The 56,180-nt window shown below is 60.1% G+C and carries 56 protein-coding genes and 1 other RNA gene (2 of these 57 only partly in view); 35 read left to right on the top strand and 22 right to left on the bottom strand.

What is annotated here, in order from left to right; all coding sequences use genetic code 11:
• The 4 genes from M5B97_RS06090 to M5B97_RS06075 form a co-directional block, all read right to left on the bottom strand.
• Window positions 1–529 carry the 5' portion of a 5-formyltetrahydrofolate cyclo-ligase gene (locus M5B97_RS06090; RefSeq protein ID WP_134659326.1) on the bottom strand. 101 nt of this gene lie to the left of the window's left edge, so the window shows 529 of its 630 coding nt (coding positions 1–529); it begins with the start codon at window positions 527–529; its stop codon lies beyond the left edge, outside the window.
• A gap of 59 nt (window positions 530–588) precedes the next feature.
• Window positions 589–767: non-coding RNA, 6S RNA (ssrS, locus tag M5B97_RS06085), on the bottom strand.
• Between the two features lie 30 nt (window positions 768–797).
• Entirely contained in the window at window positions 798–1,115 is a 318-nt protein-coding gene (locus M5B97_RS06080) for a cell division protein ZapA (protein WP_003176812.1), read from the bottom strand.
• Entirely contained in the window at window positions 1,112–1,321 is a 210-nt protein-coding gene (locus M5B97_RS06075) for a TIGR02449 family protein (protein ID WP_003177365.1), read from the bottom strand. The genes M5B97_RS06080 and M5B97_RS06075 overlap by 4 nt, the downstream gene beginning before the upstream one ends.
• A gap of 138 nt (window positions 1,322–1,459) precedes the next feature.
• Between M5B97_RS06075 and M5B97_RS06070 the strand changes: the two genes are divergently transcribed.
• The 8 genes from M5B97_RS06070 to gcvH all read left to right on the top strand — a co-directional run bounded on the left by M5B97_RS06070 (window position 1,460) and on the right by gcvH (window position 10,363).
• Window positions 1,460–2,017 (top strand): YecA family protein, encoded by a 558-nt coding sequence (locus M5B97_RS06070; protein ID WP_123716462.1) that lies wholly within the window; start codon window positions 1,460–1,462, stop codon window positions 2,015–2,017.
• Between the two features lie 20 nt (window positions 2,018–2,037).
• Window positions 2,038–3,360, top strand: coding sequence for a Xaa-Pro aminopeptidase (gene pepP / locus M5B97_RS06065; protein ID WP_123716461.1), 1,323 nt, complete (start codon window positions 2,038–2,040; stop codon window positions 3,358–3,360).
• Window positions 3,357–4,544 carry a 2-octaprenyl-6-methoxyphenyl hydroxylase gene (gene ubiH / locus M5B97_RS06060; protein ID WP_248730995.1) on the top strand — a complete coding sequence of 396 codons (1,188 nt, stop codon included), beginning with the start codon at window positions 3,357–3,359 and terminating at the stop codon, window positions 4,542–4,544. The genes pepP and ubiH overlap by 4 nt, the downstream gene beginning before the upstream one ends.
• Window positions 4,545–4,599: 55 nt before the next feature.
• The gene (locus M5B97_RS06055; protein ID WP_167659687.1) at window positions 4,600–5,817 is read left to right on the top strand and encodes a 2-octaprenyl-3-methyl-6-methoxy-1,4-benzoquinol hydroxylase; all 1,218 of its coding nucleotides are present in this window, start codon (window positions 4,600–4,602) and stop codon (window positions 5,815–5,817) included.
• A gap of 95 nt (window positions 5,818–5,912) precedes the next feature.
• Entirely contained in the window at window positions 5,913–6,917 is a 1,005-nt protein-coding gene (locus M5B97_RS06050; RefSeq protein ID WP_123716458.1) for an extracellular solute-binding protein, read from the top strand.
• A 153-nt stretch (window positions 6,918–7,070) separates the two neighbouring features.
• Window positions 7,071–8,687 carry an iron ABC transporter permease gene (locus M5B97_RS06045; protein WP_248730994.1) on the top strand — a complete coding sequence of 539 codons (1,617 nt, stop codon included), beginning with the start codon at window positions 7,071–7,073 and terminating at the stop codon, window positions 8,685–8,687.
• A gap of 156 nt (window positions 8,688–8,843) precedes the next feature.
• A complete protein-coding gene (gcvT, locus tag M5B97_RS06040) occupies window positions 8,844–9,926 on the top strand; it encodes a glycine cleavage system aminomethyltransferase GcvT (RefSeq protein ID WP_123716456.1) in 1,083 nt (360 codons plus the stop codon).
• A 53-nt stretch (window positions 9,927–9,979) separates the two neighbouring features.
• Complete coding sequence (gene gcvH / locus M5B97_RS06035; protein WP_123716455.1) at window positions 9,980–10,363, top strand: glycine cleavage system protein GcvH; 384 nt, start codon at window positions 9,980–9,982, stop codon at window positions 10,361–10,363.
• Between the two features lie 43 nt (window positions 10,364–10,406).
• Here gcvH and M5B97_RS06030 read toward each other — a convergent pair whose 3' ends face one another.
• The 6 genes from M5B97_RS06030 to M5B97_RS06005 all read right to left on the bottom strand — a co-directional run bounded on the left by M5B97_RS06030 (window position 10,407) and on the right by M5B97_RS06005 (window position 15,655).
• Entirely contained in the window at window positions 10,407–11,546 is a 1,140-nt protein-coding gene (locus tag M5B97_RS06030; RefSeq protein WP_123716454.1) for a DegT/DnrJ/EryC1/StrS aminotransferase family protein, read from the bottom strand.
• Between the two features lie 163 nt (window positions 11,547–11,709).
• Complete coding sequence (locus M5B97_RS06025; protein WP_123716453.1) at window positions 11,710–12,024, bottom strand: DUF2388 domain-containing protein; 315 nt, start codon at window positions 12,022–12,024, stop codon at window positions 11,710–11,712.
• A 69-nt stretch (window positions 12,025–12,093) separates the two neighbouring features.
• Entirely contained in the window at window positions 12,094–12,540 is a 447-nt protein-coding gene (locus M5B97_RS06020; RefSeq protein WP_123716452.1) for an NfeD family protein, read from the bottom strand.
• A gap of 8 nt (window positions 12,541–12,548) precedes the next feature.
• Entirely contained in the window at window positions 12,549–13,469 is a 921-nt protein-coding gene (locus M5B97_RS06015) for an SPFH domain-containing protein (RefSeq protein WP_134659312.1), read from the bottom strand.
• 77 nt (window positions 13,470–13,546) lie between these two features.
• Complete coding sequence (locus M5B97_RS06010) at window positions 13,547–15,235, bottom strand: GspE/PulE family protein (protein WP_248730993.1); 1,689 nt, start codon at window positions 15,233–15,235, stop codon at window positions 13,547–13,549.
• A gap of 81 nt (window positions 15,236–15,316) precedes the next feature.
• Window positions 15,317–15,655, bottom strand: a complete 339-nt coding sequence (locus M5B97_RS06005) for a hypothetical protein (protein ID WP_123716450.1) — start codon at window positions 15,653–15,655, stop codon at window positions 15,317–15,319.
• Between the two features lie 127 nt (window positions 15,656–15,782).
• On the opposite strand from M5B97_RS06005, the gene M5B97_RS06000 reads away from it, so the two are divergent.
• On the top strand, window positions 15,783–16,253 hold the full coding sequence (locus M5B97_RS06000) for an Lrp/AsnC family transcriptional regulator (protein WP_060753552.1): 471 nt from the start codon (window positions 15,783–15,785) through the stop codon (window positions 16,251–16,253).
• Between the two features lie 48 nt (window positions 16,254–16,301).
• On the opposite strand, the gene M5B97_RS05995 is transcribed toward M5B97_RS06000, so the two are convergent.
• On the bottom strand, window positions 16,302–17,669 hold the full coding sequence (locus M5B97_RS05995; RefSeq protein WP_134659306.1) for a CYTH domain-containing protein: 1,368 nt from the start codon (window positions 17,667–17,669) through the stop codon (window positions 16,302–16,304).
• A 158-nt stretch (window positions 17,670–17,827) separates the two neighbouring features.
• Between M5B97_RS05995 and argE the strand changes: the two genes are divergently transcribed.
• The 10 genes from argE to M5B97_RS05945 all read left to right on the top strand — a co-directional run bounded on the left by argE (window position 17,828) and on the right by M5B97_RS05945 (window position 28,325).
• Entirely contained in the window at window positions 17,828–18,976 is a 1,149-nt protein-coding gene (gene argE / locus M5B97_RS05990) for an acetylornithine deacetylase (RefSeq protein WP_134659304.1), read from the top strand.
• 135 nt (window positions 18,977–19,111) lie between these two features.
• Window positions 19,112–20,413, top strand: coding sequence for an amino-acid N-acetyltransferase (gene argA, locus M5B97_RS05985; RefSeq protein ID WP_123716448.1), 1,302 nt, complete (start codon window positions 19,112–19,114; stop codon window positions 20,411–20,413).
• A 777-nt stretch (window positions 20,414–21,190) separates the two neighbouring features.
• The gene (locus tag M5B97_RS05980; RefSeq protein ID WP_134659302.1) at window positions 21,191–22,540 is read left to right on the top strand and encodes an OprD family porin; all 1,350 of its coding nucleotides are present in this window, start codon (window positions 21,191–21,193) and stop codon (window positions 22,538–22,540) included.
• Between the two features lie 273 nt (window positions 22,541–22,813).
• A complete protein-coding gene (locus M5B97_RS05975) occupies window positions 22,814–23,452 on the top strand; it encodes a peroxiredoxin (protein WP_015886425.1) in 639 nt (212 codons plus the stop codon).
• 207 nt (window positions 23,453–23,659) lie between these two features.
• Window positions 23,660–24,253, top strand: coding sequence for an NADPH-dependent FMN reductase (gene ssuE, locus M5B97_RS05970; protein ID WP_123716445.1), 594 nt, complete (start codon window positions 23,660–23,662; stop codon window positions 24,251–24,253).
• Window positions 24,254–24,346: 93 nt separating this feature from the next.
• Window positions 24,347–25,315, top strand: a complete 969-nt coding sequence (locus tag M5B97_RS05965) for a sulfonate ABC transporter substrate-binding protein (protein ID WP_134659300.1) — start codon at window positions 24,347–24,349, stop codon at window positions 25,313–25,315.
• Between the two features lie 25 nt (window positions 25,316–25,340).
• Window positions 25,341–26,489: an FMNH2-dependent alkanesulfonate monooxygenase gene (ssuD, locus tag M5B97_RS05960; protein WP_134659298.1), complete on the top strand. Its 1,149-nt coding sequence runs from the start codon at window positions 25,341–25,343 to the stop codon at window positions 26,487–26,489.
• A 9-nt stretch (window positions 26,490–26,498) separates the two neighbouring features.
• Window positions 26,499–27,287: an aliphatic sulfonate ABC transporter permease SsuC gene (gene ssuC, locus M5B97_RS05955; RefSeq protein ID WP_123716442.1), complete on the top strand. Its 789-nt coding sequence runs from the start codon at window positions 26,499–26,501 to the stop codon at window positions 27,285–27,287.
• Window positions 27,284–28,090: an aliphatic sulfonates ABC transporter ATP-binding protein gene (gene ssuB, locus M5B97_RS05950; protein ID WP_248730992.1), complete on the top strand. Its 807-nt coding sequence runs from the start codon at window positions 27,284–27,286 to the stop codon at window positions 28,088–28,090. The genes ssuC and ssuB overlap by 4 nt, the downstream gene beginning before the upstream one ends.
• 19 nt (window positions 28,091–28,109) lie before the next feature.
• The gene (locus M5B97_RS05945; protein WP_003176783.1) at window positions 28,110–28,325 is read left to right on the top strand and encodes a TOBE domain-containing protein; all 216 of its coding nucleotides are present in this window, start codon (window positions 28,110–28,112) and stop codon (window positions 28,323–28,325) included.
• Between the two features lie 119 nt (window positions 28,326–28,444).
• On the opposite strand, the gene M5B97_RS05940 is transcribed toward M5B97_RS05945, so the two are convergent.
• Window positions 28,445–29,074, bottom strand: a complete 630-nt coding sequence (locus M5B97_RS05940) for a TetR/AcrR family transcriptional regulator (RefSeq protein WP_123716440.1) — start codon at window positions 29,072–29,074, stop codon at window positions 28,445–28,447.
• A 231-nt stretch (window positions 29,075–29,305) separates the two neighbouring features.
• The gene (locus M5B97_RS05935) at window positions 29,306–30,682 is read right to left on the bottom strand and encodes a glutamine synthetase family protein (RefSeq protein WP_010207341.1); all 1,377 of its coding nucleotides are present in this window, start codon (window positions 30,680–30,682) and stop codon (window positions 29,306–29,308) included.
• A gap of 597 nt (window positions 30,683–31,279) precedes the next feature.
• Here M5B97_RS05935 and M5B97_RS05930 point away from each other — a divergent pair.
• The 7 genes from M5B97_RS05930 (at window position 31,280) to M5B97_RS05900 (ending at window position 39,596) form a co-directional block, all read left to right on the top strand.
• Window positions 31,280–32,638: a glutamine synthetase family protein gene (locus M5B97_RS05930; RefSeq protein WP_134659294.1), complete on the top strand. Its 1,359-nt coding sequence runs from the start codon at window positions 31,280–31,282 to the stop codon at window positions 32,636–32,638.
• A 58-nt stretch (window positions 32,639–32,696) separates the two neighbouring features.
• Window positions 32,697–34,061 (top strand): aspartate aminotransferase family protein, encoded by a 1,365-nt coding sequence (locus tag M5B97_RS05925; RefSeq protein WP_123716438.1) that lies wholly within the window; start codon window positions 32,697–32,699, stop codon window positions 34,059–34,061.
• A 183-nt stretch (window positions 34,062–34,244) separates the two neighbouring features.
• Window positions 34,245–35,339: a polyamine ABC transporter substrate-binding protein gene (locus M5B97_RS05920; protein WP_134659526.1), complete on the top strand. Its 1,095-nt coding sequence runs from the start codon at window positions 34,245–34,247 to the stop codon at window positions 35,337–35,339.
• Between the two features lie 154 nt (window positions 35,340–35,493).
• Window positions 35,494–36,588, top strand: coding sequence for a polyamine ABC transporter substrate-binding protein (locus M5B97_RS05915; RefSeq protein ID WP_134659292.1), 1,095 nt, complete (start codon window positions 35,494–35,496; stop codon window positions 36,586–36,588).
• 67 nt (window positions 36,589–36,655) lie between these two features.
• Window positions 36,656–37,798, top strand: coding sequence for a polyamine ABC transporter ATP-binding protein (gene potA, locus M5B97_RS05910; protein ID WP_123716437.1), 1,143 nt, complete (start codon window positions 36,656–36,658; stop codon window positions 37,796–37,798).
• Window positions 37,795–38,715: an ABC transporter permease subunit gene (locus M5B97_RS05905; RefSeq protein ID WP_123716436.1), complete on the top strand. Its 921-nt coding sequence runs from the start codon at window positions 37,795–37,797 to the stop codon at window positions 38,713–38,715. Before potA ends, M5B97_RS05905 begins: the two co-directional genes overlap by 4 nt.
• A complete protein-coding gene (locus M5B97_RS05900) occupies window positions 38,712–39,596 on the top strand; it encodes an ABC transporter permease subunit (RefSeq protein WP_123716758.1) in 885 nt (294 codons plus the stop codon). The genes M5B97_RS05905 and M5B97_RS05900 overlap by 4 nt, the downstream gene beginning before the upstream one ends.
• A gap of 89 nt (window positions 39,597–39,685) precedes the next feature.
• Here the strand turns inward: M5B97_RS05900 and M5B97_RS05895 are convergent, their stop codons facing one another.
• Window positions 39,686–40,327 (bottom strand): HD domain-containing protein, encoded by a 642-nt coding sequence (locus M5B97_RS05895; protein WP_248730990.1) that lies wholly within the window; start codon window positions 40,325–40,327, stop codon window positions 39,686–39,688.
• A gap of 272 nt (window positions 40,328–40,599) precedes the next feature.
• Between M5B97_RS05895 and M5B97_RS05890 the strand changes: the two genes are divergently transcribed.
• Window positions 40,600–41,565 (top strand): GlxA family transcriptional regulator, encoded by a 966-nt coding sequence (locus tag M5B97_RS05890; RefSeq protein WP_248730989.1) that lies wholly within the window; start codon window positions 40,600–40,602, stop codon window positions 41,563–41,565.
• Window positions 41,566–41,579: 14 nt separating this feature from the next.
• Here the strand turns inward: M5B97_RS05890 and M5B97_RS05885 are convergent, their stop codons facing one another.
• The gene (locus M5B97_RS05885; protein ID WP_248730988.1) at window positions 41,580–43,934 is read right to left on the bottom strand and encodes a penicillin acylase family protein; all 2,355 of its coding nucleotides are present in this window, start codon (window positions 43,932–43,934) and stop codon (window positions 41,580–41,582) included.
• Between the two features lie 157 nt (window positions 43,935–44,091).
• Between M5B97_RS05885 and M5B97_RS05880 the strand changes: the two genes are divergently transcribed.
• Complete coding sequence (locus M5B97_RS05880) at window positions 44,092–45,198, top strand: GNAT family N-acetyltransferase (protein WP_248730987.1); 1,107 nt, start codon at window positions 44,092–44,094, stop codon at window positions 45,196–45,198.
• Entirely contained in the window at window positions 45,195–46,073 is an 879-nt protein-coding gene (locus M5B97_RS05875) for a hypothetical protein (RefSeq protein WP_248730986.1), read from the top strand. The genes M5B97_RS05880 and M5B97_RS05875 overlap by 4 nt, the downstream gene beginning before the upstream one ends.
• Here M5B97_RS05875 and M5B97_RS05870 read toward each other — a convergent pair.
• The 4 genes from M5B97_RS05870 to M5B97_RS05855 form a co-directional block, all read right to left on the bottom strand.
• Window positions 46,051–47,271, bottom strand: coding sequence for a DegT/DnrJ/EryC1/StrS family aminotransferase (locus tag M5B97_RS05870; RefSeq protein WP_248730985.1), 1,221 nt, complete (start codon window positions 47,269–47,271; stop codon window positions 46,051–46,053). The genes M5B97_RS05875 and M5B97_RS05870 overlap by 23 nt on opposite strands.
• Entirely contained in the window at window positions 47,271–47,681 is a 411-nt protein-coding gene (locus M5B97_RS05865) for an EamA family transporter (RefSeq protein WP_123716430.1), read from the bottom strand. Before M5B97_RS05865 ends, M5B97_RS05870 begins: the two co-directional genes overlap by 1 nt.
• A complete protein-coding gene (locus M5B97_RS05860; protein ID WP_248730984.1) occupies window positions 47,681–48,037 on the bottom strand; it encodes an EamA family transporter in 357 nt (118 codons plus the stop codon). The genes M5B97_RS05865 and M5B97_RS05860 overlap by 1 nt, the downstream gene beginning before the upstream one ends.
• Window positions 48,038–48,127: 90 nt before the next feature.
• Entirely contained in the window at window positions 48,128–48,706 is a 579-nt protein-coding gene (locus M5B97_RS05855; RefSeq protein ID WP_248730983.1) for a DUF6436 domain-containing protein, read from the bottom strand.
• 99 nt (window positions 48,707–48,805) lie between these two features.
• On the opposite strand from M5B97_RS05855, the gene M5B97_RS05850 reads away from it, so the two are divergent.
• Complete coding sequence (locus M5B97_RS05850; RefSeq protein WP_248730982.1) at window positions 48,806–49,747, top strand: alpha/beta hydrolase; 942 nt, start codon at window positions 48,806–48,808, stop codon at window positions 49,745–49,747.
• A gap of 39 nt (window positions 49,748–49,786) precedes the next feature.
• Here M5B97_RS05850 and M5B97_RS05845 read toward each other — a convergent pair whose 3' ends face one another.
• Complete coding sequence (locus M5B97_RS05845) at window positions 49,787–50,539, bottom strand: DUF2059 domain-containing protein (protein WP_123716426.1); 753 nt, start codon at window positions 50,537–50,539, stop codon at window positions 49,787–49,789.
• 131 nt (window positions 50,540–50,670) lie between these two features.
• On the opposite strand from M5B97_RS05845, the gene M5B97_RS05840 reads away from it, so the two are divergent.
• Complete coding sequence (locus M5B97_RS05840; protein WP_248730981.1) at window positions 50,671–51,303, top strand: 2OG-Fe(II) oxygenase; 633 nt, start codon at window positions 50,671–50,673, stop codon at window positions 51,301–51,303.
• Window position 51,304: 1 nt separating this feature from the next.
• Complete coding sequence (locus tag M5B97_RS05835; RefSeq protein WP_248731087.1) at window positions 51,305–51,787, top strand: DUF523 domain-containing protein; 483 nt, start codon at window positions 51,305–51,307, stop codon at window positions 51,785–51,787.
• On the opposite strand, the gene M5B97_RS05830 is transcribed toward M5B97_RS05835, so the two are convergent.
• A complete protein-coding gene (locus tag M5B97_RS05830) occupies window positions 51,738–52,262 on the bottom strand; it encodes a transporter substrate-binding domain-containing protein (protein ID WP_123717120.1) in 525 nt (174 codons plus the stop codon). The genes M5B97_RS05835 and M5B97_RS05830 overlap by 50 nt on opposite strands.
• A gap of 134 nt (window positions 52,263–52,396) precedes the next feature.
• Here M5B97_RS05830 and M5B97_RS05825 point away from each other — a divergent pair, with 134 nt between their 5' ends.
• Window positions 52,397–52,837 (top strand): DUF4399 domain-containing protein, encoded by a 441-nt coding sequence (locus tag M5B97_RS05825; protein WP_123717121.1) that lies wholly within the window; start codon window positions 52,397–52,399, stop codon window positions 52,835–52,837.
• Window positions 52,838–52,962: 125 nt separating this feature from the next.
• Here M5B97_RS05825 and serA read toward each other — a convergent pair whose 3' ends face one another.
• Window positions 52,963–54,192, bottom strand: a complete 1,230-nt coding sequence (gene serA / locus M5B97_RS05820) for a phosphoglycerate dehydrogenase (RefSeq protein WP_123717122.1) — start codon at window positions 54,190–54,192, stop codon at window positions 52,963–52,965.
• A gap of 205 nt (window positions 54,193–54,397) precedes the next feature.
• On the opposite strand from serA, the gene M5B97_RS05815 reads away from it, so the two are divergent.
• Complete coding sequence (locus M5B97_RS05815; protein WP_248730980.1) at window positions 54,398–55,792, top strand: FAD-binding oxidoreductase; 1,395 nt, start codon at window positions 54,398–54,400, stop codon at window positions 55,790–55,792.
• Window positions 55,793–55,813: 21 nt separating this feature from the next.
• Window positions 55,814–56,180 carry the 5' portion of a fumarylacetoacetate hydrolase family protein gene (locus M5B97_RS05810; protein ID WP_123717124.1) on the top strand. Its footprint extends 299 nt past the window's final position, so the window shows 367 of its 666 coding nt (coding positions 1–367); it begins with the start codon at window positions 55,814–55,816; its stop codon lies beyond the right edge, outside the window.

Here is a 56,180-nt window from a genome sequence, read left to right as displayed (position 1 = left end):
CGACTTTCTGACATTCGTGGGCCAACCCCAACAGCGTCGGCTTGCGCCAACTCCGGCGGCGTGACAGGTAAGCCAGGCTGCGATCATAAAACCCGCCGCCCATGCCCAGGCGCCCGCCGGCATCATCGAACCCCACCAGGGGTAACAGCACCAGATCCAACGCCCAGACCTGACGCTGGCGGTTGGCATTCACCTGTGGCTCAAGAATGCGAAAGCGGTTGGGTGACAACTTATCTCCGGGCCGCACGCGCTGGAACACCATCTTGGTACGCGGCCAGGCGCTCAGCACCGGCAGATAAGTGGCCTTGCCCCGACGTTGAGCGGCGCGCAGCAGCAGGCGTGGATCGATTTCACCGTCAGTCGGCAGGTACAGGGAGATATGTCTGGCCCGGCGAAACAGCGGGTGCTGTGCCAGTTGCCGATACACGCCAAGGGCGGCTTTGCGCTGCTCGCTCGGCGATAGCTCGCGGCGGGCCTTGCGCAACATGCGTCGAAGTTGCGGACGGGAGAGCGGCGCAGGTTCGGTCATGGTTTTTTCGGCTCATAAAACAATGCCAGTCCTGAGACTGGCATTGAGTTTGGGAATTCAGGCTCCCCGACAGAGCCGCTGTCGACTTAGCCCTTGAACCCGAAAGTTCAAGGTGGAAGAAGCAGTAGGCTTTAAGGCTTTCCGTCTAGCGGACATGCACACCAGCCCAACGTGCAACTTCCAGGGTAGTGCGAATCGGCTCAGGGACATCGCCGACTGGCAAACACGCCAGGGAGTGGGGCGAGTATACCTTAAACCGAGGCGTCAATCAGCCCTTGGGTGCGTCCGAATCGCTGGAAAGCACCAGATCCACACGTTCCAGCAGGTCACGCACCTGTTCGCGCGTCGACCCGCTGGCCTGCACGTCAGGCCGTTCCTGCTTATGCAGCAAGTCGTGGGTGATATTCAGCGCGGCCATCACCGCGATGCGGTCGGCACCGATCACTTTGCCGCTGCTGCGGATTTCACGCATCTTGCCGTCCAGGTAGCGGGCGGCGCTTACCAGGTTGTTGCGCTCTTCCTGGGGGCAGATGATCGAATATTCTTTGTCGAGGATCTGCACGGTTACGCTATTGCTTGAACTCATGAGTCTTGCTCCAGGGCCTTCAGGCGCGAAATCATCGATTCGACCTTACGCCGGGCGATTTCGTTTTTTTCAATGAGGTGAGCGCGTTCCTCGCGCCAGGTCTTTTCCTGAGCTAATAGGAGTCCGTTTTGACTCTTAAGTTGCTCGACCCGATCAATGAGTAGTTCGAGTCTGGCCATCAGCGCTTGCAGGTCGGTGTCTTCCATTGGGTTCCACTGGATTTGTCTGATGAATGGCAACTTCAGGATAAACGATCTGACGCCCTCGATAGTCTTGGTACGTCTGCCGGTGCTAGGATACAGCGCTTCATTCTAGACATTGCGCCGTCTGGCGCCTAGCTCACCATGCCTATTCAGAACTCCCCGTATGACGCTTTCTCCAAACTGCTGAGCACCAGCGGCCATCCTTGCTCGCCTGCCGAACTGCACGGCGTGCTGGTAGGTCGCAGCTGCACCGGTGTCGGCTTTGACGCGGACAATTGGCTGGCCGATGTGGCCGAACTGCTCGAGAAAGAGCCAGAAGATAACGTGCGCAACGCGCTGATCGGCCTGCAGGAAATGGTCAAGGGCGAGCTGACGGGTGACGATGTCACTGTGGTCCTGCTGCTGCCGACCGACGACGCGCCACTTACCGAGCGCGCCGCAGCGCTGGGCCAATGGTGCCAGGGCTTCCTCCATGGCTTTGGCGTCAACGCCGCCGGCCTGGAATTGAGCGCCGACGCCAAGGAAGTGCTGCAGGACCTGGCGGCCATCTCCCAGGTGCAAGACGCCCTGGAAGAATCCGAAGACGGTGAAAGCGACTACATGGAGGTGATGGAATACCTGCGCGTCGCGCCGCTGCTACTGTTCACCGAGACCCGCAAGTCCGCTGAGCCAGCTGCCCCCAAGCCTTCGCTGCATTAAGAAAGGACGCCCATCTGCCCATGATCCATATCCCCAGAGCGGAATACACCCGACGCCGCAAGGCGCTCATGGCGCAGATGGAACCCAACAGCATCGCGATCCTGCCGGCTGCGGCCGTGGCGATCCGCAACCGTGATGTCGAGCACGTATACCGCCAGGACAGCGACTTCCAGTACCTGAGCGGCTTTCCCGAGCCGGAAGCGGTGATCGTGCTGATGCCCGGCCGCCTGCACGGCGAGTACGTGCTGTTTTGTCGCGAGCGCAATGCCGAGCGCGAATTGTGGGACGGCCTGCGTGCCGGCACCGAAGGCGCAATCCGTGACTTCGGCGCCGACGATGCCTTCCCTATCACCGATATCGACGACATCCTGCCCGGCCTCATCGAAGGCCGCGACCGGGTGTATTCGGCTATGGGCAGCAACGCCGAGTTCGACCGGCATGTGATGGAGTGGATCAACGTGATCCGCTCCAAAGCGCACCTGGGTGCCCAGCCGCCGAACGAATTTGTTGCCCTGGATCATCTGCTCCACGACATGCGCCTGTATAAATCGGCGGCAGAAGTGAAGGTGATGCGTGAAGCGGCGCGTATCTCCTGTGCGGCCCACGTGAAGGCGATGCAGGCCAGCCGCGCCGGTTTGCATGAGTTCAGCCTGGAAGCCGAGCTGGATTACGAGTTCCGCAAGGGTGGCGCCAAGATGCCGGCCTATGGCTCCATCGTCGCCGCCGGGCGTAACAGCTGCATCCTGCATTATCAGCAGAACGACGCGGTGTTGAAGGACGGTGACCTGGTGCTGATCGACGCCGGTTGCGAGATCGACTGCTATGCCAGTGATATCACCCGCACCTGGCCGGTCAACGGCAGGTTTTCGCCCGAGCAAAAGGCGATCTACGAAATTGTGCTGGCCTCCCAGGAAGCCGCCTTTGCCGAGATCGCGCCGAACAAGCATTGGAACCAGGCCCATGAGGCGACGGTGCGCGTCATCACCACCGGGCTGGTGAAGCTGGGGTTGTTGCAGGGTGACGTCGACGAACTGATCGCCAGCGAAGCCTACCGCGCTTTTTACATGCATCGCGCCGGCCATTGGCTGGGCATGGATGTGCACGATGTGGGCGAGTACAAGGTGGGCGGTGAATGGCGTGTGTTGGAAGTCGGCATGGCGTTGACCGTTGAACCGGGGATTTATATTTCGCCGGACAACCAGAATGTGGCAAAGAAGTGGCGTGGCATTGGCGTACGCATCGAGGACGACGTGGTAGTGACCAAGCAAGGCTGTGAGATCCTGACCGGCGGCGTGCCCAAGACGGTCGCCGACATTGAAGCATTGATGGCGGCTGCCCGATGAGCCGGGTCAACCTGGCCATTATCGGCGGCGGCCTGGTGGGGGCCAGCCTGGCGCTGGCCTTGCAGGCCGGGGCCAAGGCGCTGGGCTGGAAGATCGTGCTGATCGAGCCGTTCGCGCCCGGTGACACTTACCAGCCGAGCTATGACGCGCGTTCATCGGCGTTGTCGTTTGGTGCCCGGCAGATTTATCAGCGCCTGGGCGTGTGGCAGGAAATTTCCCGCCGCGCCGAGCCGATCAAGCAGATTCATGTGTCGGACCGGGGGCGTTTCTCCACTGCGCGGTTGTCCGCCATGGAGGAGGGCGTACCTGCCCTGGGTTACGTGGTGGAAAACGCCTGGCTCGGCCAATGCCTGTGGCAAGGTCTGGACAAAGACGTGATCAGCTGGCGCTGCCCTGCGGAAGTCACCCGCATGGAGCCGTTGCCCGACGGCTATCGCCTGACGCTCAACGATGAAACCGTACTGGAGTGCGACCTGGCCGTACTGGCTGACGGCGGCCGCTCCGGCTTGCGCGAGCAACTGGGCATCGGCGTCAAAACCCGTCCGTATAACCAGAGCGCCCTGATCGCCAACATCACCCCGAGCGAAGCCCACAACGGCGAGGCCTTCGAACGCTTCACCGATGAAGGCCCGATGGCCCTGCTGCCGCTGCCGGACAACCGTTGTGCACTGGTCTGGACGCGCCTTGGCATGGACGCCCAGCGCCTGGCCACCCTCGACGAGCGCAGTTTCCTGAGCGAACTGCAGGGCGTGTTCGGCTACCGCCTGGGCACACTCAAGCAAGTCGGCGCCCGTCATCTGTACCCGCTGACGCTGGTGGAGGCCGAAGAGCAGGTACGCTCGCACCTGGTCATCCTCGGTAACGCTGCCCACAGCCTGCACCCGATTGCCGGGCAAGGGTTCAACCTGTCCCTGCGCGATGCCAGTGCCCTGGCCGAGGCGCTGTTGGCCGGGCCGGCTGTACCAGGCGACCTGGCGACCTTGCAGCGCTATCGCGAGCGCCAGCGCCTGGACCAGAACCTGACCGTGGGTTTCTCCGACCAGGTCACGCGCCTGTTTGGCAGTACACAGTCGGTAGTGGCCTTGGGCCGCAACCTGGGCCTGCTGGGACTGGATCTGCTGCCACCGGCCAAACGCTGGTTCGCCCGTCAGGCCATGGGCCTGGGCACGCGTCCCGATGTTTGAACCACTCCTTATTCGCGGCCTGTGCCGCACACGAGACAAGGCTTAAAGCATGGACATGCGCGCAGATGTGCTGATTGTCGGGGCCGGAATGGTCGGAAGCGCCCTGGCGCTGGCGTTGCAGGGCAGTGGCCTGCAGGTGCTGCTGCTCGATGGCAGCCCGCTGAGTGTCAAGCCATTCGAGTGCGAGGCCGCCTTCGAGCCTCGCGTGAGCGCCTTGTCGGCCGCCAGCCAGCGCATCCTTGAGCGGCTTGGTGTATGGGAGGGCATCGTCGAGCGGCGTGCCAGCCCGTACGGCGAGATGCAGGTGTGGGATGGCAGCGGCACGGGGCAGATCCACTTTTCGGCGGCCAGTGTGCACGCCGAAGTGCTCGGGCATATCGTCGAGAACCGCGTGGTTCAGGATGCCTTGCTCGACCGCTTGCATGATTGCGACCTGGGCCTGTTGGCCAATGCACGCCTGGAGCAGATGCGTCGCTCCGGTGATGACTGGCTGCTGACCCTGGCCGATGGCCGCACGTTGCGTGCGCCGCTGGTGATCGCCGCCGATGGCGCCAACTCCGCCGTGCGTCGCCTGACCGGCACGGCGACCCGTGAATGGGATTACTTGCATAACGCCATTGTCACCAGCGTGCGCAGCAGCCAATCGCACCAGCGCACGGCGTGGCAGCGATTTACCGATACCGGGCCACTGGCGTTCCTGCCTTTGGTGCGTGATGGGCAGGAGGATTGGTGTTCGATCGTCTGGTCGACCACGCCGGCTGAGTCCGAGCGCTTGATGGCGCTGGATGATGAACGCTTCTGCCGTGAACTGGAGCGCGCCTTTGAAGGGCGACTCGGCACGGTGCTCAGCGCCGATCCACGTGTCTGCGTGCCGTTGCGCCAGCGTCATGCCAAGCGCTATGTGGCCGAGGGCCTGGCATTGATCGGCGACGCGGCCCATGTGATCCACCCGTTGGCGGGGCAGGGTGTGAACCTGGGCTTCCTCGATGCGGCGGTGCTGGCCGAAGTGTTGCTGTCGGCCACCGAACGCGGTGAGCGCCTGGCGGATGTAAAGGTACTGAGTCGTTACGAGCGTCGGCGCATGCCGCATAACCTGGCGTTGATGGCGGCAATGGAGGGCTTTGAGCGCTTGTTCCAGGCTGATCAGCTGCCGTTGCGCTGGCTGCGTAATGCTGGCTTGAAAATGGTCGATCAGATGCCCGAGGCCAAGGCGGTGTTTGTGCGCCAGGCCCTGGGCTTGAGTGGCGATCTGCCGGAGCTGGCCAGGCCCTGAGGCCGCTGTGCAACATCTGGTAACGCCTCCGCTGAGCGCTACCAAATGTGAGTCCTTATCATTTGCTTTCTTTTTGCAAATGAGAGACCGCACCCATGTTGGCACCCAAGCGCCTCCTGACTGCCCTGGCACTCACCCTCATCGGCAGCACTACCGTGCAGGCCGCCGACGAAGTCGTGGTCTACTCCTCGCGCATCGACGAACTGATCAAGCCGGTGTTCGACGCCTACACCCGCAAGACCGGCGTTCAGGTGAAGTTCATCACCGACAAGGAAGCTCCGTTGATGCAGCGCATCAAGGCCGAAGGTGAAAACGCCACCGCCGACCTGTTGCTCACCGTTGACGCCGGCAACCTCTGGCAAGCCGAACAAATGGGCATCCTGCAGCCGTTCACCTCCGAGGTGATCAGCAAGAACATCCCTCTGCAATACCGCTCCTCTGCCCATGCCTGGACAGGCTTGAGCCTGCGCGCCCGGACCATCGCCTATTCCACCGAACGTGTAAAAAACGGCGACCTGACCACCTACGAAGCCCTCGCCGACAAACAATGGGAAGGTCGTCTGTGCCTGCGCACGGCGAAGAAGGTCTACAACCAGTCGCTGACCGCCACATTGATCGAAACCCATGGCGCGGCCAAGACCGAAGAAATCGTCAAGGGCTGGGTCAATAACCTGTCCACCGACGTGTTCTCCGATGACATCGCAGTGCTCGAAGCCATCAACGCCGGGCAGTGCGACGTGGGTATCGTCAACACCTACTATTACGGCCGCCTGCACCAGCAGAACCCGAACCTGGCGGTGAAACTGTTCTGGCCGAACCAGGGTGACCGTGGCGTGCATGTGAACCTGTCGGGTATCGGCCTGACTAAGCACGCGCCCCACCCGGAAGCGGCCAAGGCGCTGGTGGAGTGGATGACCACGCCTGAGGCGCAGAAGATCTTTGCTGACGTGAACCAGGAGTTCCCGGCCAACCCGGCGGTGCCACCTTCGGCCGAGGTGGCGACCTGGGGCAAGTTCGTGGCGGACACCCTGCCGGTGGAAGTGGCGGGCAAGCGTCAGGCCGAGGCCATTCGGCTGATGGATCGCGCCGGCTGGAACTAAGCCGCGCTGCAGTTCCAACTGCGCGAAGGGGCTTGTCCCCGATGGCGATGGATCAGCCCCTGACAGGTGGGCTGGGACTTCGCCATCGGGAGCAAGCCCCTTTCCACATTGGATTGAAATGATTTCAAGCTATTCATTGATTGAGAACTGACTTTGGCCCATCCCGCCCAACGCCGCTGGTACCTGCCGGTCTTCACCGTAGCCGCCCTGGTGTTGCTGCCGCTGAGCGTTCTGCTGTTGTCCTGGCAAAGCATCGACCTGCAGATTTGGTCTCACCTCTGGCAGACCCAGATGCCACGCCTGCTGGGCAACACCTTGACCCTGGTGTTGGGCGTGGGTGCCGGCGTGACGCTGCTGGGTGTCAGCCTGGCGTGGTTGACCAGCTTGTGTGAGTTTCCCGGGCGGCGCTGGCTCGACTGGGCGCTGATGCTGCCCTTTGCGATTCCGGCCTACGTGCTGGCCTTTGTGTTTGTTGGCCTGCTGGACTTCGCAGGCCCGGTGCAAACCCTGCTGCGCGAGTGGTTTGGTGCGGGGTTGCGCCTGCCACGCGTACGCTCCACCAGCGGCGTGATTATCGTGTTGGTGCTGGTGTTCTACCCGTATGTGTACCTGCTGGCGCGCACCGCGTTTCTCGCCCAGGGCAAAGGCCTGATGGAAGCGGCGCGTGTGCTGGGGCAGTCGCCGTGGCAAGCGTTCTGGCGTGTGGCGTTGCCCATGGCCAGGCCTGCGATTGGTGCGGGTGTCGCCTTGGCGCTGATGGAGACCCTGGCGGATTTCGGCGCGGTGTCGGTGTTCAATTTCGACACCTTCACCACAGCGATCTACAAGACCTGGTACGGTTTCTTCAGCCTGTCCGGCGCGGCGCAGCTTGCCAGCTTGTTGCTGCTGGTCGTCATGGTGGTGCTGTATGGCGAACGGCGCGCCCGGGGTGCGAGTCGACCGAGCAACGAGCGGCCGCGGGGCAAGGCGCTGTATCACCTGCACGGATTCAAGGCCGTGGCGGCCAGCGGCTGGTGCGTGCTGGTGTTCGCTTGCGCGTTTGTGATCCCGATGCTGCAACTGATTGCCTGGTTCTGGCAGCGAGGCCGCTTCGACTTGGATGAACGCTACGCCGGGCTGATTGTTCACACCCTTTACCTGGGGGGCACTGCAGCGCTGATTACGGTCAGCGTGGCGTTGATATTGGCCTTCGCCAACCGGCTGGCACCGACACGAACGATTCGCTCCGGCATCAGCCTGGCCAATGTCGGCTATGCCTTGCCGGGCTCGGTGCTGGCAGTGTCGATCATGCTGGCGTTCAGTTATCTGGACCGCGAGCTGGTGGTGCCGCTGTCGGGCTGGTTGGGGGGGGCGGGCAAGCCATTGTTGCTGGGCAGCTTGTTGGCATTGGTGCTGGCGTATCTGGTGCGCTTTCTGGCGGTGGCCTACGGTCCTTTGGACAGCAGCCTGGCGCGAATCCGCCCATCGTTGCCGGAAGCGGCGCGCAGCCTCGGTGTCAGTGGCCCGCGACTGTTTTGCAAAGTGTATCTGCCGTTATTGCTTCCTGGAGCGTTGAGCGCGGCGCTGCTGGTGTTCGTGGATGTCCTCAAGGAAATGCCCGCTACCCTGCTGATGCGCCCGTTCGGCTGGGACACCTTGGCGGTGCGTATCTTTGAAATGACCAGTGAAGGCGAGTGGGCACGGGCCTCTTTGCCGGCGCTGACACTGGTATTGGTTGGCCTGTTGCCGGTCATTGGGTTGATTCGCAGGTCTGCACGACAAATCGGTTAGGTGTCAGTGCTACGGCTTGCAGCTACAATGCGCGGCATTCGGTGCGCTTCGTCTTTCGGAGCGGGTCGCTGGACGTGGCTGCAGGCCTTGTAATTCGAGGCTTCAGGCGCGAACAGCTGCTCCGCGCACCTTCGCCAAGCCCGGAAGGAGAAACCCATGGGACAGCGTACGCCTCTGTATGACCTGCATCTCGCCCTCGGCGCGAAAATGGTCGATTTTGGCGGTTGGGATATGCCCCTGCATTACGGTTCGCAAGTTGAAGAACACCATCAGGTGCGACGCGACTGCGGGGTGTTCGATGTATCCCATATGACCGTGATCGATGTCACAGGCCTACAGGCCAAGGAATGGCTGCAGTATCTGCTGGCCAATGATGTGGATCGTTTGCATGGCTGCGGCCGTGCGTTGTACAGCGCGATGCTCAACGAGCAGGGCGGCGTGGTCGACGATATGATCGTCTACCGCACCGAAACCGGTTATCGGCTGGTGTTCAACGCCGCCACCCGTGACCAGGACATGGCCTGGATACGGGCGCAGCTGGGCAGCTTTTCAGTGCAACTGCAGGAGCGGTCCGAGTTGGCCATGCTGGCTATCCAAGGCCCGCATGCCCGGCAGAAAATCGCCGAACTGGTTACCCAGTCGCGCAGCACCTTGATCCACCAGCTCAAGCCCTTTGAGGGGCAGGCCGACGGCGACTGGTTTATTGCCCGCACGGGTTATACCGGCGAAGACGGCCTGGAAATTGTCCTGCCCGCCGATCAGGCGCCGGGCTTTTTCAACGACCTGGTGGGCGCCGGCATCTCACCCATCGGCCTTGGGGCCCGCGATACGCTGCGCCTGGAAGCCGGTATGAACCTGTATGGCCAGGATATTCACCTGGGCGTTTCACCGCTCGTGGCCAATATGGGCTGGAGCATTGCCTGGGAGCCTGCCGAACGCAACTTCATCGGCCGCGCTGCACTGGAGGCGGAAAAAGCCGCGGGTGTGCAGTTCAAATTGGTCGGGCTGGTGCTGGAGGAACGCGGGGTTTTGCGCGCTCATCAAGTGGTTCGTATCGCCAATGTTGGCGAAGGAGAGATCACCAGTGGTAGTTTCTCTCCTACGCTGAGCAAATCCATTGCCTTGGCACGTGTACCGACGGCCACCGCCGATCGGGCCGAAGTGGAAATCCGCGGCAAGTGGTACCCGGTTCGAGTGGTCAAGCCGACCTTCGTGCGCCATGGCAAAACCTTGATCTAACCTATTTCCGGCAGGCCGAAGGCCGCTGACATTTCTTCTTGAGGACACAGACTATGAGCGATATCCCTGCCGAACTGCGTTTTGCCGAAAGTCACGAATGGGCCCGTCTGGAAGCGGACGGCACGGTGACCGTCGGGATCTCCGACCATGCTCAGGAAGCTCTGGGTGATGTGGTGTTCGTTGAGCTGACTGAAGTTGGCAACGTGTTTGCCGCAGAGGCTCAGGCGGGTGTGGTTGAATCGGTGAAAGCGGCTTCGGATATCTACTCGCCGATTGCTGGCGAGGTGATCGCGGTGAACGAAGAACTGAGCACTGAACCAGAACGCTTGAACACCGATCCGTACGGTGCCTGGATCTTCAAGCTCAAGCCAAGCAACCCGGCTGATCTGGAAAAACTGCTGGATGCTGCTGGCTACAAAGCCGCCATCGGCGAGTGATGCTGACGCTGGAGCCGGGCAATCCGGCTCCAGCAACTTGCCTTCAGCGCTGCAATACCGCTTTTACAGCGGCTACCGACCGCTCTACGTCCGCCTCTGTCATCGCCGTGAACATCGGCAACGACACGATCAAACGCCCAACACGCTCGGCTACCGGGAACATGCCTTCCTTGAACCCCTGTGCCCGATACAGGCTCAGCAGGTGGATCGGCGGGTAGTGGTAGCCAATGCCGACGCCGTGGGCCTGCATTTGCTCCATGAATGTCGCGCGCGCCGGCAGGCCATCCTGACGTTCAGGCAGTACCAGTTGGAACAGGTGCCAGTTACTGTTTTCGAAATCGGCTGGCGGCAGTTGCGCGCCGTATTTTTCTTCGAAGTCACTGCCGAAGCATTTGAAGTAGTGCCGTGCCAGGTTCTGGCGATGTGCGGTGATCTTCTCGATATGAGCGAATTGCCCCAGGCCGATGGCGGCGGCGATATCGGTCATATTGAACTTGCCACCCAACACATCCACATCCAGGCCGTCGAAACCCGTGCGGGTCACGCCCTGCAGGCGATATTTCTCCGCCAGACGCGCTTCCTCGGCGTTGTTCAATACCAGGCAACCGCCTTCAGAAGAGGTGATGTTTTTGTTGGCCTGGAAGCTGAACGACACGAAGTCACCGGTAGCGCCGATGCGCTCGCCGTCCCAACTGGAGCCCAGCGCCTGAGCGGCGTCTTCGATGATGCGCAGGTTGTACTTGTTCGCCAGCGCATAAAGCATTGGCATGTCCAGGGGCAAGCCCGCCAGGTACACCGGAATGATCGCCTTGGTGCGCGGTGTAATGGCTGCTTCTACCTGGGCCAGGTCGATATTGCGAGTGACCGGGTCGATATCGGCAAACACCGGCGTGGCGCCTACTTCCAGGATCACGTTGGCTGTAGCGACCCAGGAGATCGGGGTGGTGATGACTTCATCGCCGGCACCGATACCGGCGATGCGCAAGGCGATCTCCATGGTGCAGGTCCCCGAGTTGAACGTGCGCACCGGGCGGCCACCGAAGTATTCCGATAACTGAGCCTCGAATGCCTGCACCTTCGGCCCGCTGGTGATCCAGCCGGAGCGCAGTACATCGCCGACTGCCGCGATGGTGGCTTCATCAATGGTAGGTTTGGAAAACGGCAGGAAGGGCTGTTGGCTCATGACGAAGAAGGCATCCGTTTCAGGTAGGCGATGAGTAATAGACGTATCAGTACCGCATGGTTGCACGGTTTGACTGAATATAGCCTGTCACGCGTGAATGAATCGTCATGATACGGACAAAAAAATGCCGCTTCAAAAAGCGGCATTTTTTCAGGCAGTGCTATTACTCGGCAATGGCATTCTTCGCCAGGATCGCATTGGCCAGTTCCATGTCGGTAGCCTTCAGGCCAGGGTTGTCGGCACGGACTTTCTGCATGGCGGCTTCCAGGTAGGGGCCGCGGATACCACCGTCGCTGGCGACGAAGCTGCCGGCGTCGTCTTGAGCAGCAACGACCATCTTGTGGTCTTTGAAGGTCAGGTACGTCGAGCCGGTGGTAGCGCCCGATGAGATGACGTTGCGCCAGAAGCTGTCGGCCATGGCTGAGCCGACAGGAAGAGAAAGCACGGCGAGGGTTGCGACAGCATATTTAAGACGCATGATGGGTGACTCCGGGTGGGTTATCTGAACCTTTTGATTGTAGTTAACCCAACCGAGTTCCATCACTGACTAAACAGTTTCGACTTGCAAAACTGCCCCATTCTGCGCGATTACGCGTACTTGAGAGCCTACGGGCTTATCCGGCCCGGTCACCATCCACACGCCATCACCGACTTTTATCTTTCCACGGCCATCGACGATTGCCTGATGCACCACAAAGGTGCGCCCAATCAGTTCCGACCCGCGCATGTTCAGCCCTGGCTGGTCGCTGAGCTTGGCGCTGCTGCGCTGGCGTTTCCACCAGTACACGGCCGTCAGGATCGACAACACGGCGAACAGCAGCAACTGCCATTCCAGGCCGAGCGGCGGGATCAGGAACTTGATCACGCCCACGGCCGCCGCGGCGATGCCCATCCATAGCAGGTAACCACCTGCGCCAAAGACCTCAAGAATCAACAGCACCGTGCCCAGTGCCAGCCAATCCCAGAACGACAGATGCTGCAGGAAATCCCACATGGCGTGCCTCAGCCTTTCTTGTTGTCGAAGGTGGCCTTGACGATTTCGCCGATACCACCGACGGCGCCGATCACCTGGCTGGCCTCCAGCGGCATCAGGATCACCTTGCTGTTGTTGGCCGAAGCCAGCTTGCCCAGCGCATCGATGTATTTTTGCGCGACGAAATAATTCACCGCCTGCACGTTGCCTGATGCGATAGCCTCTGAAACCACCTGGGTAGCGCGGGCTTCAGCTTCGGCCTGGCGCTCACGGGCTTCGGACTCAAGGAACGCCGCCTGGCGGCTACCCTCGGCCTCCAGGATCTGCGCCTGCTTCTTGCCTTCGGCTGTCAGGATCGCCGATGCCCGCAGGCCCTCGGCCTCCAGGATTTGTGCACGCTTGATCCGCTCGGCCTTCATCTGGCCCGACATGGCGGCCATCAGGTCGGCGGGTGGGCTGATGTCCTTGATCTCGATGCGGGTGATCTTGATGCCCCATGGCGCCGTGGCTTCATCGACGGTACGCAGCAGTTTTTCGTTGATACCGTCACGCTGGCTCAGCATGGCATCCAGCTCCATGGAGCCCAGCACGGTACGGATATTGGTTTGCAGCAGGTTGCGGATGGCATGTTCGAGGTTGTTGACCTCGTAGGCGGCCTGGGCGGTATTGACCACCTGAAAGAAACACACGGCGTCGATCTGCACGGTGGCGTTGTCGGCGGTAATCACTTCCTGGGGCGGAATATCCAGCACGCTTTCCATCACGTTGATCTTGCGACCGATGCGGTCCATGACCGGGATGATGATATTCAGGCCGGGTTTGAGGGTGTTGGTGTAACGGCCGAAACGCTCGACTGTCCACTGGTAGCCCTGGGGCACCACTTTAAAACCCATGAACAGGATGGCGACGGCCAATCCCACGAACAAAAGCAGTACGGTTCCGATCTGCATGGCGATTCCCTATCTGAAGGTATCAGTAAAACGACGTTCGGCCGATTGTAGCGGTCTGGTCACGGATAAGGACGGTTTCACGGCTCAACAATCAAAGGATTTGTTTCTGAATCGCCAGGTGTTACCCGTAATACTTCTGCCAGCGTGGTCAGGCTGGCGTTCACTTTCTCCAGGCCAGCCATGCGCAGGCTGCACATGCCTTGCTCAATAGCCGCCCGACGCAGCGCCTGCACGTCGGCACCGGGAGTTACCAATGCCTTGAGCGGTTCGTTCATCAACATGATTTCGTAGAGCCCGGCTCGGCCTCGATAACCGCTATCGCGACACTCCACGCATCCGACGGCCTCGCAGGCATTCTCCAGTACATTCACCGTTCGCTTGCAGTGAGGGCACAAAAGGCGCACCAAACGCTGCGCCATCACTCCTATCAGCGTAGCTTTGATCAAATAATGAGCAATGCCCAATTCCTGCAAACGGCTGATGGCGCTGGGTGCATCGTTGGTATGCAGGGTCGACAGCACCAAGTGCCCGGTGAGTGCGGCCTGGATTGCCATCTCTGCGGTTTCCTGGTCGCGAATTTCGCCGATCATGATGATGTCCGGATCCTGGCGCAGCAGCGCGCGTATGCCGCTGGCGAAGGTCAGGCCTATGTTGTGCTGCACTTGCATCTGGTTGAAGGCGGGCTCGACCATCTCGATCGGGTCCTCCACTGTGCACAGGTTGACCTCGCGGGTCGCCAGTTGCTTGAGCGTGGCGTAAAGCGTGCTGGTCTTGCCTGAGCCGGTAGGGCCGGTAACCAGAATGATGCCGTTGGCCTGGCGGGTCATTGCCTGCCAGCGCTGCTGGTCAGCGGGCGACAAACCCAACTGGTCAAAATCCTTGAGCAATACCTGCGGGTCGAAAATCCGCATCACCAGCTTTTCGCCAAATGCCGTCGGCAAGGTTGAAAGCCGCAGTTCCACTTCGGCGCCCGTGGGGCTTTTGGTTTTGACCCGGCCGTCCTGGGGTTTGCGTTTCTCTGCCACATTCATCCGGCCCAGGCTTTTCAGGCGGCTGACCACCGCCATGGTGACCTGGGGCGGGAACTGATAGACGTCGTGCAACAGCCCATCGATGCGCAAGCGTACACGGCTTTGTTCGCGGCACGGTTCTATATGGATGTCGCTGGCCCTTTGGCCAAAGGCGTACTGCAGCAGCCAGTCGACGATGTTGACGATGTGCGCGTCATTGGCGTCCGGCTCCTTGTCGCTGGCGCCGAGGTTGAGCAGTTCAAAGTTGCCCGGGGACGCCACCTTCTGATCTGCGCCACTGACCGACCTGGCCAGTCGGTAAAATTCGTCGATGCAGCGCTGAATATCCCGGGGGTTGGCGACCACGCGTTTGATTGAGCGCTTGAGCACTTGCGCCAAGCCGGCTTCCCAGCCGGTGACATAGGGTTGTGCGCTGGCGATGGTGACGCTCTGGGCGTCTACCGCCACCGCGAGAATGGCGTGGCGCTGCGCGAAGGCGTGGGACATCAATGGCACGACCGCCGCCACGTCGATCCTCAGCGGGTCGATACGCAAATAAGGTTGCCCGGCGTGCCGGGCCAGCCACTGGGTCAAGGCTTCCAGGCATGGCCCCTGGGCGGCGACATATTCCAGGGGATGCTGGGTGTTGCTGGCCGGTAGCCTCGCCAAGCGCTGTGCAATGTCGGTTGTAATCAGCCCTCCATCGATCAATGCCGGCAGCATCGGTTGAAGTTCCAGTCGTTGGTCAACAGGCATGGGGTTTCCTGGGGAAGTAGAGAACAACCCCCAGGCTAGCCAGCCCCTGAACATCTTCCTCCCAGCGTGTATTTCATGGCTTTACCGAGCGCTCGCCACCCATGCTTGAAGCCCCGCAGAATCAGCCGGCCAGAGGTCCAGCGAGTGCACGTTGATCAGGTTTCGAATCTTTTCACCGATCACCTGGGCGCGGTGCCAACTCAAACCGTCCATCACGATATCAATGCTCAACAGGTCGTCCTTGCGGTCTACATTGACTTGCCGTGGCGTCAGGCTTTGCAAAGCGAAATAGTTGAGCGCGCGGCACAACACATCGGGCTCAGCCTCGGCAACGATGCGGTAATGCGCCTGGCAATGGGCGTTGTTGACGGCCCACGCGTCAATGCGGGCAGCAGGCTGGGTGGCTTCGACGGCGTGCATGAGAAATCTCCAAATCAGGCTGGAGAAATTTTTACATTCGGCAGCGGAGATTTCTTGCCTGATATTCGCGTAAATTGCGAAGGATCGAATCAAGTGATTCAAGACTGACGTATTTATAGGTAATTCTATGCACAGTGAGTTGGACGCCTACGACCGCCGTATCCTGGCCTTGCTGCAGGAGGATGCTTCGCTGTCCAGTGCACAGATCGCCGAACAGGTTGGCCTGTCCCAGTCGCCCTGTTGGCGGCGTATTCAGCGGCTCAAGGAGGAGGGGGTGATTCGTGGTCAGGTCACCTTGCTGGATCGCAAGAAAATCGGCCTCAACACGCAGATTTTTGCCGAGGTCAAACTCAATGCCCACGGCCGCTCCAACTTCACAGAATTCACCGAAGCGATTCGCGGGTTTTCGGAAGTGTTGGAGTGTTACGTGCTGATGGGGGCGGTGGATTTTCTGTTGCGCATCGTGACGTCGGATATTGAAGCGTACGAGCGGTTTTTCTTCGAGAAGCTGTCCATGGTGCCGGGCATCCAGGAGGTCAACTCAATCGTGGCGTTGTCGGAGATCAAATCCACCACCAGCCTGCCAGTGTTGCGCTGACAGGCTTGGCCTCATCGGGGGCAGATCGCACCGCCCCCGATGGCGATATCACAGACGCAGCAGGGTTTTCCACGCGCGATTCTGGAACACCGCAATCGCCTGGTGCATACGCGCATCCAGCGACTCGTCAGTGATCGGTTGGTTGGCCAGTTGCACCAGCTTGTTCAGTTCACCGTACAGGCGGTCCAGTTCCGGAATATCCACCACCTGGCGCGCATGGTGCAGCCAGGCCTGGATGCGTTCAAGGCGTGGCAGTTGCTCGGCCAGGTCTTCTGGTTGCTGCTGGTAGCGCGGCAGTTGCAGGGCGACAGCATCTTCGGCCAGCAGGCGTGGCAGCCAGTTGGTGATCTGCGCGGCGCCCTGGCGGTTGCCCCGCACGTTGCGGTCGGCAGTCCAGGTGCGGGCCAGCAGCCAGCGGGAAGCGTTCAGTGAGAACAGGCCCCAGCGCACGTCTTCCAATTCTTCGATGAACTGTTCCGGCGCAGCTTTGCGTATGTCTTCATCATCGTCACCGGCCTGCACCAGTGGGCGCCAGTCTTCCAGCAATGCATCCAGCGCGCTGCGCAGCTCGCTGGTGGATTGACGCGGTGCGGCCTGACCGAGGCTGCCGATCAAGGCGCGCAATTCGCCGAGGTTGTCGACCCAGTCCTGCAACAGCCGCCAGTGACCATTGAAGCGGTACTGCTCGGCCAGGCGCTGGCTGCTGCCCAACAGATGCCACATGATGGCGGCGAAGGCGTCGTCCAACGGCATTTCGGCGTGAATCTGCGGCGCCGGCAGGCTCAGGGAGTAGCTGCCGGCGTCATACAGGCGATAGCCGCGTTCGGCCTTGCTGATATCACACGGCATCAACGCCAGGGTGGCGGCCAGCTCGGCGGCCAGTTCCAGCAGGGCGGCCGGTTCGCCTTCACGCAATTCCAGTTCCAGTTCGCAGATTTCTTCTTTCTGCTTGCCGACCACGACATGGCCCAAGTCCAGGGCGGCTTCGATGACCACCTTGGCTTTGCCGCGACCCCAGGCGATCTCGGCGCGTTCGCGCACAAAATCGGTGGTGAAGATCGGCTTGAGGGTTTTTTTGTCCAGTTCGGCCAGTTGCTCGGGCCAGCACTCGCCGTCGAGTTTCTTCACGTCGAGCTTGGCTTTGGGCAACTCCCAGTTGTATTCGTTACGTTCCGACAAGCCGGCGACACTCTGGCCACGGGTCTTGAGGGTCTGAATGATGTCGTCACCGTCCTTGCGCAGGCGCAGGGCGACTTTGGCCTGGGCCAGGTCACGCTCTGGGGTGTCGAAGTACTGGTTCATCAACTCACGGCGTTCCCAGCCACTTTTGTTGCGTTTTTTCAGGAGCGGGTGCTCACGCAGTGCGGCGAGGGTCTCGCGGCTGACGCGCAGCTTGATTTCGGTTTCTTTTTGCATGGCCGGAACATCCAGGATCGGGAGCGCAGCCGGGGAAAAGAGTGGCTGCCAAGGTCGTGCAGTGTACAGGACTGAGCCCGGCAACGCGCCGCAACGGTTTATTGTGTCGTGCAGATGGCTCTATAGTGGGCCTCATCCGGGAAGTTGAGAGACCGCGTATGCCGTTACCCACCTTGAAAGAGCAATTCGCTGCGCTGATTGCCGCGCCGTCGGTCAGTTGCACCCAAGCGTCTCTCGACCAGACCAACCGCCCGGTGATCGATCTGCTCGCCGACTGGCTGGGCGACCTGGGTTTTGCCATCGACATCCAGCAGGTCAGCCCCGGCAAATTCAACCTGTTGGCCAGCTTCGGCAGCGGCCCGGGCGGCCTGGTGCTGGCGGGGCATAGCGACACGGTTCCTTATGACGCAGCATTGTGGAAGACCGACCCGCTGAAACTGACGGAAGTCGACGGCCGCTGGATAGGGCTGGGCAGTTGCGACATGAAAGGTTTTTTTGCGCTGGTAATCGAAGCCGTATTGCCGCTGCTGGATCAACCGTTCAGGCAACCGTTGCTGATCCTTGCGACCTGTGACGAAGAAAGCTCGATGTCCGGCGCCCGTGCGCTGGCCGAAGCTGGCCGCCCGTTGGGACGCGCGGCGGTGATTGGCGAGCCTACCGGCCTCAAGCCGATCCGCCTGCACAAAGGCGTGATGATGGAACGCATCGATATCCTTGGCCAAAGTGGCCATTCATCGGACCCGAGCCTGGGCCACAGCGCTCTCGAAGCCATGCACGACGCCATCGGCGAGTTGCGCGGCCTGCGCCTGGCCTGGCAGCGCGAGTACCGCAACCCGCAGTTCAGTGTGCCCCAGCCGACTATGAACTTCGGTTGTATCCATGGTGGCGACAACCCCAATCGCATCTGCGGCCAGTGTTCCCTGGAGTTCGACCTGCGCCCCCTGCCGGGGATGGACCCTCGGGTGTTGCGCGATGCGATCCGGCAAAAGCTGCAACCCGTGGCCGAGCGTCATCAGGTCAAGATCGACTACGCGCCGTTGTTCCCCGAAGTACCGCCGTTCGAGCAACCGGAAGACGCCGAACTGGTTCGAGTGGCGGAGCGATTGACCGGTCATCGCGCCGAAGCAGTAGCGTTCGGCACTGAAGCGCCTTATCTTCAGCGCCTCGGTTGTGAAACCCTGGTGCTTGGCCCTGGCGACATCGCCTGCGCGCACCAGCCGGGCGAGTACCTGGAAATGTCACGCTTGACGCCTACAGTGCGTCTATTGCGGGATCTGATCGAGCATTACTGCCTTAAACCCGCATAAATTAAGCCTTGTCCATTCGTACATAGAAGGAGAGCGAGCGTGTCGCCAAGCCTGTTCCGACGATAACCACCAGCCCGCTGTGCGCTTTCACGATTCATCCTTGTTTGGCTGCTACTTATTACAGGCCCAGGTTTTATGCCCGAATACGTCAATTGGCTTCGTCACGCTTCGCCCTACATCAACGCTCACCGGGACTGCACCTTTGTGGTCATGTTGCCGGGCGATGGTGTGGAGCATCCGAATTTCGGCAATATCGTCCACGACCTGGTGCTGCTCCACAGCCTGGGTGTGCGGCTGGTGCTGGTACACGGCTCGCGCCCTCAGATCGAGGCGCGCCTTGAGGCCCGCGGCCTGACTCCGGCTTACCACGAAGGCTTGCGCATCACCGATGCCGCTACGCTGGAATGTGTGATCGACGCCGTCGGCCACCTGCGTATTGCGATCGAAGCGCGCCTGTCCATGGACATGGCGTCTTCGCCGATGCAGGGCTCGCGCCTGCGTGTCGCCAGTGGCAACCTGGTGACTGCCCGCCCGATCGGCGTGCTCGAAGGTGTGGATTACCACCACACCGGCGAAGTGCGTCGGGTCGACCGCAAGGGTATCAACCGCCTGTTGGACGAGCGCTCCATTGTGCTGCTGTCGCCCCTGGGTTACTCGCCCACCGGTGAGATCTTCAACCTGGCCTGCGAAGACGTCGCCACGCGCGCCGCTATCGACCTGGGTGCCGACAAACTGCTGCTGTTCGGGGCCGACATGGGCCTGATCGATGAAAACGGCCGGCTGGTGCGCGAACTGCGCCCCCAGCAAGTGCCGGCACACTTGCAACGCCTGGGTGCGAGCAACTATCAGGCCGAATTGCTCGACGCGGCCGCCGAGGCTTGCCGCGGAGGAGTAGGGCGCAGCCATATCGTCAGTTACGCCGAAGACGGCGCCTTGCTCACCGAGCTGTTCACCCGGGACGGCGGCGGTACGCTGGTGGCCCAGGAGCAATTCGAGCAGGTGCGCGAAGCGGCGATTGAAGACGTGGGCGGCTTGCTCGACCTGATCAGCCCGTTGGAAGAGCAGGGCATTCTGGTGCGCCGTTCGCGTGAAGTCCTGGAGCGTGAGATCGAGCAGTTCAGCGTGGTCGAGCGTGAAGGCATGATCATCGCCTGCGCGGCGCTGTACCAGATTGCGGATTCGGATGCCGGTGAGCTGGCGTGTCTGGCGGTGAACCCAGAGTACCGCCACGGTGCGCGTGGTGATGTGTTGCTCGAACGTATCCAGACCCGTGCTCGGGCGCAGGGGTTGAAGACGCTGTTTGTCCTCACCACCCGCACCGCTCACTGGTTCCGCGAGCGCGGCTTTGTGCCGAGCAGCGTGGATCGCCTGCCGTCGGCGCGGGCGTCGCTCTACAACTACCAGCGTAATTCGAAAATTTTCGAGAAAGCGCTCTAACTAAAAGGGGGGCTTACTCCCTATAGCGGTGGGTCAGTCACTTATGAGGGGCTGGCTGGATGACTGCTGTCGCAAGCAAGCCCCCCTCACATTCGCCTGCGTTTTATCTTGATGCATGTGTCGCTGACGAGCGCCGAACAACCCGGCAACAGCGCCTCGCGCCTTCCCCATCTTCAAAAACTCCGCCCTGTCCCCAGACGCTTTTGCCATGACGCATCGCCCCACGCTTAAGAAGCATTGATCTGGGCCGATACGCTAAACGTCACGATCGATACATTGAGTGAAGTCGTCGCTACGCGAAACCTGGCACCCTCACCTGACGACTTGCGGGCCGCTTTGACAGCAAAAGAAATTATTAGTGACACAAAAACTGTAACAAATTGACGGGAGGATGTGCCTTTGGCCATGATGGCGTCGCCTTTTTGATCGTGGGTGACGTATGCAACGGTACGGCTACGTCAATCGATCTAAAAAAAGGCTGTTAAAGACCATTTGGGTATTAGCTTATGGCGCGGTTGGTCTACGCTGGTCGACTCGCTTACCTGAAAAGGTTATTCCTGAATGGTATGAAAAAGAATGAAATAATTCTTTTTGGGTGTATGAAAAACTCATTACCCTGCAGGGACCAAATTAACTGCGATTAGACGAAGGTAGTAGACATATCAGGTTACGATTGACTTGGTAGTCACTATCTGGCGCTAATCGCGCATCTGTGGATCAAGGGCGTTAGACCCGAGACCTAAGAAATACAAAAATTAGAAATGAGAGGAGCGGTACATGAAGAAGTCAACATTGGCGTTGGCCGTGGCTGTGGCTGCAATTGCACAACAGGCACACTCCGCCGGTTTCATCGAAGACAGCAAGGCCACTCTGGGTCTGCGTAACTTCTACATCAATACTGACAACCGTGATGGCCAGCCTGCAGCAACGGGCAGCGGCGCCAACACTCGTAGCAAAAACGCCGAATGGGGCCAAGGCTTCGATCTGCGTTTCATCTCGGGTTATACCCAAGGTACCGTTCAGTTTGGTGTTGATGCTATCGGCCTGTATGGCTTGCGCCTGGATTCCAGCCGTGCAGACCACGGTAACTACACCGGTACAGCTTCCGGCGGTACCGTCTTCCCAAGCGATGGCAACAAGGCTGTCCGCGACTACGCCAGCCTGGGCCTGACCGGTAAGGTCAAGATTTCCCAGACCGAGCTGAAAATCGGTACCCTGCAGCCAAACAACCCGGTCATCAAGACCAACGACGGTCGTTTGCTGCCACAAACCTTCCAGGGCGGCCAGATCACGTCGAACGAGATCAAAGACCTGACCCTGACCGCTGGTCAAATCGAGCACGCCAAGGGCCGTAACTCCAGCAACAACGAAGGTCTGTCCCTGGCTGGTGCCAACGGTAGCTCGAACTATGACGCAGGTAACTTCGTCAACAAGTTCTACTATGCCGGTGCTGACTACAAAATCACCAAAGACCTGACCGCTTCTTACTACTACGGCGAGCTGAAAGACTTCTACTCGCAGAACTTCCTGGGTTTGGTACACAACTGGGCAATCGGCCCGGGCGTGCTGAAAAGCGACCTGCGCTACTACCGTAGCCGTGACAACGGTGCCAATGGTGACACCGCCGGTTACTACACCTCTGGTTACTACGGCGGCACCACCACCAAGGGCAAGGTCGACAACGATCTCTACAGCTACTTGGCACTGTACTCGGTTGCTGGTCACACCTTTGGTGGCGGTTACCAGTACACCAAGGGCGACAGTGACTTCCCTTGGCTGAACCAAGGTGACGGCTCGTCGAACAGCACCATCACCGACATGCAAATCCAGAAGTTCGCCCGCGCTGGCGAGCGTACCTGGCAAGCTCGCTACGCTTATGACTTCGCCAAAGTCGGCGTACCTGGCCTGACCGCCGGTGTGGTTTACCTGCGTGGTACCAACATCTCCAACCCTACTGGTGATAAAACCGAATGGGAACGTGATCTGACTCTGGCTTACGTTGTTCCAGAAGGTCCGCTGAAAAACCTCGGTGTGGCTTGGAAAAACGCTATGTGGCGTACCGATATCGCTACCCGCGACCAAGACGAAAACCGTCTGATCGTCAGCTACTCGATCCCACTGTTGTAAGCGCTTGAAGCCTTGCCCGGCGCAATGCCGGGCAAGGTGTGTTGCTTTCAGGTCGGGCTCAACCCCCGCAAGCCCTTCCCGAATCCCCTCTTTGTACAGCGTCTCAAGGCCTTCTCGAACCTTGGAACCGATGTTGATCCTCGCTTCTTGCCAAGTCCAATGAACAGATTTTTAATATTCTTTTATCGTCTAGATAAATCGATATTTATTCTTTTTAAATAATCCGCAACCCATGCACAGTGGGCTCCATAAGCACTCATCAGGAGCTACACCATGAGCCTAAGACTGGGCGATATCGCCCCCGACTTCGAACAGGATTCCAGCGCCGGCAAGATTCGTTTCCATGAGTGGCTGGGCGATAGCTGGGGGGTGCTGTTTTCACACCCGGCGGACTTCACGCCGGTGTGCACCACCGAGCTGGGTTTCACCGCCAAGCTCAAGGACGAGTTCGCCCAGCGCGGTGTAAAGGCCATCGCTCTGTCGGTAGACCCCGTGGACTCGCACCACAAGTGGATCGAAGACATCAACGAAACCCAGAACACGGTCGTCAACTTCCCGATCCTGGCCGACGCCGATCGCAAGGTGTCGGACCTTTACGACTTGATCCATCCGAATGCCAGCGACACCCTCACCGTGCGTTCCCTGTTCGTGATCGACCCGAACAAGAAGATTCGCCTGACGATTACTTATCCGGCCAGCACGGGTCGCAACTTCCACGAAATCCTGCGGGTCATCGACTCGTTGCAGTTGACCGACAACCACAAGGTCGCCACGCCCGCCAACTGGCAGGACGGTGATGAAGTGGTGATCGTGCCGTCACTCAAGGACGAAGAAGAGATCAAGAAGCGCTTTCCGAAGGGCTATCGTGCAGTGAAGCCGTACCTGAGGCTGACACCACAACCGAATCGCTGAGTTTCAACGGATCACATAGCAGGGGTTTTCAGGCCGTTTCGACGGCCTTTTTTTTCGCCTTGGGATTTCTGAATCAAATATATTTTTATGGAATAAACAAATGAAAAAATAAGATTTATAGATATATAAATCAGCTGATATGGTCTGTTCCATCTTGGCGCCATCGCCACCCAGCGAACCGCCGACACTTGCTCAAGGAATACCTGCATGCTGGTCGTAACACTTGGAGGCAGCCCCAGCCAGCGTTCCCGCTCCGGGGTCTTGCTGGATAAAACCCGTCAGTGGCTACAGCAAAAAGGCGTGGAAGTGGTGAGTTATCAGATACGGGACTTCCCGGCCGAAGACTTGCTGCACGCCCGCTTCGACAGCCCCAAAGTCATCGACTTGTTGCAGCAAGTGGCCAACGCCGACGGCCTGGTCATCGCCACTCCGGTGTACAAGGCCTCGTTTTCCGGCGCGCTGAAAACCGTGCTCGACCTGCTGCCCGAACGCGCCCTGGCCCACAAGATCGTGTTGCCCATGGCCACCGGCGGCAGCATCGCCCACATGCTGGCGGTGGATTACGCCTTGAAGCCCGTGCTCTCGGCCCTGAAAGCCCAGGAGTTGCTCCACGGCATCTTTGCCGAAGACAGCCAGATCGCCTATGGCGAGGGCAGCGCCCAGGCACAACTGGTGCCAGTGCTCGAACAGCGTTTGCATGAGGCCCTGGAGACACTCTATGGCGCCATGGCTCGTCGCCCGAAACCGCTTGACCCCCATGTGTTGAATGAACGTTTGTTGAGTGCTCGCTGGAGCATTTAAGCCGTACTGTTTTTTGTAGGACTCACCTTACTCAGCCGCCAACGGCCAAGCAGGTGCAGCCAACCCCCTCATCGCAAATTTGGAGAGAGCGCCATGCGCACTGTCATTTTGCGTCGTGGTCTGGTCGCACTGTTTGCTGCGGCTGTGTCCTTCGGCGCCATTGTTCAAGCTCAAGCGGCCGAGACCCTGCGGATCGGTTATCAGAAGTACGGCACCTTGGTGTTGCTCAAAGCCAAGGGCAGTCTGGAAAAGCGCCTGGCCGCCCAGGGCGTGCAGGTGCAATGGACTGAATTCCCCGGCGGCCCGCAGTTGCTGGAAGGCTTGAATGTCGGCTCGATCGACTTCGGCGTCACCGGTGAAACCCCGCCGGTCTTCGCCCAGGCGGCCGGCGCCGACCTGCTTTACGTCGCCTACGAGCCACCGGCGCCGACCAGCGAAGCGATCCTGGTGCCGAAAGACTCGCCGATCAAATCGGTGGCCGAGCTCAAGGGCAAGAAAATCGTGCTGAACAAAGGCTCCAACGTGCACTACCTGCTGGTACGTGCCCTGGAAGACGCCGGCCTCAAATACACCGACGTGCAAACCGTATTCCTGCCGCCCGCCGATGCCCGCGCCGCATTCGAGCGGGGCAGCGTGGATGCCTGGGTGATTTGGGACCCTTACCAGGCCGCCGCCGAGAAACAACTGCAAGCACGCACCCTGCGTGACGGCACCGGCATTGCCGACAACCACCAGTTCTACCTCGCCACCAAGCCTTACGCCACGCAGCACCCGGATGTGATCAAGGCGCTGGTGGAAGAAGTGCGCGCGGTGGGCGAATGGTCCAAGGCCAACCCGCAGGAAGTCACCCAACAAGTCGCACCGCTGCTCGGCCTGCCGGCCGACATCACCCTGACCTCGGTCAAGCGCCAGGGCTACGGCGCACTGTTCCTGACACCCGAGGTGGTCGCCGCCCAGCAGAAAATCGCCGACAGCTTCTATCAACTCAAATTGATCCCCAAACCCTTGAGCATCAAGGACGTGATCTGGACCCCACCCGCCGCCGTTGCCAAAGCGCCGTAATCCGACTTCTTCAGGAGACAACTCCATGAGCCTCAATATTTTCTGGTTCCTGCCTACCCACGGCGACGGCCATTACCTTGGCACCGCCGAAGGCGCTCGCGCCGTCGACCATGGTTATTTGCAGCAAGTGGCCCAGGCCGCCGACCGCCTGGGCTTCGGCGGGGTACTGATCCCCACCGGCCGCTCCTGCGAAGACTCGTGGCTGGTGGCTGCCTCGCTGATCCCCGTGACCCAGCGTTTGAAATTCCTTGTCGCGCTTCGCCCCGGGATCATTTCCCCGACGGTGGCCGCGCGTCAGGCAGCCACTCTGGATCGTTTGTCCGGAGGGCGTGCGTTATTCAACCTGGTCACCGGTGGCGATCCGGAGGAATTGGCTGGCGACGGTTTGTTCCTCAGTCATGAAGAGCGCTACCAGGCCTCGGTGGAGTTCACCCGCATCTGGCGTCGCGTGCTGGAAGGCGAAACGGTGGATTACGACGGCGAGCACATCAGCGTCAAAGGCGCGAAATTGCTCTATCCACCCATTCAGCAACCGCGCCCGCCGCTATATTTCGGCGGCTCCTCCGAAGCGGCCCAGGACCTGGCTGCCGAACAAGTGGAAATGGTGCTGACCTGGGGCGAGCCACCGGCCGCCGTCGCCGAGAAAATCGAACAGGTACGTGCCAAGGCCGCCAAGCTTGGGCGCACCGTGCGCTTCGGCATTCGCCTGCATGTGATCGTGCGCGAAACCAACGAGCAAGCCTGGCAAGCCGCCGACAAACTCATCTCCCACCTGGACGACGACACCATCGCCCGTGCCCAGGCGTCCCTGGCGCGTTTTGACTCGGTTGGCCAACAACGCATGGCTGCGCTCCATGGCGGCAGTCGCGACAACCTGGAAGTCAGCCCCAACCTGTGGGCTGGCGTCGGCCTGGTGCGTGGCGGTGCCGGTACGGCGCTGGTGGGCGACGGCCCAACGGTCGCGGCGCGGGTCAAGGAGTACGCCGACCTGGGCATCGATACATTCATCTTCTCCGGTTATCCACACCTGGAAGAGTCGTATCGGGTGGCCGAGCTGTTGTTCCCGCACTTGGATATCGAACGTCCCGAATTGCCGAAAAGCGCCGGTTACGTCAGCCCGTTCGGTGAAATGGTCGCCAACGACATCCTTCCCAAAGCTGCATCACAAAGCTGAGGCGGCGCCATGAACTTTGAAAAACTGAGCCATCGCGTCGCACCTTGGGTGCTGCCGATCCTGTTGCTGGCGGTGTGGCAGTTGTCGGTATCGGCGGGCTGGTTGTCGACGCGCATTCTGCCGGCACCGAGCGCGGTGATTGAAGCCGGGATCAACCTGGTACGCAGCGGTGAAATCTGGACGCACCTGGCTATCAGCGGCTGGCGTGCCGGCCTGGGGTTTGTGATTGGTGGCAGCATCGGTCTGGCCCTGGGGTTCATCACCGGCCTGTCGAAGTGGGGCGAGCGCCTGTTGGACAGCTCGGTGCAGATGATCCGCAACGTGCCGCACCTGGCGTTGATTCCATTGGTGATCCTGTGGTTCGGCATTGACGAGACCGCGAAGATTTTCCTGGTCGCCCTCGGCACGCTGTTCCCGATCTACCTGAACACCTACCACGGCATCCGCAACGTCGACCCGGCGTTGGTGGAAATGTCGCGCAGTTATGGCCTGTCCGGGTTCAGCCTGTTCCGTCAGGTCATTCTGCCGGGGGCGCTGCCGTCGATTCTGGTGGGTGTGCGCTTTGCCCTGGGCTTTATGTGGCTGACCCTGATTGTGGCGGAAACCATCTCGGCCAGTTCGGGCATTGGTTACCTGGCAATGAACGCTCGCGAGTTTCTGCAGACCGACGTCGTCGTTCTGGCCATCGTCATGTACGCAGTCCTCGGCAAACTCGCCGACCTCGCCGCCCGTGGCCTGGAGCGTGTGTGGCTGCGCTGGCACCCGGCTTACCAAGTGAATAAAGGAGGTGCGGCATGACCGCTCAACAACCTCCGCGCCTGCTTAAAGGCATCCCGCTGGCAGTGCGCAAGTTGCGCAAGGCCTTTGGTGCGCGGGAAGTGCTCAAAGAGATAGACCTGCATATCCCGGCCGGCCAGTTCGTCGCGGTGGTGGGCCGCAGCGGATGCGGTAAAAGCACCTTGCTGCGCTTGTTGGCGGGCCTGGACAAAGCCAGCGGCGGTGAACTGCTGGCCGGTTCCGCGCCGCTCGACGCAGCGATTGAAGATACGCGGTTGATGTTCCAGGAAGCGCGCTTGCTGCCGTGGAAAAAGATCATCGATAACGTGGGCCTTGGCCTCAAGGGCAACTGGCGTCCCAAAGCATTGGAGGCGTTGGAGGCGGTCGGCCTGGCCGAGCGTGCCAATGAATGGCCGGCAGCCTTATCCGGTGGCCAGAAGCAGCGCGTGGCCCTGGCCCGCGCCTTGATTCACCAGCCGCGCCTGTTGCTGCTCGACGAGCCGTTGGGCGCGTTGGACGCACTGACCCGCATCGAGATGCAGCAACTGATCGAAAACCTTTGGCAGAAACACGGCTTCACCGTGTTGCTGGTGACCCACGACGTCAGCGAAGCCGTGGCCATTGCCGACCGGGTGATCCTGATCGAAGACGGTGAAATCGGCCTGGACCTGGTCGTCGACCTGCCACGCCCCCGAGCCCGAGGCTCACACCGCCTGGCCGCGCTGGAAGCCGAAGTGCTCAACCGTGTGCTGTCGCTGCCCGGCTCGCCGCCGGAACCCGAACCTGTTTCACCGTTGCCTACGCAATTGCGTTGGGCTCAATAACTCATATAGGAAGATCATCATGACTATCAAAGCCATCAACGTACGTAACCAGTTCAAAGGCACCATCAAGGAAATCGTGGTCGGCGACGTGCTGTCGGAAATCGATGTGCAGACTGCGTCGGGCATTGTGACTTCGGTGATCACCACGCGCTCGGTCAAAGAGCTCGAGCTGGTGATTGGCAGTGAGGTGATTGCCTTCGTGAAATCCACCGAGGTGTCGATCGCCAAGTTGTGATTCGCGTCGCTCTTGAAGCCGTCATCGCAGCCAAACCCCTTCCCGCACTTTGATCTGTGAACATATTCAAGTGTGGGAGGGGGCTTACCTCAGCGAGGCGCGCCCGGCCAACCCAGGATTCAACGCTTGGGCAGGTAGGTCGGCAAATAAAGCCCCACGTACGCATCAAACACCCGCATCCCTTCCTCGGCCATGCGCGGCGTAATCAGCCCGTGCTGATGCACCGAGCGCGCATACACGCGGTCGCTCAGCTCCAATGCCAACGCAAACACATCCACATCGGCGGGTAAGGCCGGCACGTCGAAATGGCGATTGAACACGGTGAACATCAGGTCACCCAATTCCAGATCATGCTGGCGGTCGGCCTGGGTCACTTCAGTGAGCCCGTGCTGGGCCAGGATCAACTGGCGAGCGGCGGCGTCCTGGTCGTAGATAGCGAGCATGCGTTGTTCGACGATGTAGGACAGATCGCGCCAGTGCCTGAGTGATTCATGATCGATGGGCGCCTGGATGGCTGCCCGGAAAGCGGCGTGCACATCGGCCGTCAACGCTTCCAGCAGCGCCGGCACACTGGCGAAGAAGTGATACACCGACGACGGCGGAATCTGTGCCCGCTCGGCCACACTGTAGATAGACAGACTCGCCACGCCTTCGGCGGCCAGCAAGGTGCGGGCGGCGTCGAGGATCGCGTCAATCCGGCCCTGGCTGCGGGCGCGGGGTTTGCGAGGGGCGGTGGGGCGGGTGGTCATGGAAGTCTCCTACAAGGCAGCGGGCATTGTATGAGCAGGAAGGTGTGTTGTCTGCCAGGCCGCCATCGGGAGCAGGCCTGCTCCCACACCGGATCAAGCTCCAACCTGGAATGCCGTCAAGTGTGGGAGGGTGCTTGCTCTCGATGAGGCCGACTCGGTCTGCCAAAAGAAACCCACAAAAAAACGCCGCTGACCAAAGCCAGCGGCGTTCCTTGTTAGCGCAGCAATCGTTTACACGGTATGCAGGTACCAGTTGTACTCAAGGTCGGAGATGGAGTGTTCGAACTCCTCCAGCTCACTTTCCTTACAGGCGACGAAGATATCGATGTATTTAGGATCGATGTACTTGGCCATCACCTCGCTGTCGTCCAACTCGCGCAACGCATCGCGCAGGTTGTTCGGCAGGCTCTGCTCGTTCTGCTCGTAGCTGTTGCCTTCCACGGGTGCGTTAGGCTCGATCTTGTTGGTCAGGCCGTGGTGCACGCCTGCCAGGACGGAAGCCATCAGCAGGTAAGGGTTGGCGTCGGCGCCGGCCACACGGTGTTCGATACGCACGGCGTCGGACGAGCCGGTCGGTACGCGAATCGCTACGGTGCGGTTATCCAGGCCCCAGCACGGCGAGTTCGGCACGTAGAACTGTGCACCGAAACGACGGTAGGAGTTGACGTTGGGGCACAGGAACGCCATCTGGGCGGGCAGGGTCTCGAGCACACCGCCGATCGCGTGACGCAATGCGGCGTTCTGCTCGGGATCCTCGCTGGCAAAGATATTCTTGCCGTCCTTGTCCAGGATCGAAATGTGTACGTGCAAACCGTTGCCTGCCTGGCCTGGGTAAGGCTTGGCCATGAAGGTGGTGTCCATCTCATGGTCGTAGGCGATGTTCTTGATCAGGCGCTTGAGCAGTACGGCGTAGTCGCAAGCCTTGATCGGGTCGGCCACGTGGTGCAGGTTCACTTCGAACTGCGCCGGGGCACTTTCCTTGACGATGGCGTCGGCCGGGATGCCTTGTTCTTTGGCACCTTCCAGAATGTCCTGGAGGCAGTCGACGTATTCGTCGAGGTCGTCGATCAGGTAGACCTGTGTCGAGTGCGGACGTTTGCCGGAAATCGGCGAGCGGGGTGGTTGTGGGCGGCCGTTCACGTTCTCCTGGTCGATCAGGTAGAACTCAAGTTCGAAAGCGGCGCAGATTGTCAGACCAAGGTCGTCGAATTTGCTTACAACTTGGCGGAGCACTTCGCGCGGATCGGCGAAGAAAGGTTCACCTTCAAGTTCGTGCATGGTCATCAGCAGCTGCGCGGTGGGGCGCTTTTGCCAGGGTTCATTGCACAGGGTATCGGGGATTGGATAACAGATTCGGTCAGCATCACCGATGTCCAGGCCCAGGCCGGTGCTTTCCACCGTTGAGCCGTTGATATCCAGGGCAAATAAAGAGGCAGGCAGGTTAATGCCCTTCTCGTAAACCTTGTGGAGGCTGGTGCGTTCGATGCGCTTGCCGCGCACCACACCATTCATATCCGCAATTAGAAGGTCTACGTACAGAACCTCAGGATGATCCTTAAGGAACGCGTTCGCTTCGTTAAGCTGAACGGCACGCGGGGGTACCGACATGATGCAACACCTTTGTTGTTAAAAATATCAATCATTGATCTTTTCTGGTTTCAGTCAACCCGAACGGCATGCCGAAGTCAAGCGAGGCCTTTTTTGCCCTAAAAAAGCGCCTTGAGGGCATATTTGGGGCTTTTTGGGGCGGTTTTTTGGGTTTGAAGGGCTTGGGACTCGCAGGCTTGAGCGGGCCGTGTTGTATTTTTTACGGGGGTGTTGTGTAAAAAAATGAACAAGGCTAAGCTCGATTCAAACCCATAACAGCAATAATACCGGGGTGCTTCATGTTTCACCTGCCGCCATCCGGCGTCTCTGCCTGCTTCAGCCAGGCGTTGTCCGCAGTCCGATCGCCCCGCGTGAGTGCCCACGCACCGGCCATTATTCTTGACGGCCCGTCCGACCTCTTCTTTGCCTCCTCAACGACGACTGATCAGCAGCCATCCGCGCTGCCGATCATGATTCTGCACAACTTTGGCTTGAGGAATGCAACGTTGCAGCAAATGGCAGGTAAGCTCCTACCCTGAACGAAAAAACGACGCGGATGCTGCGTCAACCAACGCCTGACCTTTAATGGATGTCAGGAAACCCAGCCCAGAGGCATTTATGAGTAACAACCTCGACCAGCTCACCGATTGGTTGAAAAACCACAAGATCACAGAAGTCGAATGCATGATTGGCGACCTCACCGGCATCACCCGGGGCAAGATCTCGCCGACCAACAAGTTCATCGCCGAGAAAGGCATGCGTCTGCCCGAGAGTGTTCTGCTGCAGACGGTCACCGGCGACTATGTCGAAGACGACATCTACTACGAATTGCTCGACCCGGCCGACATCGACATGATCTGCCGCCCCGACCAGAACGCCGTGTTTCTGGTGCCTTGGGCTATCGAGCCGACCGCCCAGGTGATCCACGACACCTACGACAAGCAAGGCAACCCGATCGAGCTGTCGCCGCGCAACGTGCTCAAGAAAGTCCTCAAGCTCTATGCCGATAAAGGCTGGCAGCCCATCGTGGCGCCGGAGATGGAGTTCTACCTGACCAAGCGCTGCGAAGACCCGGACTTCCCGCTGCAGCCGCCGATTGGCCGTTCCGGTCGCCCGGAAACCGGTCGCCAGTCCTTCTCTATAGAAGCGGCCAACGAATTCGACCCGCTGTTCGAAGACGTCTACGACTGGTGCGAACTGCAGGAGCTGGACCTCGACACCCTGATCCACGAAGACGGCACCGCGCAGATGGAAATCAACTTCCGTCATGGCGATGCCCTGTCCCTCGCCGACCAGATTCTGGTGTTCAAACGCACCATGCGTGAAGCCGCGCTCAAGCACAACGTGGCCGCCACCTTCATGGCCAAGCCGATGACCGGCGAGCCCGGCAGCGCCATGCACCTGCACCAGAGCATCATCGACATCGCCACCGGCAAGAACGTCTTCTCCAATGAAGACGGGAGCATGAGCCAACTGTTCCTCAACCACATCGGCGGCCTGCAGAAATTCATCCCTGAATTGCTGCCGCTGTTTGCCCCCAACGTGAACTCGTTCCGTCGCTTCCTGCCCGACACGTCGGCACCGGTCAACGTGGAATGGGGCGAAGAAAACCGCACCGTCGGCCTGCGCGTACCGGATGCCGGCCCGCAGAACCGCCGCGTGGAAAACCGCCTGCCGGGCGCCGACGCCAACCCATACCTGGCGATTGCCGCCAGTTTGCTGTGTGGCTTCATCGGCATGGTCGAAGGCCATAACCCGAGCGCACCGGTGGTGGGCCGTGGTTATGAGCGACGCAACCTGCGCCTGCCGTTGACCATCGAAGACGCCTTGGAGCGCATGGAAAACAGCAAGACCATCGAGAAATACCTGGGGCAGAAATTCATCACAGGCTACGTCGCGGTCAAGCGGGCCGAGCATGAAAACTTCAAGCGCGTGATCAGTTCATGGGAGCGGGAATTCCTGCTCTTTGCCGTCTGATGCGCCGGGCGCGCTGTGGGAGCAGCGCGCCCTTCACTGAAAAGTCTAGGAGATTGGTATGTCCAGCAACAACCCGCAAACCCGTGAATGGCAAGCCTTGAGCAGCGATCATCACTTGGCGCCGTTCAGCGATTTCAAGCAATTGAAAGAGAAGGGCCCACGGATCATCACCAAAGCCCACGGCGTTTATCTGTGGGACAGCGAAGGCAACAAAATCCTCGACGGCATGGCCGGCCTCTGGTGCGTGGCCATCGGTTACGGTCGCGATGAACTGGCCGACGCCGCCGCCAAGCAAATGAAAGAGCTGCCGTACTACAACCTGTTCTTCCAGACGGCTCACCCGCCGGTGCTGGAACTGGCCAAGGTGATTGCCGACATCGCACCGGCCGGCATGAACCATGTGTTCTTTACCGGCTCCGGCTCCGAAGGCAACGACACCATGTTGCGCATGGTCCGCCACTACTGGGCGGTCAAAGGCCAACCGAATAAAAAAGTCATCATCAGCCGCAAGAACGGCTACCACGGCTCCACCGTGGCCGGCGCGAGCCTGGGCGGCATGACATATATGCATGAGCAGGGCGACTTGCCGATTCCGGGCATCACCCACATCGCCCAACCGTACTGGTTCGGCGAAGGCGGCGACATGAGCCCTGAAGAGTTCGGGATCTGGGCCGCCAACCAGTTGGAAGAGAAGATTCTGGAATTGGGCGTGGACAACGTCGGTGCCTTTATTGCCGAGCCGATCCAGGGCGCGGGTGGTGTGATCGTGCCGCCGGAAACCTACTGGCCGCGTATCAAGGAAATCCTCGCCAAGTACGACATCCTGTTTGTCGCCGACGAGGTGATCTGTGGTTTCGGCCGCACCGGCGAGTGGTTCGGCAGCGACTTCTACGACCTCAAACCGCACATGATGACCATCGCCAAGGGGCTGACCTCGGGCTACGTGCCCATGGGTGGCCTGATCGTGCACGACGATGTGGTTGCCGTGCTGAACGAAGGCGGTGACTTCAACCACGGCTTCACCTACTCCGGTCATCCGGTGGCGGCAGCGGTGGCCTTGGAAAACATCCGCATCCTGCGCGATGAAAAAATCGTTAACCGCGTGCACGAAGAAACGGCACCGTATTTGCAGAAACGTCTGAGGGAACTGGCTGACCACCCGTTGGTGGGTGAAGTTCGCGGCGTAGGCATGCTGGGTGCGATTGAGCTGGTTCAGGACAAGGCCACCCGCAAGCGTTATGAAGGCAAGGGCGTGGGCATGATTTGCCGCAACTTCTGCTTCAACAACGGGCTGATCATGCGCGCCGTGGGCGACACCATGATCATTTCGCCGTCGCTGGTAATCAGCAAGGCCGAAATCGACGAACTGGTGAGCAAGGCGCGTACATGCCTGGACCTGACTTTGGCGGCATTGCAGGGCTAAGTGCTAGGCTCAGTGCGCAGTGCACTGAGCAGTTATAAATATAGGGGCTTTGGTTGAAAGCCGGCCCCTGAACTTGCCAGACTGTCCCTCTGTTTTGTTGCCCTCTGGAAGGGCCGCTGAACATAAAAGAACGTGGCCCAAAAAAGAAAAAATTGGAGCATCACCATAATGAAGGCATTAGGTTTGAAGAACGCTGGCAAGACCCTCCTCGCCTTGTCCCTGATGGGCGCAATGGCGGGTGCGGCCCAGGCAGACGATAAAGTGCTGCACGTCTACAACTGGTCTGACTACATTGCACCGGACACCATCGCCAACTTTGAAAAAGAGTCGGGCATCAAAGTGGTGTACGACGTTTTCGACAGTAACGAAACCCTGGAAGCCAAGTTGCTGGCAGGCAAGTCCGGCTACGATATTGTCGTACCGTCGAACAACTTCCTCGCCAAGCAGATCAAGGCCGGTGTGTACCAGGAGCTGGACAAGTCCAAGCTGTCCAACTATGGCAACCTGAACAAATCCCTGCTTAAAGCCGTGTCGATCAGCGACCCGGACAACAAGCACGCCTTCCCGTACATGTGGGGCTCGATCGGCATCGGCTACAACCCGGAGAAGGTCAAGGCTGCGCTGGGCGTGGACAAGATCGACTCGTGGGACGTGCTGCTCAAGCCTGAAAACATCGCCAAGCTCAAGAGCTGCGGCGTGAGCTTCCTCGATTCGCCAACCGAAATGCTGCCGGTGGCGCTGCACTACCTGGGCCTGCCAACCGACACTCAGGATAAGAAACAGCTCAAGCAAGCTGAAGACCTGTTCCTGAAAATCCGCCCTTCGATCGGCTACTTCCACTCGTCCAAGTACATCTCGGATCTGGCCAACGGCAACATCTGCGTGGCCGTGGGTTACTCGGGTGACATCCAGCAGGCCAAGTCCCGCGCGGCTGAAGCCGGTGGCAAGGTCAAGGTGGCCTACGACATTCCGAAAGAAGGCGCAGGCAGCTTCTATGACATGGTCGCCATCCCTAAAGATGCCGAAAACGTCGACGCCGCCTATAAGTTCATGAACTACCTGCTCGAACCGAAAGTCATGGCAGGGATCACCAACAGCGTGCGTTTCCCGAACGGTAACGAGAAGGCCACCGCACTGGTCGACAAAGACATCACCAGCGACCCTGGCATCTATCCGCCAGCCGATGTGCAAGCCAAGCTCTACGCCATTGCTGATTTGCCGGCGGCGACTCAGCGTGAAATGACGCGCAGCTGGACCAAGATCAAATCCGGTAAATAAGCCGGGCTTTGTTGGCCACCGCGGCGTTCGCGGTGGCCAACCTGATAATTAAATGACAGAAAGTTTTGCCGGATCGGTTTATCGAGGGTAAGTTGCGCGCCGGTTTTGTTGCCGGGCAACAACTTTGGGCCCAACTATTTAAGAGGACCTCCACTTGCCAATTTCTTTATTTCGCAAAGCCTTGCTGGCGGGTGCGGGTATCGCGCTGGCTGTCAGCGTACAGGCCGCACCGACTGTGCATATTTATAACTGGTCGGACTACATCGGCACCGACACCCTGGCCAACTTCGAAAAGGCCACCGGCATCAAGCCTGTGTATGACGTGTTTGATTCCAACGAAACCCTGGAAGGCAAGTTGCTGGCCGGGCGTACCGGCTACGACGTGGTCGTGCCGTCCAATCACTTCCTCGGCAAGCAGATCAAGGCCGGGGCGTTCCAGAAACTCGACAAGTCGCTGCTGACCAACTACTCCAACCTTGACCCGGCGCTGCTCAAGCGTCTGGAAAAGAACGATCCGGGTAACCAGTACGCCGTGCCGTATCTGTGGGGTACCAACGGCATCGGTTACAACGTCGACAAAGTCAAAGAAGTGCTGGGCGTCGATCATATCGACTCTTGGGCCGTGCTGTTCGAACCGGAAAACATGAAGAAGCTGGCCACTTGCGGCGTATCGTTCATGGACTCGGCGGATGAAATGCTGCCGGCGGTGCTCAACTATATGGGCTTGAACCCTAACAGCACCAACCCCGAAGACTACAAGAAGGCCGAAGAGAAGCTGCTCAAAGTGCGGCCCTACGTGACCTATTTCCATTCTTCCAAATACATCTCGGACCTGGCCAACGGCAACATCTGCGTGGCGGCGGGTTTCTCCGGCGATGTGTTCCAGGCCCGGGCTCGCGCGGCTGAAGCCGACAAAGGCGTGAACATTGCCTACGCGATTCCGAAAGAAGGCGGCAACCTGTGGTTTGACGTGCTGGCGATCCCCAAGGATGCCACCAACGTCAAAGAGGCCCACGCCTTCATCAACTATTTGCTGCAACCTGAGGTGATCGCTCAGGTCAGTGATTACGTCGGTTATGCCAACCCTAACCCGGGGGCGGACAAACTGATGAAGCAATCGATACGCACTGACGCAGCGGTTTACCCACCGCAGGCGGTTCTCGATCGGACATTCGTCAACTTCGAGCTACCCCCGAAAGTGCAGCGTTTGATGACCCGTAGCTGGACCAAGGTCAAGACGGGCAAGTAAGGCTCAACCTATCCAAGGTTCGTCCGTACTGGACGATCTGCACTCTTTTTTTCTGGGAGTTTCGTAAATGGCAGTTGCCTCCGGCGCCTATAAGAAAGCCCTCGAGGGCGACCAGACACCGAAGAAGGTGTTGGTCAAAATCGACCGGGTCACGAAGAAGTTCGACGAGACGATTGCGGTGGACGATGTGTCCCTGGAAATCAAAAAAGGCGAGATCTTCGCCTTGCTCGGCGGTTCGGGATCGGGCAAATCCACTTTGCTGCGTATGCTTGCAGGCTTCGAGCGCCCAACGGAAGGTCGCATCTACCTCGACGGCGTGGACATCACCGACATGCCGCCCTATGAGCGGCCGATCAACATGATGTTCCAGTCCTACGCCTTGTTCCCCCACATGACTGTGGCGCAGAACATCGCTTTCGGCCTGCAACAGGACAAGATCCCCAAGGCCGAGGTCGACGCCCGTGTGGCCGAGATGCTCAAGCTGGTCCAGATGAGCCAGTACGCCAAGCGCAAGCCGCACCAATTGTCCGGTGGCCAGCGTCAGCGCGTGGCCCTGGCCCGTTCCCTGGCCAAGCGCCCGAAACTGCTGCTGCTCGATGAACCGATGGGCGCGCTGGACAAGAAACTGCGTTCGCAGATGCAGCTTGAACTGGTTGAGATCATCGAGCGTGTAGGCGTGACGTGCGTCATGGTGACCCACGACCAGGAAGAGGCCATGACCATGGCCGAGCGTATCGCGATCATGCACCTGGGCTGGATTGCCCAGATCGGCAGCCCGATCGATATCTACGAAACCCCTACCAGCCGCCTGGTGTGTGAGTTCATCGGCAACGTCAACATCTTCGAAACCCAGGTAGTGGACGACGCCGAAGGCCACGCCGTGCTCAAGTGCGCCGACCTGGACCGCGATATCTACGTGGGCTACGGCATCGCCACCTCGGTGGAAGACAAGTCGGTGACCTACGCCATCCGCCCGGAAAAACTGTTGGTCACGTCTGAAATGCCGACCTGCGAGCACAACTGGTCCAGCGGCAAAGTGCACGACATCGCCTACCTCGGCGGCCACTCGGTGTTCTACGTGGAACTGCCGAGCGGCAAGCTGGTGCAGTCCTTCGTCGCCAACGCCGAGCGCCGTGGCCAGCGCCCAACCTGGGGCGACCAGGTATACGTGTGGTGGGAAGACGACAGCGGCGTGGTACTTCGCTCATGAATATGAAGAAGTTCAAGCGCCAGCTGCAGCGAATAACCCCCACTGGCCGGCATGCGGTCATCGGGATTCCTTTCCTTTGGCTGTTCCTGTTTTTCATGCTGCCGTTCTTCATCGTCCTGAAGATCAGTTTTGCCGAGGCCGACGTCGCGATCCCGCCCTACACCGAGATCTATACCTTCGTTGAGCAGAAATTGCAGTTGGTGCTCAACCTGGCCAACTACGCGATGCTGGGCGACGACGAGTTGTACATCTCGGCGTACCTGGGGTCGCTGAAGATGGCGTTCTTCAGCACGCTGTTGTGCCTGCTGATCGGCTACCCGATGGCCTACGCCATCGCCAAGGCGCGCAAGGAGATCCAGACCGTTCTCGTGCTGTTGATCATGATGCCGACCTGGACCGCGATCCTGATCCGTGTGTATGCGTGGATGGGCATTCTCAGCAACAACGGCTTGCTCAATGGCTTCCTGATGTCCATGGGGCTGATCAACGAACCGCTGCAGATCCTCAACACCAACATCGCGGTGTATATCGGTGTGGTCTATTCGTACCTGCCGTTCATGATCCTGCCGTTGTACGCCAACCTGGTGAAACACGACCAGAGCCTGCTGGAGGCTGCGTCTGACCTGGGTTCGAGCACCTTCAACAGCTTCTGGAAAATCACCGTGCCGCTGTCCAAGAACGGCATCATCGCCGGCTGCATGCTGGTGTTTATCCCGGTGGTGGGCGAGTTCGTGATCCCGGAACTGCTGGGCGGCCCGGAAACCCTGATGATCGGTAAAGTGTTGTGGCAAGAATTCTTCAATAACCGTGACTGGCCGGTAGCGTCTGCCCTGGCGGTGGTGATGCTGGCGATCCTGATCGTGCCGATCATCCTGTTCAACCGCAGCCAAGCCAAAGAGATGGAGGGCAAGATATGAAGCGCTTCAGTTTCTCCAGCTTTATGCTGGTGGCGGGGTTGTTGTTCATCTACCTGCCGATGCTGATCCTGGTGATCTACTCGTTCAACGAATCCAAGCTGGTAACGGTGTGGGGCGGTTGGTCGATCAAGTGGTACGTAGGCCTGTTGGATAACACCCAGTTGATGGGTTCGGTGGGACGCTCGCTGGAAATCGCCTGTTACACGGCGGTGGCTGCGGTAGCCCTGGGCACCTTGGCGGCCTTTGTGCTGACGCGCATCAGCCATTTCAAGGGCCGCACGCTGTTCGGCGGCCTGGTGACCGCGCCGCTGGTGATGCCGGAAGTGATCACTGGTCTGTCGCTGTTGCTGTTGTTCGTGGCCATGGCGCAGATGATCGGGTGGCCCCAGGAGCGTGGCATCGTCACGATCTGGATCGCTCACACCACGTTCTGTGCGGCGTATGTGGCGGTGGTGGTGTCGGCGCGCCTGCGTGAGCTGGACCTGTCGATTGAAGAGGCGGCGATGGACCTGGGGGCGCGGCCGTGGAAGGTGTTCTTCCTGATCACTATCCCGATGATCGCGCCGTCGTTGGCGGCGGGCGGCATGATGTCGTTCGCGTTATCCCTCGACGACCTGGTTCTGGCCAGCTTCGTATCGGGCCCGGGCTCGACGACCCTGCCGATGGAGGTGTTCTCGGCGGTGCGCCTTGGGGTCAAGCCCGAGATCAATGCCGTGGCCAGCCTGATTCTGTTGGCGGTGTCGCTGGTGACCTTCCTGGTGTGGTTCTTCAGCCGTCGTGCCGAGGAACACCGCAAGAAGGCCATTCAGCAGGCCATCGAAGAAGCGGCGGCAGATGGCTGGCAGCAGCCTGACAAGCGCAGAGCTTCGGCACCGGTCTAATCTGGCTACCTGAAGAAACCGGATCAAAATGTGGGAGCAGCGGTGCGACGATCCGCCTTGCTCCCACATTTGATTGCAGCCCAGGCCGATTATGCAGCCCAAGGCGATTTGCGGATCACCTCGACAAAATTCATCGGCTTGAAGCCCGGCTCCTGATCCACCAGTACATCCGTCTTCACGTTGCCGAACGTGGTCTGCGGGCGATGGCGTAAGCCGTCGGCAAAGGCGCAGATGATGCACTCCTTGAACCCTTCACCCCGTGGATGCGCATGCACCACTGCCTCGCGCTGCGTGGCGTCAAAGGCTGCGTAGTCCATGCCCAGCACGTCCATCTCGACGCCGGCCGTCACCAGTGCCACGGTGGGGCGCAGATGCTTCGGTACGCCCGGCGTGGTGTGCAGGGCGATGGACAACCACACTTGTTCGATGTCGTCATCGCTCAGCCCGTAAGGCTTGAGGAACGCCGCTGCCGCATTGGCGCCATCCACTTCGAAGCGCTCGTCGTCACTGCGATGGCCTTCGACCAGCCCCAGGTCGTGAAACATGGCGCCGACGTAGAGCAGCTCCGGATTGTAAGCGAGTTGTTGGCGTTCACCGCTCAAGGCACCGAACAGGAATACCCGGCGCGAGTGGTGATAAAGCAGATCGGATTCGATGTCGCGGATGTATTCGGTGGTGGCTTTGGCCAAAGCGCTGTCGGGTATTCGGATACCGGCGATGGTGGTGTTCATGGTGATTCTCCTCTGGAAAGATTCCAGTCTGGTCGCGCGCTCGCGAACGGGCCATTGCGGCGAGGGCGCTATCCCGGCCAATGTGGTGGTACATCGTGCCAAGGCAAAACCGGCTAGGGTGTAGGCTGCGAGAATCCGGATGCAGGAGCGGGGCTTGCTCTCGATCGCGGTGGTTCAGTTGCACAGTAGGTGCCTGGCACTCGGCAATCGAAAGTTCAGGCGCCTCTCCATGGGGGTTTGCATTTATTCAGTCAGAAAAGGTGTTTTTGAGTATGGGCAAGACCGTCGCCATCCTGATCTTCCCCGGCGTCCAGTCGCTGGACGTGAGCGGCCCCATGGATGTGTTCTGCGAGGCCAACCGCTTTTTGCCGCCGCAAGACCATTACCAGCTGGAAGTCATCGGTCTCGCTCACGGCAACATGGCTGCCTCCAACGGCCTGTCACTGCAGGCCCATCGGCACTACAGCGAAGCCCTGCAAGCCTATGACCTGTTGCTGGTAGCCGGAGGCCCGCAGTTACCCTTCGAAGATTTCGGTGCCTTGTTCGACGCTTGGCTGCGCGGTGCCACTGCTCGTGCGCAACGCTTTGGTTCGATCTGTAATGGGGCCTTCATGCTGGCCCGGGCCGGCTTGCTGGACGGTAAAACCGTCACCACCCACTGGAACGATGCCGCGGATCTGGCGCGCCTGTGTCCCACCGCCCACATCGATGCCGACCGCCTCTACGTACAGGACGGTAACCTCTTCACCTCGGCGGGGGTGACCGCAGGCATCGACCTGTCGTTGTACCTGTTGGCCCGGGACCACGGTCCGGAAGTCGCGCTGAGCGTGGCTAAGCGCCTGGTGGTATTCACTCAGCGTTCCGGGGGGCAGTCGCAGTTCAGCCCGTTCCTCACACCTCACGCCGAAACCACCTCGGCGGTGGCACTGGTGCAGTTGTACGTATTGGCGAATCTGACGGGGGATCTGACCATCGCCGACCTGGCCAAGGCCGCCAATATGAGCGCGCGCAATTTTTCCCGGGTATTTGCCCGTGAAGCGCGGATAACCCCGGCCGAGTTTGTCGAGCGAGCGCGGGTGGATGCGGCGCGGGTGATGCTCGAAAGCAGCGGCGCACCGCTCAAGACGGTGGCCTATCAATGCGGGTTTCGCGATGCCCAGCACATGCGCAGCGTGTTCAACCGACGGCTGGGTGTGACGCCGCATCAGTTTCGCCTTAACTTTGCGGCACCGGTTTGAATGGGGAAGGAGGGTTATCTGGCTGGCAATAGTTTCAGGATGCCACGGGTATTCGCCGTGACTTCCTCATCACTGAAATGTGCTTGCTCGTATCCACCCTCGATGTAGGTTTGTGCCTGGTCGCCATAGTGCCGATCGAACGGCACGCCGCTTTGCCCCACCGGGTTGATGGTCAGAGCATGGGCCGGGTAGGCGAAGTCGATCAAACGGCGGGTCGATGGGCCGTAGGTCACCGGCCAGGGCGCGGGGCCGATCATCGCCGATTGGTTGTTCGGCACTTCGTGTGTGCCGGGTGCGGGGAACGGGCCGACGTTGAAAAGTTTGTCCAATGGCTTCTGCATGCCCAGCGGGTGCCCATGGGTCAACGTGTGCGCCTTGCCCCACTGCCACTGGCCCGGGTCGTCGCCGAGTGTGGCCTTGAGGTGCGCCAGGCTATTGTCCCAGGCGAGCTTGACGGTGTCGGCGCGTTTGCCGTCCCACCACGGCGAGTCCGCTGCAGCGGCGAGGCGCGGCAATGCGGCGTCGATCATTCGGGTGGTGAGCAGGGTCTTGAACAGGGCGTCGCCCAACTTCGGGTGGAAGGTTGCGTCGGTGAGGTTGAACAGGAACTGGTTGAACAGCGTGGCGCTGGTGGAGTCCAGTGGATAATCGCCTTTCCAGCTCGCCAGTTGTTCCACCAGCTTCCACTGCGCCGGGTCCTTGACCACGTCGCGCAATACCGGCAGCAACGGCGCCAGCAAACGTGGGCCGTAGGCGCTGGTAGTGCCCAGTTGCAGGGCCTGGCTGTTGCTCAGGTCCCACTTCACGCTTTTGTCGCTCAGTTGTGTGTTCAACTGCTGCCCACGGTCGGGCAGGTTGTAATAGCCGGGGATCTCCATGCCGGTGGGCGAGGCCGGCTGGGCATTGGCGGACACCACATAACCACGCGCGGGATTCTCTTCCTGAGGGTTGGCGCTGAATGGGTAGAAGCCCAGCTTGTCGGCCTGGGCGGTGCTACCGTCGAGGATGAAGGCCGGGTTGACGCCGCTCGGGCGGATCGGCAATTGCGCCGCGGCCCACCAGCCGATATCGCCCTTGGCATTTGCCCACACGATATTCAGCCCGGGTGCCGAAACCTTGGCGGCTGCCGCACGCGCCTTGGCCAGGGTATCGGCACGGTTGAGCTGGTAGAAGCCTTCGAGGATCGGGTTTTCGGTGTCGAGGAACGCCCACCACATGGCGATCGGCGTCTTGCCGGCATTTTCGCCGAGCACGTCATTGATGATCGGGCCATGGGGTGAACTGCGCAGGGTCAGAATGACCGGCTCCTGGCCTTTTACGGCAATCTGCTGTTCGCTGCTGGTCATGTCGACCCACTGGCCGTGGTACCAGACCTGGTTGGGGTTATCCGGGTTGACCTTCTCGGCGATCAGGTCGAGGTCGTCGTTCTGGAACATGGTCAGGCTCCAGCCGAAATCCAGGTTGTGCCCCAGGAACGCCACCGGTACCAGCGCGTTGTGATAGCCGTACAGCTCAAAGCCCGGCGCCGACAGCTGCGCCTCGTACCACACCGACGGCACCGAGAAGCGGATATGCGGGTCGCCCGCCAGCAACGGCTTGCCACTTTGGGTACGGCTGCCGCTGATGGCCCAGGCGTTGCTGCCCTCGAACTGCGGCAGGCCGTTGTCGGCCAGGGCCCTGTCGCTCAGGGCAGCAAGGGCGCCGAGGCTTTTCCAGTCGCCGGCGGCCAGGTTGAGCGCGCCCTTGGGTTGCCAGTCCAGGTCGAAGACTTTCAGGTATTCGCTGCCCAGTTGGTCGCGCACGTAAGTCAGCACAGGCTCGGTACGAAACGCGACGGCAAAACTGTAGGCCATGTACCCGGCGACGCTGATGGTGTCTTCGGGTGTAAAGGGCCGTTTGGTGATGCCCAGCACATCGAACTCCATGGGGCTGGCGTGGCTGTCCTGATACTGGTTGACCCCATCGAGGTAGGCTTGCAGGGCCTTCCACGCGTTCGAGTCGTGGTCGATGTGTTCCACGTAGCTCAAGGCACGCTCACGAATACGCAGGATGCGGAACAGTTTGTCGGTTTCCAGCAGCTTGGGGCCCAGGACCTCGGCCAGCTCGCCACGTGCCAGGCGCCGCATGATCTCCATCTGGAACAGCCGGTCCTGGGCGTGCACATAGCCCAGGGCGCGATACATATCGGCCTCGTTCTCGGCGCGAATATGCGGCACGCCACGGTCGTCGTAACGCACTGTGACGGCGCCTTGCAGGTTGCTCAGCATGACCGTTCCCTGACGGGTGGGTTGCTTGCTGTAGACATACCAGCCGGCGCCGGCCAGGAGAATGGCAATCAGAAGAGCGAGCACGGTCAGGCTGCGTTTCATGGACGGTCCTTGGGTCAGTCACCTTGAAGGTCAACGGAGTCTAATAGGTTTGATGGAGACTGAGGAAATGCTGATGCGCCGTTGTGACAGCCGAGGTTCAAGTGACCGGCGCTGTGGATGAGCTACTATTGCGCCCGTCGTCCTTGAGCCTTTTTTCATGACCTGCGCCACGCAACCCAAGCCAGATCCCAGCCATGCAGACGTTGCCTACGCCTGTAGCCTGGAAGCGCAATCGCTGATCAGCCGCTTTTTGCAGCATCCGCCGGTCGGCTTTGACGCCAGGCTGTCTGACCAGGGCTTGCCGTACTTCTTCACCCCGTTCGATCTGTTGACCACCGCCGACGATGACTTCGTCAAGCGTGTTCGCGGTTGGCCGGGCTATGCCGTGTGGCATTCGTGGTTGCGTGTCGACAGTTGCTTTGTGGGCACGACGGTCACTGAGTACGCGCCGTTCCCTCAGGACGTATCGCCCGAGCACCTCGCACAGTGGCTGCAAGAGGAATGCGTCCCGCAGCGCAACCTCACCATCGTCAAAGACGTGCCGCACAATTCCCCGTTGCTCAGCGAGGCCGACAACCGTTACGCGCAAGCCTTGATCGATGATTGCACTCGGCGTGGTTTCATCAGCCTTGAGGGTCAGGCACTGGCTTATGTGCCGATCAACTTCACCACCATCGATGAATATCTTGGGCGCTTGTCCCACAGCCGCCGCCGCAATATCCGACGCAAATTACGCAGTCGTGAAGCGTTGCGCGTGGAGGTCCTGGATACCGGCGATGCACGCTTCAACGATGATGCCTGGCTGACGCAGCTGTACGGGTTGTACAAGGCGGTGTACGACCAGAGCGAGATCCATTTCGACCTGCTCGCACCGGAGTTTTTCAGCGGGTTGCTGAGGGACGCCGGCAGCAATGGCCGGGTGTTCTGCTACTGGCACTGCGACGAACTGATCGGCTACAACCTGTGCTATGTGCAGGGCGACAAGCTGCTCGACAAGTACATCGGCCTCAATTACCCGCAGGCGCTGGAGTTCAACCTGTACTTTGTCAGCTGGTTTGTGAACCTGGAGTACGCGGTGGCCCATGGGCTGGAATTTTATGTGGCGGGCTGGACCGACCCGCAGGTCAAGGCCAACCTCGGCGCCGACTTTACCTTTACCCGTCACCTGGTGTGGATACGCAACCCGCTGTTGCGCAAGCTGGGCAACCGGTTCCGGCATCACTTTGAAAGTGACTTGCAGTGGCACCAGGAGAAAACCGCATGAGCCAGGACCGAGCGCCGCTGATTCTCGATTTCGATGGCGCCGTCAGCGACATTCCCGGCGCAGTCACCTTACCGCTGCAGGCGTGGCAGGAAAAAATCCGCTTCGGCTGTCGTTGGGCCCAGTTCAAGGAACTGGAAACCGCCCTGCACGCGCAGATGCCCAGCGATTACGGCTGCGTGTTTACCGGCAGTGGCGACTACCACCACCTCAGCCAGCTTCTGTTGAACCGCCTGCCCAGTCAACAGAAGTACCAACTGATCATCTGCGACAACCACCCCGACAATATGCGCTACCCGTTCGGCATCCACTGCGGTTCTTGGGTCTATTGGGCCAGCCGCTTGCCCCAGGTCGAGCATGTGCATGTGCTGGGTATAGGTTCGCAGGACATTGCCTTGGGCCACGCCTGGGAGAATCACTGGTCGCCGCTGCTCAAACGCAAGTTGACCTACTGGAACGTCAACGTCGATACGCGCTGGATGAACTGGATCGGCGCCGGGCCGAGCAATCGTGCCTTCAACCATCCGGATGAGTTGATGAGTGCGTTTCTGGCCCAGCTTGATCGCTCGCTGCCGGTGTACCTGTCCATCGACAAAGACGTGCTAAGCCCACAGGTGGTGAACACCAATTGGGACCAGGGTGAATTCCTGGAACAGCATTTGAATGATCTGATCGATGCCTGCCAGGGCCAGGTCATTGGCGCGGACGTCACCGGTGACGTATCGGCCTATCACTATGAAAGCAGGTTCAAGCGCTGGCTGAGCGCGTCTGATGGCCAGGAAGAACTGCCTGAGGCGCAGGTGCAGATTTGGCAACAGCAGCAGAACGAGTTGAATGGCCGTCTGGTCGCGCGCATCAATCAGGCTTGGAAACGATAACCTTCAGCCTGGCGAGGATCTGTTCGAAGAGCTCGTCGGTCAGCCAAGGGCTGTTGCTGATCGACAGTGTGCGGCGGGCGAAAGCCTGGGCCTGAGTGATCTGGCTGCCCGGCTCCAGCAAGGGGGCCACGTCGGGGTAATCCGGCAAGGTATGAATAAACAAACGCGTCACGCCCAGCCCCGAGGTCCAAAGCTGCGCCATCGCCGCATCCCGGGTGTGCGCCGAGGGCATCATCACCATCAGAAAAGGCCAGGTCCCCTGCCGTCCGGGCCGGTCGAGGATGACCGAGACACCGGGCAGGACATTCAAGCGTGCGGCACGGTGTAATGCCCGGGTGCGGCCTTGTTGCAGGTGATCGGGCAAGCGAGCCAGTGCAGCGGCGCCGACCCTGCGGCGATAACCGCCCAAATGATGCAGCGGGATGTCGTTGACCGAGAAATTATCACCGACTGCGGCGACTTCATCGCCTTGTGCCAGCGCCGTGCGCAATGCCTTGCCATACACGTAATACAAGCCGTACGGCCGATAAAGCAGGGCATATCCCCACAGCTCGGCGCTGCGCCGCAACTCCCAGTGCAGGCTGAACGGCAGGTCCTGGCGACATTGGCGGTGCAGCGCCTGATGCAACACCGGGTCACGGCTGAACAACACGCCGCCCTCTGCCGTCGTCAGGCCTTTACCCAGTGCCATGCTGAAAAAACCCACGTCGCCTTTGAGCCCGACACTGTGACCATCATCCAGCGCCCCCATGGCTTGCGCGGCATCTTCGATGACCGCCGCGCCGATTGCACCGGCAATGCGCCTGGCAGTGTCGACATCAGCTACGCGCCCGGCCAGATGGGTGACCACCACCGCCAGGGTGCTTTCGTCGCACAACTGCGCCAGGTGCTGTTCGTCCAGGTCGATGCTGTCGGGTTGCAAATCACAGGGCACCACCCGCAACGGCGGGCAGTAATGGGCGGCCAAGGCCACCAGTGGGCAGGTATAGGCCGGCACGATGAGCCGGGTACGCCCCGGCATCCGCTGTTGCAATACCCGCAGGGCGATGACCAGCGCGGCGGTCCCGGAGCAAGGCAGCGCCGGCAGCGGGATCGATAACTGGCGGGCCAGGGCAGGGGCCAGGTCGCCCGACAAACCGAACAGGTCCCACCAGCGCAGGGGCAACCCTGCGGTAGGCGGAATCTCCCGGCGAGTCATTACGCCAGCGTCTCGGAACGACCGGCACCGATGACTTTACCGGCTTCGTCTTCGCTGCGCGCCAGGCACAGGATGCCGGCAATGATCAACGCGCCGCCGATGATCTTCGGCAGAGTCAGGCTGTCATCGAACAACCACACGGAAATCAGCGTGACGCTGATCAGTTCCAGGTGCGAGGCCGCAAATGCCGGACCTACCGGGGCATATTTGAGCAAGGTCATCCAGGTGAAGAAGGCACCGATGTAACCTACAAAAGCGCCGTAGATCCATGGAGCACCAAACACACGCACCAGCCAGGCGGTGTCCATCGTCAGCGGTTCGGCATGCACCGAGGCGAATTTGAAGCTGACCTGCGCCAAGGTGTCGAAAATGATCAGCGCGAGAAAACCCAGGATATAAAAGCGTTTCATTATTCAAACCCCACGACGGTCACGCCACAGGCGATCAGCATGATGCCGATCAACCGCCATTTGCTCAGGCTTTCCTTGAACAGGAAGCGGCCGGCAATCATGATCACCACGATATTGATCGAGCCCAGCATCACACCGACCGACAGCGGCACCAGTGTCAGGAAGGCCAGCCACAACACGAATTCGAAGACGTAACAGATAACGCCGATCCAGATCCACGGCCGTTTGAGCATGTGTTTCCAGTGGGCCAGGCCGTCATGCTCGGCGCTGGCTGACGCCGCGGCCTTGAAGGCCAGCTGGCCGGACGTGTCGACGATAACGTTGAGTATCCAGAGGATGATGGTTAACTGGCTCATGTATTCCTGTGCTTACAATCCTGCCGAGGGCGTACGATACAGCAGCCTGCCGCCTGGGTGACTGGAGTTTGCCGCTCGAACAGCCTGTGTTCAGTTTGACTCATCGCGCCACTGGCAATAGCAACCCACCGCCAGCGTGTGGGTGGCACTCACTTCGCGCCCGGCCCCAAGGGCTTTCAAGATCGGTTCGATAAAGCTGTTGCTGGAATTACACGTCAGCCCTTCACTGTAGGGGCCGAAGTACGCAAGCTTGCCCGTGCGGTCCCAAATGCCCACGGCCGGCGTTGCCGGCACCTGGTCGGCACCGGGCAGAGCGCTGAGGGGTTTCATCTTGCGCAGTTTGTCAGGCAGTTGGCCGTGGCTGCCGGCCTTTTGCAGAGCATAAAACTCCACGCCTTGAGGCGCGTACTCTTCGATCAGTTCGTCCAAATGCTGCTGGTTGCCGACATTGCACGGGCACGCCGGGTCCCAGAAGTGCACGAGGCGTATCGGGCCGGGGCCTGCGAGTTCGGCAGGCAGGCGCAAGGCGTCGCCGGAGAACACCGCGGTGTGTTCGCTGAAGGCACGCAGATAGCGGCCCTGGAACCAGTCATAGGCGGCCCACAGCACACCGGTGCAAATGACCAGAATCAGGCTGGCGAACAGGGCGGTGCGCAAGTGCTGTCGCATTTGGATCTTTCCTCGGAGGTCGCGTAGCTTGCCATGCTTGCCCTGACAGATGAATATCGCAGCTCGATATTCATCTTCCCTGAGAGTCTGGAACCCTTTATGCCTGTCAGCTTTGACCCCGATCATCTACGCGAAAGCTTGCGGCCTTTGGTGGATGCGCAGCCGCTTTCCGTGGAGGCTCGGGTCTACCAGCGCTTCTATGGATTGGACCTGCCGGCGCGCAAAGTGCCGGTCGCCAGCCGCTTGGGACGCTTTGAAGTGGAAGGCTTCCAGGTGGTGGCGCAAGTCTGGTGGCCAGTGCAGCCGGTGGCGACGATGTTTATGTTCCACGGCTTCTACGACCATATGGGGCTGTACCGCCACGTAGTGGATTGGGCGCTGGACCGTGGGTTCGTGGTAATCGCCTGCGATTTGCCGGGGCATGGCTTGTCCAGCGGCGCCCGTGCAAGCATCGATGATTTTGCGGTGTATCAGGCCGTGGTGCAGGCGCTGTTTGCCCAGGCCCAGGCGCTGCAACTGCCGCAACCCTGGCACTTGTTCGGACAAAGCACGGGCGGTGCGGTAGTGGTCGACCACCTGCTCAACCATGGCCTCGACAGCCCGGCCCAAGGCCAGACCTTCCTGCTGTCGCCCTTGGTGCGGCCACGGGCCTGGGGCTGGTCGCAGGTCAGCTATTACCTGCTGCGTCCGTTTGTAAAAGGCATCGCTCGCCGGTTCAGCGAGAATACCAACGACCCGGACTTCAAGCCGTTCCTGGAGGCCGACCCGCTGCAACCCCGCCAACTGCCCACGGCCTGGGTCGGCGCGCTGGCGCGCTGGATCAAGCGCATCGAAGCCGCCCCGCGCAGCCCACGACGGCCACTGATCGTACAGGGGGAGGAAGACATGACGGTGGACTGGCAGCACAACTTGCAAGTGCTGCAGGGCAAGTTCGACCGGCCTGAGGTGTTGATGCTGCCGCGTGGCAGGCATCACCTGGCCAATGAGATTCCCGAGATTCGCCGGCAATACTTCAGCTTCCTGACAGACCACCTGAAGTAACGGGCTCAGTGCGGGAGGGGGGACGCTCCCTTGCGCACTTTACTGCGTCAGGCTGGACGTGCTTTGGCCGACGGCAAGCCCTGCCCTGATCGCTGCCAATGCTGCCTGGTAATACGCTTTACCTTCCGGTGACTCCGCAAACGTAGCGAACTCTTCCAGCTCCGGGTCGGACAGGTTCCGATAGACGTACAGCAGCGTGTTGTTCAGGTCGTTGCCGATCTGTTGCATCAGGCGCTCACGTTGACCATTCAACATGCCTTGGGCCTGGGTACCGCCCAGCAGGCCGGGAATCATCTGGCTCAAACTGTCAGCCGCGACACCGGCAATTGCCAGGCTGACTTCCGCACCGGCTTCGCGTGCCGGCAGGGCCTGGGCCAGGTGTCCGATGATCAGGCTGCGGGTCGCGTCGGCTTCCATGTGGGGCAAGCCCTTGGCGTTTTTCGCCAACTGGTCGCGGCGGGTGGCGAGCAATTCGGCATCGACAATCTTGCGGCCCAGGGGGGATTGGAAGAACGCCAGCGCGGGCTTGGGGTCGGCCAGGTGCTTGCGCAACTGCGCTTCGGCACGCTGATCAACGGCCTGGGCCGCAAAGCGTTTGTTGCTGTTGTCCACCAGCGCCTGGTACACCGCCGGCGGCAGGCTATTGCGGTAGCGTTGCTGGGCGGCACTGAGGGCGTCATTGAAATGCGCACGTTGTTCGGCCCAGCCGGCGACTTTGTACAACTGGTCATGGCTGTCTGCCCAAGCGGGCAAAACGCAGAACATCAGCACGGAAAAAAACAAACGACGCATAGGGACTCCTGTCAGTCGGCCACTATTGTCCGTGTCGGGCGTAGGATTTGTCGAGAAATCCTATCAGTCACCTGACTAAAGTGTGTTCAGACGCTCGGCGGCTCTGTCGAATTCACAGGCGTATGGATACTATGCGCGCCATGCAAATATCCTTCGATCACCCGCTGCTGCAACGTATCGTCGACGACCTGGCCGAAAAAGGCTGGTCGCAGCAGAACGGCTTCCTGCCCCAGGCTCTGACCCTGGAACTGGCGGCTGAGTGCCGTAAACGTGCGGCCGAGGGTGAATTGGTACCTGCCGCTGTAGGGCGAGGGCCGGCCCAGGAGATTCGCGAGGGCATTCGCGGTGACCATATCCAGTGGCTGGAAGAGGGCGATGCAGCGGTCTGCCAGACCTATATGGGGTTGATGGACGGCCTGCGGCTGGCGATGAATCGCGATCTGTTCCTGGGCCTCGAAGACTTCGAAAGCCACTTCGCGATGTACCCGCCGGGGGCGTTTTACCTCAAGCATCTGGACCGTTTCCGCGATGATGACCGGCGCACGGTTTCGGCAGTGGTCTATTTGAACGACGCCTGGTTGCCTGAGCATGGCGGCCAGTTGCGCATGTACCTCAAGGATGGCGTCGAATACGATGTGGAGCCCAGCGGCGGTTGCCTGGTGGTGTTCCTGTCGGGGGAAGTGCCCCACGAAGTCCTGCCCGCTACGCGCGAACGCTTGTCCTTGACCGGCTGGTTTCGCCGGCGGGGCAATGAGCCGTTTTGATATGGAAAAGATTCTGGTCAGCCGCTGCCTGCTTGGACACAAGGTGCGTTATGACGGCGGAGCCAGCGGCCCGTTCGATCCCTTGGTGCAGTGGCAGGCCGAGGGCCGAGTGGTCGCGATTTGCCCAGAGGTCTCGGGCGGCTTGCCGACGCCACGGCCACCTGCCGAAATCGCGGGCGGGCAGGGCGTCGACGTGTGGGAAGGCCGTGCGCGGGTGCTCACCGCCGAGGGCGAAGACTTCAGCGCCGCCTTCCTCGATGGCGCCCGCCAGGCGCTGGCATTGGTGCAGCGCCACGGCATCCGCATCGCCATCCTCAAGGCCAACAGCCCATCCTGCGGCAACCGGCTGATCTATGACGGCACCTTCAGCGGTCTCAAGGTGAGCGGCGAGGGTGTGACGGCAGCGTTGCTCAAGCACCATGGGGTGCTGGTGTTCAGTGAGCAGGAGTTGCCTGAAGCGGTTCAGGCATTGGCGCAATTGTAAGGGGCTGGCCCTTTAACCACTTGTGCGAGAGCGCTTTCAAGCGGCCATCGGCCTTGATCTGCTGCAGTGCCCTGTCCAGGCTGCTCTTGAACGCCGGGTTGCCCTTCTGGAACGGAATCGCCAGTTCCGGCTTTTCGAGATAAGCCTCGCTGAAATCGAACCGATCATTGAGCTGCGCAGTCATAGCGATATGGTTGATGGCTACGTCATATTTGCCGGTTTCGACGCCCGACAACAGGTCGCTGTCATCGGTGGTGATAAAGGAGGGGCGCACATCCATTTCCTTGGCCAATTGTTCACCCAACTCCACTTCAAAACCGGTTAGCTTATTGCCGTCCTTGAAGTTGAGGGGCGGGGTGTTGGCTTCCAGTGCGATGCGCAGTTCGCCGCGATCAAACACATCGTCGATCAGTTCGGCATGGGCCAAAGGGCTCAAAAGGGGAAGTAAAAGTACAAGGCCAGGCGAAAAGCGCATGGTCGCTCCTAAAGAATTCAGCTGTGCGAGGTGCCGCCCAGCATCGCTTTGCTATTGTGTTGAGTGCCTTGGACAGCAATTTGTCGCGAAGTTGTCATAACCCAACAGATTTCCTGCAGAAACTGGAGAAGCGAATGAAAGCCTTATTGTCCCGTGCAACGATTGCCAGCCTGCTGCTGGGTGCCTCGATGTTGGCCACCGCCGCCGACGGCATCCCGCGTAGCGCGCCGCCTGAAGGTGCCAAAGTATTTATCGTGTCGCCTAAGGATGGCGCCACTGTGGATAAGACCTTTACCGTCAAATTCGGCATGGAAGGCTTGAAGCTGGCCCCGGCCACTGAACAGGCCCCGGGCACCGGCCACCACCACCTGTTGATCGACCAGAAAGAGCTGCCGGATGCCAGCGTACCGATCCCGGCCACCGAGACCGTGATCCACTACGGCAAGGCCCAGACCGAGACCGAACTGACCCTCGCCCCAGGCAAGCACACCTTGCAACTGGTGGCCGGCGACAAACTGCACATGCAGTTCAACCCGACTGTAGCCTCGAAAGTGATCACGGTTAATGTGAAATAAAAAACGGGAGTCCCTGGCGGGGCTCCCGTTTTTTATAGCTGCAAGCTTCAAGCTATAAGCTGCAAGCGACAGCTTTTTGCTTGCAGCTTCAAACTTGCAGCTTGCAGCTGACTAGTACCTAGTCCCTAGAAAAGCACGCGGCTACGAATCGTGCCTTTGATGTGCTGCAGCTTCTCTTGCGCCAGGTCCGAGTACTCGGCGTCGACGTCGATGACCACGTAACCGACTTTCTCGTTGGTCTGCAGGAACTGACCGGAGATGTTGATGCCGTTTTCCGCGAAGACCTTGTTGATCTCCATCAGCACGCCAGGGATGTTCTGGTGGATGTGCAGCAGGCGGTGTTTGCCAGGGTGAGCCGGCAGGGCCACTTCCGGGAAGTTCACCGACGAAACGGACGTACCGTTGTCGCTGTACTTGACCAGCTTCTCCGAAACTTCCAGGCCGATGTTGGCTTGGGCTTCGGCGGTGGAACCGCCGATGTGCGGGGTCAGGATCACGTTGTCCAGGCCACGCAGCGGGCTTTCGAAGACGTCATCGTTGGAGCGAGGCTCTACCGGGAAGACGTCGATGGCGGCGCCGATCAGGTGCTTGTCCTTGATCGCTTCAGCCAGGGCATCCAGTTCGACCACGGTGCCGCGTGCGGCGTTGATCAGGATGCCGCCTTTCTTGATGGCACGGATTTCCTTCTCGCCAATCATCCACTGGGTCTCAGCGGTTTCCGGAACGTGCAGGGTCACGATGTCGGACATGCCCAGCAGCTCGGTCAGACTGGCCACTTGGGTGGCGTTGCCCAATGGCAGTTTGGTCAGGGTGTCGTAGAAGAACACCTGCATCCCCAAGCCTTCAGCCAGGACCGACAACTGAGTACCGATCGAGCCATAACCCACGATACCCAGCTTCTTGCCGCGGATTTCGAAGGAGTTGGCCGCGCTCTTGATCCAGCCGCCACGGTGGCAGGAAGCGTTCTTCTCCGGGATACCGCGCAGCAGCAGGATGGCTTCCGCCAACACAAGCTCCGCAACGGAACGGGTGTTGGAGTACGGTGCGTTGAACACCGCGATGCCGCGCTCGCGCGCTGCGTTGAGGTCAACCTGGTTGGTGCCGATGCAGAAACAGCCGACCGCCACGAGTTTCTTGGCGTGATCGAAGATTTCTTCGGTCAACTGAGTGCGTGAGCGAATGCCGATAAAGTGCGCGTCGGCGATCTTTTCCTTGAGCTGGGCTTCCGGCAGAGAACTGGTGATGTACTCAATGCTGGTGTACCCGGCGGCTTTCAGAACGTCGACAGCCGATGGGTGGACGCCTTCCAGAAGAAGGAACTTGATCTTGCTCTTATCGAGAGAAGTCTTGCTCATCTGCGTAAACCTGTATCCCGGAGAAAAATGGCAGGGAGTCGGATCACTTAAGCTGACCCGGACGGCAGGAAAGCCGTCACCGCAGAAACGCCCTTGGGCTCTGTCCTGCGGGGGCGGTATGCTAGCATACGCGCCCCGCTAAACACTCATTCCTGCGACGTGAAGCGTTCTCAGGATGACCATGAATTGTTCGAGAGTTCTGTCAATGACCCATCCTGCCCTGATTGATGAGCTAAAGACCCTGGTTGAGCCTGGCAAAGTGCTGACCGATGCAGACTCCCTGGAGGCTTACGGCAAGGATTGGACCAAGCACTTCGCACCCGCGCCTACCGCCATCGTCTTCCCCAAGACCATTGAGCAGGTGCAGGCCATCGTCCGCTGGGCCAACGAGCGCAAGGTGGCGCTGGTGCCATCGGGCGGTCGTACCGGCCTGTCGGCGGCAGCGGTGGCGGCGAATGGCGAAGTGGTGGTGTCGTTCGACTATATGAACCAGATTCTCGACATGAACCTCACCGACCGCACTGCCGTCTGCCAGCCGGGCGTGGTCACCAAGCAGTTGCAGAACGCTGCCGAAGAACACGGCCTGTACTATCCGGTGGATTTCGCTTCGTCCGGCTCCAGCCAGATCGGCGGCAATATCGGCACCAATGCCGGCGGGATCAAGGTGATTCGCTACGGCATGACCCGAAACTGGGTTGCCGGCATGAAAGTGGTCACCGGCAAAGGTGATGTGCTGGAACTGAACCGCGACCTCATCAAGAACGCCACCGGTTACGATATGCGTCAGTTGTTTATCGGCGCGGAAGGCACCCTGGGTTTCGTGGTCGAAGCCACCATGCGCCTGGACCGGGCGCCGAAGAACCTCACCGCGATGGTGCTTGGTACCACCGATTTCGACTCGATCATGCCGGTGCTGCACGCGTTCCAGAGCAAGCTGGACCTGACCGCGTTCGAGTTTTTCTCCGACAAGGCCCTGGCCAAAGTCCTCGGTCGCGGCGACGTGCCGGCACCGTTCGAAACCGAGTGCCCGTTCTATGCGCTGCTGGAGTTCGAAGCCACCACCGAAGAAGTCGCCAACCACGCTCTGGAAACCTTCGAACACTGTGTTGAGCAGGGCTGGGTGCTGGATGGCGTGATGAGCCAGAGCGAAACCCAGCTGCACAACCTGTGGAAGCTGCGCGAGTACATCTCCGAAACCATTTCCCACTGGACGCCGTACAAGAACGACATCTCGGTCACTGTCTCCAAAGTACCGGCGTTCCTGCGCGAAATCGATGCAATCGTCGGCGAACATTACCCTGACTTCGAGATCGTCTGGTTCGGCCACATCGGCGACGGCAACCTGCACCTGAACATTCTCAAGCCGGAAAACCTGAGCAAGGACGAGTTCTTTGCAAAGTGCGCCACCGTGAACAAGTGGGTGTTCGAAACCGTCGCGAAGTACAACGGCTCGATCTCCGCCGAGCACGGTGTGGGGATGACCAAGCGCGATTATCTGAGCTATAGCCGTTCTCCAGTAGAGATCGAATACATGAAAGCGGTCAAAGCGGTGTTCGACCCGAACGGGATCATGAACCCCGGCAAGATCTTCGCTGTTTAACCGCCCTCCAGGAGGCGCTCCATGAGCTACCAGCACAAGTATGTCGACGGCACCAACATCCACTTTCCGCTGGGCAAAGTGGTGTGTATCGGGCGTAACTACGCCGAACATGCCAAGGAACTGGACAACCCGGTACCGACTGAGCCGTTGCTGTTCATCAAGCCGGGCAGTTGCGTCGTGGCGCTGGAGGGCGGTTTTGCGATTCCGACCGAGCGCGGTTCGGTGCATTACGAAGCGGAGATCGCTGTATTGATCGGCAAGCCGTTGTCGACCAAGCCCAGCCGCGAGGAAGTGCTGGACGCTATCTCCGGTTTCGCCCCGGCCCTGGACCTGACCCTGCGCGACAAGCAGGCCGAGCTGAAAGCCAAGGGGCTGCCCTGGGAAATCG

This window comes from Pseudomonas sp. MWU13-2517, assembly GCF_023242545.1.
In the GTDB taxonomy this organism is placed as follows: Bacteria; Pseudomonadota; Gammaproteobacteria; order Pseudomonadales; family Pseudomonadaceae; genus Aquipseudomonas.
The sequence above is the reverse complement of the archived record's forward strand: the minus strand, read 5'-3'. Positions and strand labels throughout refer to the sequence as shown.

Bases quoted from the DNA above. Each gene is read 5' to 3' on its own strand.
- M5B97_RS05850 (WP_248730982.1), top strand. From the start codon at position 48,806: ATGCCTGTCAGCTTTGACCCCGATCATCTACGCGAAAGCTTGCGGCCT.
- M5B97_RS05880 (WP_248730987.1), top strand. From the start codon at position 44,092: ATGACCTGCGCCACGCAACCCAAGCCAGATCCCAGCCATGCAGACGTT.
- M5B97_RS05825 (WP_123717121.1), top strand. From the start codon at position 52,397: ATGAAAGCCTTATTGTCCCGTGCAACGATTGCCAGCCTGCTGCTGGGT.
- ssuE (WP_123716445.1), top strand. From the start codon at position 23,660: ATGCTGGTCGTAACACTTGGAGGCAGCCCCAGCCAGCGTTCCCGCTCC.
- M5B97_RS06050 (WP_123716458.1), top strand. From the start codon at position 5,913: ATGTTGGCACCCAAGCGCCTCCTGACTGCCCTGGCACTCACCCTCATC.
- argA (WP_123716448.1), top strand. From the start codon at position 19,112: ATGCCCGAATACGTCAATTGGCTTCGTCACGCTTCGCCCTACATCAAC.
- serA (WP_123717122.1), bottom strand. From the start codon at position 54,192: ATGAGCAAGACTTCTCTCGATAAGAGCAAGATCAAGTTCCTTCTTCTG.
- M5B97_RS05940 (WP_123716440.1), bottom strand. From the start codon at position 29,074: ATGACCACCCGCCCCACCGCCCCTCGCAAACCCCGCGCCCGCAGCCAG.
- M5B97_RS05855 (WP_248730983.1), bottom strand. From the start codon at position 48,706: ATGCGACAGCACTTGCGCACCGCCCTGTTCGCCAGCCTGATTCTGGTC.
- M5B97_RS05845 (WP_123716426.1), bottom strand. From the start codon at position 50,539: ATGCGTCGTTTGTTTTTTTCCGTGCTGATGTTCTGCGTTTTGCCCGCT.
- M5B97_RS06020 (WP_123716452.1), bottom strand. From the start codon at position 12,540: ATGTGGGATTTCCTGCAGCATCTGTCGTTCTGGGATTGGCTGGCACTG.
- M5B97_RS06000 (WP_060753552.1), top strand. From the start codon at position 15,783: ATGCACAGTGAGTTGGACGCCTACGACCGCCGTATCCTGGCCTTGCTG.
- M5B97_RS05830 (WP_123717120.1), bottom strand. From the start codon at position 52,262: ATGCGCTTTTCGCCTGGCCTTGTACTTTTACTTCCCCTTTTGAGCCCT.
- ssuD (WP_134659298.1), top strand. From the start codon at position 25,341: ATGAGCCTCAATATTTTCTGGTTCCTGCCTACCCACGGCGACGGCCAT.
- M5B97_RS05885 (WP_248730988.1), bottom strand. From the start codon at position 43,934: ATGAAACGCAGCCTGACCGTGCTCGCTCTTCTGATTGCCATTCTCCTG.
- M5B97_RS05865 (WP_123716430.1), bottom strand. From the start codon at position 47,681: ATGAAACGCTTTTATATCCTGGGTTTTCTCGCGCTGATCATTTTCGAC.
- gcvT (WP_123716456.1), top strand. From the start codon at position 8,844: ATGGGACAGCGTACGCCTCTGTATGACCTGCATCTCGCCCTCGGCGCG.
- M5B97_RS05815 (WP_248730980.1), top strand. From the start codon at position 54,398: ATGACCCATCCTGCCCTGATTGATGAGCTAAAGACCCTGGTTGAGCCT.
- M5B97_RS06030 (WP_123716454.1), bottom strand. From the start codon at position 11,546: ATGAGCCAACAGCCCTTCCTGCCGTTTTCCAAACCTACCATTGATGAA.
- M5B97_RS06010 (WP_248730993.1), bottom strand. From the start codon at position 15,235: ATGCCTGTTGACCAACGACTGGAACTTCAACCGATGCTGCCGGCATTG.
- M5B97_RS05925 (WP_123716438.1), top strand. From the start codon at position 32,697: ATGTCCAGCAACAACCCGCAAACCCGTGAATGGCAAGCCTTGAGCAGC.
- M5B97_RS05930 (WP_134659294.1), top strand. From the start codon at position 31,280: ATGAGTAACAACCTCGACCAGCTCACCGATTGGTTGAAAAACCACAAG.
- ubiH (WP_248730995.1), top strand. From the start codon at position 3,357: ATGAGCCGGGTCAACCTGGCCATTATCGGCGGCGGCCTGGTGGGGGCC.
- M5B97_RS06015 (WP_134659312.1), bottom strand. From the start codon at position 13,469: ATGCAGATCGGAACCGTACTGCTTTTGTTCGTGGGATTGGCCGTCGCC.
- M5B97_RS05870 (WP_248730985.1), bottom strand. From the start codon at position 47,271: ATGACTCGCCGGGAGATTCCGCCTACCGCAGGGTTGCCCCTGCGCTGG.
- pepP (WP_123716461.1), top strand. From the start codon at position 2,038: ATGATCCATATCCCCAGAGCGGAATACACCCGACGCCGCAAGGCGCTC.
- M5B97_RS05895 (WP_248730990.1), bottom strand. From the start codon at position 40,327: ATGAACACCACCATCGCCGGTATCCGAATACCCGACAGCGCTTTGGCC.
- M5B97_RS06075 (WP_003177365.1), bottom strand. From the start codon at position 1,321: ATGGAAGACACCGACCTGCAAGCGCTGATGGCCAGACTCGAACTACTC.
- potA (WP_123716437.1), top strand. From the start codon at position 36,656: ATGGCAGTTGCCTCCGGCGCCTATAAGAAAGCCCTCGAGGGCGACCAG.
- M5B97_RS06080 (WP_003176812.1), bottom strand. From the start codon at position 1,115: ATGAGTTCAAGCAATAGCGTAACCGTGCAGATCCTCGACAAAGAATAT.
- M5B97_RS06055 (WP_167659687.1), top strand. From the start codon at position 4,600: ATGCGCGCAGATGTGCTGATTGTCGGGGCCGGAATGGTCGGAAGCGCC.
- M5B97_RS05900 (WP_123716758.1), top strand. From the start codon at position 38,712: ATGAAGCGCTTCAGTTTCTCCAGCTTTATGCTGGTGGCGGGGTTGTTG.
- M5B97_RS05840 (WP_248730981.1), top strand. From the start codon at position 50,671: ATGCGCGCCATGCAAATATCCTTCGATCACCCGCTGCTGCAACGTATC.
- M5B97_RS05835 (WP_248731087.1), top strand. From the start codon at position 51,305: ATGGAAAAGATTCTGGTCAGCCGCTGCCTGCTTGGACACAAGGTGCGT.
- M5B97_RS06070 (WP_123716462.1), top strand. From the start codon at position 1,460: ATGCCTATTCAGAACTCCCCGTATGACGCTTTCTCCAAACTGCTGAGC.
- M5B97_RS05980 (WP_134659302.1), top strand. From the start codon at position 21,191: ATGAAGAAGTCAACATTGGCGTTGGCCGTGGCTGTGGCTGCAATTGCA.
- M5B97_RS05995 (WP_134659306.1), bottom strand. From the start codon at position 17,669: ATGCAAAAAGAAACCGAAATCAAGCTGCGCGTCAGCCGCGAGACCCTC.
- M5B97_RS05975 (WP_015886425.1), top strand. From the start codon at position 22,814: ATGAGCCTAAGACTGGGCGATATCGCCCCCGACTTCGAACAGGATTCC.
- argE (WP_134659304.1), top strand. From the start codon at position 17,828: ATGCCGTTACCCACCTTGAAAGAGCAATTCGCTGCGCTGATTGCCGCG.
- M5B97_RS05860 (WP_248730984.1), bottom strand. From the start codon at position 48,037: ATGAGCCAGTTAACCATCATCCTCTGGATACTCAACGTTATCGTCGAC.
- M5B97_RS05875 (WP_248730986.1), top strand. From the start codon at position 45,195: ATGAGCCAGGACCGAGCGCCGCTGATTCTCGATTTCGATGGCGCCGTC.
- M5B97_RS05890 (WP_248730989.1), top strand. From the start codon at position 40,600: ATGGGCAAGACCGTCGCCATCCTGATCTTCCCCGGCGTCCAGTCGCTG.
- M5B97_RS05935 (WP_010207341.1), bottom strand. From the start codon at position 30,682: ATGTCGGTACCCCCGCGTGCCGTTCAGCTTAACGAAGCGAACGCGTTC.
- M5B97_RS06025 (WP_123716453.1), bottom strand. From the start codon at position 12,024: ATGCGTCTTAAATATGCTGTCGCAACCCTCGCCGTGCTTTCTCTTCCT.
- M5B97_RS05965 (WP_134659300.1), top strand. From the start codon at position 24,347: ATGCGCACTGTCATTTTGCGTCGTGGTCTGGTCGCACTGTTTGCTGCG.
- M5B97_RS05945 (WP_003176783.1), top strand. From the start codon at position 28,110: ATGACTATCAAAGCCATCAACGTACGTAACCAGTTCAAAGGCACCATC.
- M5B97_RS06005 (WP_123716450.1), bottom strand. From the start codon at position 15,655: ATGCACGCCGTCGAAGCCACCCAGCCTGCTGCCCGCATTGACGCGTGG.
- M5B97_RS05905 (WP_123716436.1), top strand. From the start codon at position 37,795: ATGAATATGAAGAAGTTCAAGCGCCAGCTGCAGCGAATAACCCCCACT.
- gcvH (WP_123716455.1), top strand. From the start codon at position 9,980: ATGAGCGATATCCCTGCCGAACTGCGTTTTGCCGAAAGTCACGAATGG.
- ssuC (WP_123716442.1), top strand. From the start codon at position 26,499: ATGAACTTTGAAAAACTGAGCCATCGCGTCGCACCTTGGGTGCTGCCG.
- ssuB (WP_248730992.1), top strand. From the start codon at position 27,284: ATGACCGCTCAACAACCTCCGCGCCTGCTTAAAGGCATCCCGCTGGCA.